The 57,381-nt window shown below is 61.5% G+C and carries 54 protein-coding genes, 1 tRNA gene and 1 riboswitch; of the genes, 22 read left to right on the forward strand and 33 right to left on the reverse strand.

Features of this window, described 5'->3' with window-relative positions:
- Positions 1-75: 75 nt before the first annotated feature.
- Together trpE and LDL32_RS05135 are read right to left on the reverse strand one after the other, a co-directional pair.
- Positions 76-1,629 (reverse strand): anthranilate synthase component I, encoded by a 1,554-nt coding sequence (gene trpE, locus LDL32_RS05130; RefSeq protein ID WP_233068709.1) that lies wholly within the window; start codon positions 1,627-1,629, stop codon positions 76-78.
- Positions 1,630-1,646: 17 nt separating this feature from the next.
- Positions 1,647-3,581 carry a peptidylprolyl isomerase gene (locus LDL32_RS05135; protein WP_233064934.1) on the reverse strand — a complete coding sequence of 645 codons (1,935 nt, stop codon included), beginning with the start codon at positions 3,579-3,581 and terminating at the stop codon, positions 1,647-1,649.
- A 273-nt stretch (positions 3,582-3,854) separates the two neighbouring features.
- Here LDL32_RS05135 and tpiA point away from each other — a divergent pair, with 273 nt between their 5' ends.
- The 4 genes from tpiA to kdsA all read left to right on the forward strand — a co-directional run bounded on the left by tpiA (position 3,855) and on the right by kdsA (position 7,561).
- Positions 3,855-4,598, forward strand: a complete 744-nt coding sequence (tpiA, locus tag LDL32_RS05140; protein ID WP_233064936.1) for a triose-phosphate isomerase — start codon at positions 3,855-3,857, stop codon at positions 4,596-4,598.
- A gap of 37 nt (positions 4,599-4,635) precedes the next feature.
- Positions 4,636-4,941 (forward strand): preprotein translocase subunit SecG, encoded by a 306-nt coding sequence (secG, locus tag LDL32_RS05145; RefSeq protein ID WP_233064938.1) that lies wholly within the window; start codon positions 4,636-4,638, stop codon positions 4,939-4,941.
- A 128-nt stretch (positions 4,942-5,069) separates the two neighbouring features.
- Positions 5,070-6,716: a CTP synthase gene (locus LDL32_RS05150; protein ID WP_233064940.1), complete on the forward strand. Its 1,647-nt coding sequence runs from the start codon at positions 5,070-5,072 to the stop codon at positions 6,714-6,716.
- The gene (gene kdsA / locus LDL32_RS05155) at positions 6,713-7,561 is read left to right on the forward strand and encodes a 3-deoxy-8-phosphooctulonate synthase (protein ID WP_233064942.1); all 849 of its coding nucleotides are present in this window, start codon (positions 6,713-6,715) and stop codon (positions 7,559-7,561) included. The genes LDL32_RS05150 and kdsA overlap by 4 nt, the downstream gene beginning before the upstream one ends.
- Positions 7,562-7,803: 242 nt before the next feature.
- Here kdsA and LDL32_RS05160 read toward each other — a convergent pair whose 3' ends face one another.
- The 6 genes from LDL32_RS05160 to LDL32_RS05180 all read right to left on the reverse strand — a co-directional run bounded on the left by LDL32_RS05160 (position 7,804) and on the right by LDL32_RS05180 (position 15,444).
- Complete coding sequence (locus tag LDL32_RS05160) at positions 7,804-8,892, reverse strand: glycosyltransferase family 4 protein (RefSeq protein WP_233064944.1); 1,089 nt, start codon at positions 8,890-8,892, stop codon at positions 7,804-7,806.
- A gap of 57 nt (positions 8,893-8,949) precedes the next feature.
- Positions 8,950-10,125: a hypothetical protein gene (locus LDL32_RS05165; RefSeq protein ID WP_233064946.1), complete on the reverse strand. Its 1,176-nt coding sequence runs from the start codon at positions 10,123-10,125 to the stop codon at positions 8,950-8,952.
- Positions 10,126-10,235: 110 nt separating this feature from the next.
- On the reverse strand, positions 10,236-11,183 hold the full coding sequence (gene metA, locus LDL32_RS05170) for a homoserine O-succinyltransferase (RefSeq protein ID WP_233064948.1): 948 nt from the start codon (positions 11,181-11,183) through the stop codon (positions 10,236-10,238).
- The gene (locus LDL32_RS17990; RefSeq protein WP_370636639.1) at positions 11,123-11,257 is read right to left on the reverse strand and encodes a hypothetical protein; all 135 of its coding nucleotides are present in this window, start codon (positions 11,255-11,257) and stop codon (positions 11,123-11,125) included. Before LDL32_RS17990 ends, metA begins: the two co-directional genes overlap by 61 nt.
- A riboswitch (SAM-I-IV-variant riboswitch) is annotated at positions 11,226-11,333 on the reverse strand. It overlaps the preceding gene by 32 nt.
- 88 nt (positions 11,334-11,421) lie before the next feature.
- Positions 11,422-13,560: a bifunctional diguanylate cyclase/phosphodiesterase gene (locus LDL32_RS05175; RefSeq protein WP_233064950.1), complete on the reverse strand. Its 2,139-nt coding sequence runs from the start codon at positions 13,558-13,560 to the stop codon at positions 11,422-11,424.
- 177 nt (positions 13,561-13,737) lie between these two features.
- Positions 13,738-15,444 carry an OprO/OprP family phosphate-selective porin gene (locus LDL32_RS05180; protein ID WP_233064952.1) on the reverse strand — a complete coding sequence of 569 codons (1,707 nt, stop codon included), beginning with the start codon at positions 15,442-15,444 and terminating at the stop codon, positions 13,738-13,740.
- Between the two features lie 163 nt (positions 15,445-15,607).
- Between LDL32_RS05180 and LDL32_RS05185 the strand changes: the two genes are divergently transcribed.
- Entirely contained in the window at positions 15,608-15,865 is a 258-nt protein-coding gene (locus LDL32_RS05185) for a hypothetical protein (RefSeq protein WP_233064953.1), read from the forward strand.
- Here the strand turns inward: LDL32_RS05185 and LDL32_RS05190 are convergent.
- The 3 genes from LDL32_RS05190 to LDL32_RS05200 all read right to left on the reverse strand — a co-directional run bounded on the left by LDL32_RS05190 (position 15,860) and on the right by LDL32_RS05200 (position 19,889).
- Positions 15,860-16,330: a hypothetical protein gene (locus LDL32_RS05190; RefSeq protein ID WP_370636640.1), complete on the reverse strand. Its 471-nt coding sequence runs from the start codon at positions 16,328-16,330 to the stop codon at positions 15,860-15,862. The two genes, LDL32_RS05185 and LDL32_RS05190, sit on opposite strands and share 6 nt — an antisense overlap.
- A 28-nt stretch (positions 16,331-16,358) precedes the next feature.
- Positions 16,359-17,195: an IS5 family transposase gene (locus LDL32_RS05195; protein WP_048856220.1), complete on the reverse strand. Its 837-nt coding sequence runs from the start codon at positions 17,193-17,195 to the stop codon at positions 16,359-16,361.
- Positions 17,196-17,489: 294 nt separating this feature from the next.
- Positions 17,490-19,889 carry a recombinase gene (locus LDL32_RS05200; protein ID WP_233064955.1) on the reverse strand — a complete coding sequence of 800 codons (2,400 nt, stop codon included), beginning with the start codon at positions 19,887-19,889 and terminating at the stop codon, positions 17,490-17,492.
- Between the two features lie 381 nt (positions 19,890-20,270).
- Between LDL32_RS05200 and LDL32_RS05205 the strand changes: the two genes are divergently transcribed.
- Positions 20,271-21,455: a zinc-dependent alcohol dehydrogenase gene (locus tag LDL32_RS05205; RefSeq protein ID WP_233064956.1), complete on the forward strand. Its 1,185-nt coding sequence runs from the start codon at positions 20,271-20,273 to the stop codon at positions 21,453-21,455.
- A 56-nt stretch (positions 21,456-21,511) separates the two neighbouring features.
- Here the strand turns inward: LDL32_RS05205 and LDL32_RS05210 are convergent, their stop codons facing one another.
- From LDL32_RS05210 to LDL32_RS05225, 4 genes are all read right to left on the reverse strand, one after another.
- Complete coding sequence (locus LDL32_RS05210) at positions 21,512-23,197, reverse strand: HWE histidine kinase domain-containing protein (protein ID WP_233064958.1); 1,686 nt, start codon at positions 23,195-23,197, stop codon at positions 21,512-21,514.
- Positions 23,198-23,218: 21 nt separating this feature from the next.
- Positions 23,219-24,097 carry a GAF domain-containing protein gene (locus tag LDL32_RS05215; RefSeq protein WP_233064960.1) on the reverse strand — a complete coding sequence of 293 codons (879 nt, stop codon included), beginning with the start codon at positions 24,095-24,097 and terminating at the stop codon, positions 23,219-23,221.
- Positions 24,094-24,699, reverse strand: coding sequence for a biliverdin-producing heme oxygenase (locus LDL32_RS05220; RefSeq protein WP_233064961.1), 606 nt, complete (start codon positions 24,697-24,699; stop codon positions 24,094-24,096). Before LDL32_RS05220 ends, LDL32_RS05215 begins: the two co-directional genes overlap by 4 nt.
- Before the next feature lie 167 nt (positions 24,700-24,866).
- Entirely contained in the window at positions 24,867-26,318 is a 1,452-nt protein-coding gene (locus tag LDL32_RS05225) for a sugar porter family MFS transporter (protein ID WP_233064962.1), read from the reverse strand.
- 90 nt (positions 26,319-26,408) lie between these two features.
- Here LDL32_RS05225 and LDL32_RS05230 point away from each other — a divergent pair, with 90 nt between their 5' ends.
- Positions 26,409-26,678, forward strand: a complete 270-nt coding sequence (locus LDL32_RS05230) for a hypothetical protein (protein WP_233064963.1) — start codon at positions 26,409-26,411, stop codon at positions 26,676-26,678.
- 576 nt (positions 26,679-27,254) lie between these two features.
- On the opposite strand, the gene LDL32_RS05235 is transcribed toward LDL32_RS05230, so the two are convergent.
- Complete coding sequence (locus tag LDL32_RS05235) at positions 27,255-28,202, reverse strand: GlxA family transcriptional regulator (RefSeq protein WP_233064964.1); 948 nt, start codon at positions 28,200-28,202, stop codon at positions 27,255-27,257.
- A 95-nt stretch (positions 28,203-28,297) separates the two neighbouring features.
- Here LDL32_RS05235 and LDL32_RS05240 point away from each other — a divergent pair, with 95 nt between their 5' ends.
- Positions 28,298-28,762 (forward strand): nuclear transport factor 2 family protein, encoded by a 465-nt coding sequence (locus LDL32_RS05240; RefSeq protein WP_233064965.1) that lies wholly within the window; start codon positions 28,298-28,300, stop codon positions 28,760-28,762.
- 126 nt (positions 28,763-28,888) lie between these two features.
- On the opposite strand, the gene LDL32_RS05245 is transcribed toward LDL32_RS05240, so the two are convergent.
- The 4 genes from LDL32_RS05245 to LDL32_RS05260 all read right to left on the reverse strand — a co-directional run bounded on the left by LDL32_RS05245 (position 28,889) and on the right by LDL32_RS05260 (position 32,918).
- Entirely contained in the window at positions 28,889-30,388 is a 1,500-nt protein-coding gene (locus tag LDL32_RS05245) for an FAD-dependent monooxygenase (protein ID WP_233064966.1), read from the reverse strand.
- A gap of 399 nt (positions 30,389-30,787) precedes the next feature.
- Complete coding sequence (locus LDL32_RS05250) at positions 30,788-31,486, reverse strand: DNA adenine methylase (RefSeq protein WP_233064967.1); 699 nt, start codon at positions 31,484-31,486, stop codon at positions 30,788-30,790.
- A 243-nt stretch (positions 31,487-31,729) separates the two neighbouring features.
- Positions 31,730-32,209: a DUF1311 domain-containing protein gene (locus LDL32_RS05255; protein WP_233064969.1), complete on the reverse strand. Its 480-nt coding sequence runs from the start codon at positions 32,207-32,209 to the stop codon at positions 31,730-31,732.
- Positions 32,210-32,285: 76 nt separating this feature from the next.
- Positions 32,286-32,918: a LysM domain-containing protein gene (locus LDL32_RS05260; RefSeq protein WP_233064971.1), complete on the reverse strand. Its 633-nt coding sequence runs from the start codon at positions 32,916-32,918 to the stop codon at positions 32,286-32,288.
- A 611-nt stretch (positions 32,919-33,529) separates the two neighbouring features.
- Here LDL32_RS05260 and LDL32_RS05265 point away from each other — a divergent pair.
- The gene (locus LDL32_RS05265) at positions 33,530-34,366 is read left to right on the forward strand and encodes an IS5 family transposase (protein WP_233064459.1); all 837 of its coding nucleotides are present in this window, start codon (positions 33,530-33,532) and stop codon (positions 34,364-34,366) included.
- 32 nt (positions 34,367-34,398) lie between these two features.
- On the opposite strand, the gene LDL32_RS05270 is transcribed toward LDL32_RS05265, so the two are convergent.
- The 4 genes from LDL32_RS05270 to guaA form a co-directional block, all read right to left on the reverse strand.
- Positions 34,399-35,229: an IS5 family transposase gene (locus LDL32_RS05270; protein ID WP_233043143.1), complete on the reverse strand. Its 831-nt coding sequence runs from the start codon at positions 35,227-35,229 to the stop codon at positions 34,399-34,401.
- 225 nt (positions 35,230-35,454) lie between these two features.
- The gene (locus tag LDL32_RS05275; RefSeq protein WP_233064973.1) at positions 35,455-35,850 is read right to left on the reverse strand and encodes a lysozyme inhibitor LprI family protein; all 396 of its coding nucleotides are present in this window, start codon (positions 35,848-35,850) and stop codon (positions 35,455-35,457) included.
- Between the two features lie 58 nt (positions 35,851-35,908).
- On the reverse strand, positions 35,909-36,643 hold the full coding sequence (locus tag LDL32_RS05280) for a LysM domain-containing protein (RefSeq protein WP_233064975.1): 735 nt from the start codon (positions 36,641-36,643) through the stop codon (positions 35,909-35,911).
- A 334-nt stretch (positions 36,644-36,977) separates the two neighbouring features.
- Entirely contained in the window at positions 36,978-38,582 is a 1,605-nt protein-coding gene (gene guaA / locus LDL32_RS05285; RefSeq protein WP_305069318.1) for a glutamine-hydrolyzing GMP synthase, read from the reverse strand.
- Positions 38,583-38,746: 164 nt separating this feature from the next.
- Here guaA and LDL32_RS05290 point away from each other — a divergent pair, with 164 nt between their 5' ends.
- From LDL32_RS05290 to LDL32_RS05300, 3 genes are all read left to right on the forward strand, one after another.
- Entirely contained in the window at positions 38,747-39,130 is a 384-nt protein-coding gene (locus LDL32_RS05290) for a hypothetical protein (protein WP_233064977.1), read from the forward strand.
- Between the two features lie 94 nt (positions 39,131-39,224).
- The gene (locus LDL32_RS05295; protein ID WP_233064978.1) at positions 39,225-39,734 is read left to right on the forward strand and encodes an NUDIX hydrolase; all 510 of its coding nucleotides are present in this window, start codon (positions 39,225-39,227) and stop codon (positions 39,732-39,734) included.
- Positions 39,731-40,081 carry a response regulator gene (locus tag LDL32_RS05300; protein WP_233064979.1) on the forward strand — a complete coding sequence of 117 codons (351 nt, stop codon included), beginning with the start codon at positions 39,731-39,733 and terminating at the stop codon, positions 40,079-40,081. The genes LDL32_RS05295 and LDL32_RS05300 overlap by 4 nt, the downstream gene beginning before the upstream one ends.
- A 102-nt stretch (positions 40,082-40,183) precedes the next feature.
- On the opposite strand, the gene LDL32_RS05305 is transcribed toward LDL32_RS05300, so the two are convergent.
- On the reverse strand, positions 40,184-41,668 hold the full coding sequence (locus LDL32_RS05305) for a glycosyltransferase family 39 protein (protein WP_233064980.1): 1,485 nt from the start codon (positions 41,666-41,668) through the stop codon (positions 40,184-40,186).
- Complete coding sequence (locus tag LDL32_RS05310; protein ID WP_233064981.1) at positions 41,665-42,135, reverse strand: Lrp/AsnC family transcriptional regulator; 471 nt, start codon at positions 42,133-42,135, stop codon at positions 41,665-41,667. The genes LDL32_RS05305 and LDL32_RS05310 overlap by 4 nt, the downstream gene beginning before the upstream one ends.
- A gap of 141 nt (positions 42,136-42,276) precedes the next feature.
- Between LDL32_RS05310 and trxB the strand changes: the two genes are divergently transcribed.
- Both trxB and LDL32_RS05320 read left to right on the forward strand, forming a co-directional pair.
- Positions 42,277-43,233: a thioredoxin-disulfide reductase gene (gene trxB, locus LDL32_RS05315; protein WP_233064982.1), complete on the forward strand. Its 957-nt coding sequence runs from the start codon at positions 42,277-42,279 to the stop codon at positions 43,231-43,233.
- A 106-nt stretch (positions 43,234-43,339) separates the two neighbouring features.
- Complete coding sequence (locus LDL32_RS05320) at positions 43,340-44,224, forward strand: LysR family transcriptional regulator (protein WP_233064983.1); 885 nt, start codon at positions 43,340-43,342, stop codon at positions 44,222-44,224.
- Positions 44,225-44,468: 244 nt separating this feature from the next.
- On the opposite strand, the gene LDL32_RS05325 is transcribed toward LDL32_RS05320, so the two are convergent.
- The 4 genes from LDL32_RS05325 to LDL32_RS05340 all read right to left on the reverse strand — a co-directional run bounded on the left by LDL32_RS05325 (position 44,469) and on the right by LDL32_RS05340 (position 46,913).
- Entirely contained in the window at positions 44,469-44,765 is a 297-nt protein-coding gene (locus tag LDL32_RS05325) for an integration host factor subunit beta (RefSeq protein WP_233064984.1), read from the reverse strand.
- Between the two features lie 26 nt (positions 44,766-44,791).
- Complete coding sequence (gene sppA / locus LDL32_RS05330) at positions 44,792-45,724, reverse strand: signal peptide peptidase SppA (protein WP_233064985.1); 933 nt, start codon at positions 45,722-45,724, stop codon at positions 44,792-44,794.
- Between the two features lie 66 nt (positions 45,725-45,790).
- Positions 45,791-46,258, reverse strand: a complete 468-nt coding sequence (locus LDL32_RS05335) for a MucR family transcriptional regulator (protein ID WP_233064987.1) — start codon at positions 46,256-46,258, stop codon at positions 45,791-45,793.
- Between the two features lie 250 nt (positions 46,259-46,508).
- Positions 46,509-46,913, reverse strand: coding sequence for a helix-turn-helix transcriptional regulator (locus LDL32_RS05340; RefSeq protein WP_233064988.1), 405 nt, complete (start codon positions 46,911-46,913; stop codon positions 46,509-46,511).
- Positions 46,914-47,154: 241 nt separating this feature from the next.
- Here LDL32_RS05340 and LDL32_RS05345 point away from each other — a divergent pair, with 241 nt between their 5' ends.
- The 4 genes from LDL32_RS05345 to guaD all read left to right on the forward strand — a co-directional run bounded on the left by LDL32_RS05345 (position 47,155) and on the right by guaD (position 52,908).
- Positions 47,155-47,943, forward strand: coding sequence for a sulfite exporter TauE/SafE family protein (locus LDL32_RS05345; RefSeq protein WP_233064989.1), 789 nt, complete (start codon positions 47,155-47,157; stop codon positions 47,941-47,943).
- 64 nt (positions 47,944-48,007) lie between these two features.
- Positions 48,008-49,222, forward strand: a complete 1,215-nt coding sequence (locus tag LDL32_RS05350) for a UdgX family uracil-DNA binding protein (protein ID WP_233064990.1) — start codon at positions 48,008-48,010, stop codon at positions 49,220-49,222.
- Between the two features lie 105 nt (positions 49,223-49,327).
- Positions 49,328-51,532 carry an FUSC family protein gene (locus tag LDL32_RS05355; RefSeq protein ID WP_233064991.1) on the forward strand — a complete coding sequence of 735 codons (2,205 nt, stop codon included), beginning with the start codon at positions 49,328-49,330 and terminating at the stop codon, positions 51,530-51,532.
- Positions 51,533-51,570: 38 nt separating this feature from the next.
- The gene (gene guaD, locus LDL32_RS05360) at positions 51,571-52,908 is read left to right on the forward strand and encodes a guanine deaminase (RefSeq protein ID WP_233064992.1); all 1,338 of its coding nucleotides are present in this window, start codon (positions 51,571-51,573) and stop codon (positions 52,906-52,908) included.
- A 21-nt stretch (positions 52,909-52,929) separates the two neighbouring features.
- Here the strand turns inward: guaD and LDL32_RS05365 are convergent.
- Positions 52,930-53,019: transfer RNA gene (locus LDL32_RS05365), tRNA-Ser, on the reverse strand.
- A 247-nt stretch (positions 53,020-53,266) separates the two neighbouring features.
- Between LDL32_RS05365 and rplU the strand changes: the two genes are divergently transcribed.
- The 4 genes from rplU to proB all read left to right on the forward strand — a co-directional run bounded on the left by rplU (position 53,267) and on the right by proB (position 56,258).
- On the forward strand, positions 53,267-53,581 hold the full coding sequence (gene rplU, locus LDL32_RS05370; protein WP_007400197.1) for a 50S ribosomal protein L21: 315 nt from the start codon (positions 53,267-53,269) through the stop codon (positions 53,579-53,581).
- A 63-nt stretch (positions 53,582-53,644) separates the two neighbouring features.
- Complete coding sequence (gene rpmA / locus LDL32_RS05375; protein WP_233064993.1) at positions 53,645-53,914, forward strand: 50S ribosomal protein L27; 270 nt, start codon at positions 53,645-53,647, stop codon at positions 53,912-53,914.
- A 149-nt stretch (positions 53,915-54,063) separates the two neighbouring features.
- Complete coding sequence (gene obgE, locus LDL32_RS05380) at positions 54,064-55,107, forward strand: GTPase ObgE (protein ID WP_233064994.1); 1,044 nt, start codon at positions 54,064-54,066, stop codon at positions 55,105-55,107.
- Complete coding sequence (proB, locus tag LDL32_RS05385; protein WP_233064996.1) at positions 55,104-56,258, forward strand: glutamate 5-kinase; 1,155 nt, start codon at positions 55,104-55,106, stop codon at positions 56,256-56,258. Before obgE ends, proB begins: the two co-directional genes overlap by 4 nt.
- 6 nt (positions 56,259-56,264) lie before the next feature.
- On the opposite strand, the gene LDL32_RS05390 is transcribed toward proB, so the two are convergent.
- Both LDL32_RS05390 and LDL32_RS05395 read right to left on the reverse strand, forming a co-directional pair.
- Entirely contained in the window at positions 56,265-56,975 is a 711-nt protein-coding gene (locus tag LDL32_RS05390; protein WP_233064998.1) for a hypothetical protein, read from the reverse strand.
- Between the two features lie 79 nt (positions 56,976-57,054).
- Entirely contained in the window at positions 57,055-57,330 is a 276-nt protein-coding gene (locus tag LDL32_RS05395) for a DUF2312 domain-containing protein (RefSeq protein WP_233065000.1), read from the reverse strand.
- Positions 57,331-57,381 lie beyond the last annotated feature (51 nt).

Consider the following 57,381-nt stretch of genomic DNA (forward strand, 5'->3'; position numbering starts at 1 on the left):
GGGTCAAACCCCCTGCGGCATGACCCGGCATGTCTTCATGTCCCTTATCATGTACGCGGATGCTATAAAATTGCCTTATGCGTCATTCCCTGTCGCAAATCGCACAGCTTCCTCCGCCGCGCGGAACAGGGCACGGGCTTTCTGGCGGGTTTCCTCGTATTCCGCCTCGGGCACGCTGTCGGCCACCACGCCACAGCCCGCCTGCACGTACATGCGCCCGTCCTTCACTACCGCCATGCGCAGGCCGATGCAGGTATCCATGTCCCCATCGGGGCCGAAATAGCCGATGCACCCGGCATAGGTGGCCCTGCGGGTCGGCTCGACCTCGTCAATGATTTCCATGGCGCGGATCTTGGGCGCACCCGTCAGTGTCCCGGCGGGAAAGCCCGACATCAGCGCGTCCAGCGCCTCAAGATCGGGGCGCAGCGTTCCTTCCACGTTGGAGGAGATGTGCATGACGTGGCTGAACCGTTCGATGACGAACTGCTCCGTCACCCGCACCGACCCCGGCTCGCATACCCGGCCCACGTCATTGCGGCCCAGGTCGATCAGCATCAGGTGCTCGGCGCGTTCCTTGGGGTCGGCCAGCAGTTCGGCCTCCAGGGCCAGATCTTCCTCCGTCGTGCGGCCACGCGGGCGGGTGCCTGCCAGCGGGCGCACGGTCATGGTGCCTTCGCGCAGGCGTACTAGGATTTCGGGGGACGAGCCGACCAGGCTGAACCCGTCCAGATCAAGGTAGAACAGGAAAGGTGCCGGGTTGATCCGCCGCAGCGCGCGGTACAGCGCGAATGGCGGCAGGCCGAACGCCGCGCTGAAGCGCTGGCTCGGCACGATCTGGAAGGCATCGCCCGCCGCTATGTAGTCCTGCAGTTTCCGTACGATATCACAGAATTCCGCCCTGGTCAGCGTGGATTCCGGCACGGGAACCCCGATCTCGCCCACCGGCCCGTCGGGCAGTTCCACAGGTGTGGACAGTGCCGCGCGGGCCTGCTGCAGGCGCTCATGCGCCAGATCCCATACCGCTTCGGGCGCCACACCCGCACATGGCCGCATGGGGGCCGCCAGCAGCAGTTCGTCCCGCACCGTGTCGAATATGGCGAACAGGCCGGGACGGATCAGGATCCCTTCGGGCAGGTCCAGGTCATCGGCCGGCATGTCCGGCAGATACTCCACCTGCCGGATCATGTCATAGCCAAGGTAGCCGAACACACCGCCGGTCATGGGGGGCAGGCCTTCGGGCAGGTCCATGCGGCTGGCATGCAGGATACGGCGCAGGGACACCAGCGGCGCATCGGCTTCAGGCACGAAACTGTGGCTGGGGGCCGAGGGGTCGTGGCAGACACTGGCGCGGCCATCATGGCAGCGCCAGATCAGGTCGGGCAGCAGGCCGATGACCGAATAGCGCCCGCGCGAAGTGCCGCCCTCCACACTTTCCAGCAGGAAGGCGTTGTGGCCGCCATTGCCGCCCCCATGACTGCGCGCAAGTGATGACAGCCGCAGGAAGGCCGCGACGGGCGTGAGCAGGTCGGCAGGTTCGACACGCCACGCCACCGTGCCCCTGCCTTCGCGCAGGGCGGCAAGCGCAGCCTCACGCAGGGCGGCATCGGGCTGCCGGGAGGGGGGGCGCATGCGCGCGGCGTCTGCTGTCACTGTCCTGTTCCCGTATTCTGGCTACCCGTCACTTCCCCCATCACGGTGCGAAGTGCGGACTCGTTCGGCTTTGGCTTGACGATGGCTTCCAGCGCCCCGCCGTAACCCATTTCGATATCCTCGCCCATCGACTGGGTCAGCCCCGTGCGCACACGGTCATACAGATCCTTCTGCGTGGCCGGATCGGGGTGGTTGATGGCCGTAAGCGTTGCCACCACGTAGGCATCGCCCGCTTCGGTCATGATGCTCTGCCCGACCTTGCCCAGACGGAAGATCAGTGCCGCGACCTCACGCGGGATTTCGGGCGCGGGCTGCATGGGGGAAAGCGGCTGGCTGTGCTCAAGACCCGGCACGGCAGGGGCGACATGGGCCAGCCCGCCCTGCCCTTCGGCCTGATTGTAGAATGTCGTGGCCTGCTGGTCGGCCATGTGGCGGCGGACGGAAGCCAGCCATGCGGCGGTCACGCGCGGCCCGGCCTCGGCCAGGTCCAGGGCATGGCCGGGGGTCACGCCATCAACGGATACGGCGTACCATGTATTGTCCGGCCCCTGCACCAGTGTGGGGTTCTCCCCTTTCTGCTGGGAAAACACGCGGGCGATGACGGCCTGCCGCGCCGCGTCACTGCCCGGTATGGGGGCGGCGGTGCCTTCATGGGTATTGCCCGTCTGGTCCAGTTCCCCCGAGACCGCGACCGCGCCGAGATCGGCCGGAATGGAATCCAGTCCGCCCCCTGCTATCGCATCCTGCAGCTTCTGCACCCGGTCGGACAGCAGCGCCTGCGCGCGGGTGTGGGCAAGCTGGTCATGCAGCGCCTGCTTCACGTCGGCAAAGGACGTGGTGTGGGCCGGCGTCACGCCCGTCACGCGAAAGACGACCCAGCCGCCCTCGCTTTTCACCGGTCCCTGTGTCGCATCCGCGGGTGCCGCGAAGATCAGCCTGCCCAGATCGGCGGAGGGAATGTCCGTCTGCTTCATGCCCGGCAGTTCCACCGCGGCCGCATCCCTGCCTGCGTCTTTCTGTACCCTGGCCCAGTCATTCGCATCCGCCCACTGCGCGCGCAGGGCGGTGGCGCGCGCTTCGGTCGGCACGGTCACGATCTGCACGTTACGCCGCTCGGGCGCGCTGAAGGTCTGGGCCTGCGCCTGATAGGCCTGCTGCAGGTCGGCATCCGTTATGTCGAGCATGCGGCCGATGGTGTCGGCCGAGAGCACGACCACGCGGGCATGGCGGTATTCGGGGGCCATGAATTCCCACGGGTGGTTGGCGTGGTAGCGCGCAAGCTGGGCGGCGGTGGGCGTGGCGGTGACCTGCTGGCTTTCAAACGGCACGCGCACAAGGTCGAGGGTGCGGGTCTGGCCTTCGAAATCAAACAGCCGGCGGACCATCACGTCCGGCACGCCCACGCCATCGCGAATCGGTTCAAGCAGCACGCGCGACGCCTGTTCCTGGCGGACCAGTTCGATCAGCCTGCCCTCCGACATGCCGGTGCGGCGCAGGCGGTCATTGAACAGGGCGCGGTCAAACTGGCCGTTCGTACCCTTGAAAGCAGGGATGGAGAATATCTCGTCCCGCACCACGGAATCGGGCACGATCAGGCCATGACGGTCGGCGGCTTCGGCAATCTCGGCCTGCAGCACAAGGCGCTGGAGCACCTGGCGGGCGACCTGCTCACGCGTGGCGGGCGGTATCTGGCCCGGGTCGGACAGGTGCATGGACTGCGCCACCTGCGGCATTTCGGACTGCAGCGCGTTCTGGTAGGACTGCACCAGGATGGGACGCCCCCCCACGCGGGCCGCCACATCGGCGCGTTCGGTGCCGATGTTCATCAGCACGTCACCCACGCCGAACCCGATGAAGGCGAGGAAAAACAGCCCGGCGACGATGCGGCCCACCCATGAATCGACAAACACGCGATACAGAAAAGATAGCATGAAAAACCCTGCGCCAGCACCAAGACAAAGCCGGATGGAACAGGGCCCGCGCACGACGCGCGCCCATGGGGCGCCCTGTTTTCCGGTCGGGCACCATACGGGCACGCCGCCGGTTTGACCAGCACCCGCATGCGCGCGGCCCCGCCACGCAGCACGCGGGTTGCAACACGGGCCGGGCCATGGTGTAGGCTGGCGGCCATCATAACCATGCCATGCCGCCCTGCCACGCACTGGGCAGGCCGTGCAGCCGGGGCATGGACCAGGAGTGGAAACATGAAGCAGATTATTGTCGGCAACTGGAAGATGAACGGCCTGAGCGCCGATGCGGACGCGCTGGTCACGGGACTGGCGGACGGCCTTGCCGCCCTGACCACGCGGGCCGATGTGGTGGTCTGCCCCCCCTTCACCCAGCTTGCACGCCTTGCGCCGAAGCTGAAGGCCGCCGGCATCGGGCTTGGCGCGCAGGACTGCCACAAGGACAGGTCCGGCGCCCATACGGGCGACATCTCGGCGCCGATGCTGGTGGACCTGGGGGTGGACTATGTCATCCTTGGCCATTCCGAACGCCGCGCCGAGCATGGTGAACTGGACGAGACGGTGCGCGAGAAGACCGTGGCCGCCATGGCGGCGGGCCTGACCCCCATCGTATGCGTGGGCGAGAACGCCGACCAGCGCGACAGCGGCGATTCACAGGAGACCGTGGGCTGGCAGATCCAGGGATCGCTGCCGCAGGGGTTTACCGGCATCGTGGCGTATGAGCCGGTCTGGGCCATCGGCTCTGGCACGGCCGCATCGCAGCAGGATATTGCCGACATGTCCGCCTTCATCCGCGCCGAACTGGTGCGCCAGTTCGGTGAAGCTGGCAAAACGATCCGAATCCTTTATGGTGGGTCCGTCAATGAACGCAATGTCACCGATATCCTGCCTGTCGAACACGTGGACGGGGCGCTGGTGGGCAATGCCAGCCTGAAGGCGGAAGCCTTCGTGCCGCTTGTCCGCGCCGCCCGCGCTTCGTGACTGCCGCGCGGCCAGCGGGAATCAACTGGAAAGACGCATGATCACAGTTCTCCTTTTACTGCACCTGTTCGTCACCATTGCGCTGATCGGAACCATCCTGATCCAGCGCAGCGAGGGTGGTGGCCTTGGAATCGGCGGCTCGCAGGGCATGGGTTCCTTCATGTCGGGCCGGGGCACGGCCACGCTGCTCACCCGCTCCACCGCCGTGCTGGGCACCGCCTTCATGGTGCTCTCGCTTGCGCTGGCGGTCATGAACCGCGGGGCCTCGACCGGCACGGGCCATGATATCCTGGCCGCACCGCCCGCGTCCTCCGCCCCGGCGGCACCCGCCACAACCCCCTGATCACGCACGCCCTGTGGCGTACGGTATCCATGCCCCGGCACGCCGTGCCGGGGCATTTTCATTTTTTTCGGCCAACCATGCATCGTAGCCTTTGCAGCGCGGCTGCAAGCTGTGTAGAAAGGCCATCCATGACGCGGTTTGTATTCATCACCGGCGGCGTGGTGTCCTCCCTTGGCAAAGGCATTGCTTCGGCTGCCCTTGCTGCCCTGCTTCAGGCCCGTGGCTATCGGGTCCGGTTGCGCAAGCTTGACCCTTACCTGAATGTCGATCCGGGGACGATGAGTCCCTATCAGCACGGCGAGGTCTTCGTGACCGACGACGGTGCCGAGACGGATCTCGACCTTGGCCATTACGAACGCTTTACCGGCGTGCATGCCACCCGGGCGGATAATGCCACCACCGGGCAGATCTATTCCGATGTGATCGCACGCGAACGGCGGGGCGACTATCTGGGCGCGACCGTGCAGGTCATTCCCCATATTACCGACTCGATCAAGGAAACGATCGTGGCCGATACCGAGGACCTGGACTTCGTCCTGGTCGAGATCGGCGGCACGGTCGGCGATATCGAAAGCCTGCCATTCCTTGAATCCATCCGCCAGCTGCGCAACGACCTTGGCCCCGACCAGACGATGTTCATCCACCTCACCCTGCTGCCGTGGATCGCGGCGGCGGGTGAGCTGAAGACCAAGCCCACCCAGCATTCGGTCAAGGAACTGCAGAACGTCGGCATCCAGCCGCAGATGCTGGTCTGCCGCTCCGACCGGGAAATTCCTGAAAACGAGCGTCGCAAGATCGCAAGCTTCTGCAACGTCCGCCCGCAGGCGGTGATTGCCGCGCGCGATGTGGACACGATCTATGCCTGCCCCATCTCGTACCATGCCGAGGGCATGGACACCGAGGTGCTGCACCATTTCGGCCTGCCCACGACACCCGACCCCGACCTGTCGCGGTGGGAAAGGATCGTGGACGCCGTCCGCCATCCTGACCGCGAGGTGCTGGTGACGGTGGTGGGCAAGTACACCGCCCTGCTGGACAGCTACAAGTCGCTCATCGAGGCGCTGCAGCATGGCGGCATTGCCAACCGTGCGCGCGTGCGGCTGAACTGGGTGGAAGCGGAGGATTTCGAGAAATCGGACGATGCGGTGAGCATCCTTGCCCGCAGCGACGCCATTCTGGTGCCCGGCGGCTTTGGCGAACGCGGGTCGGAAGGCAAGATCCGCGCCGTGAAATACGCGCGTGAGAACAACATCCCCTTCATGGGCATCTGTTTTGGCATGCAGATGGCGGTGATCGAATGCGCGCGCAACCTTGCGGGCATCGGGAAGGCGTCCTCCACCGAATTCGGCCCGACCGACTTCCCGCTGGTGGGGCTGATGACCGAATGGGCGCGCGGCAACGAACTGCTGCGCCGGCGCGAAGGTGGCGAGATGGGCGGCACCATGCGGCTGGGCGCCTACCCCGCAAAACTTGCCGAGGGCTCGCGGGCGGCAGAAGCCTATGGCCGGACCGACATCCGCGAACGCCACCGCCACCGCTACGAGGTCAACAACCACTACCGCGAACAGCTGGAAAAGACCGGGCTGCGCTTTTCGGGCATGTCGCCCGACGGCATCCTGCCTGAAGTGGTGGAATACCCCGACCATCCATGGTTCATCGCGGTGCAGTACCACCCCGAACTGCTGTCCAAGCCGTTCGATCCGCACCCGCTGTTCTCCGGCTTCATCAAGGCGGCCGTGGCCAAGGCCGCCGAGCGGACGGCGGCCAAGCGATGACGGACCATCGTGCCCTGACCATCGGCAATCTTACGGTTGGCAACGAATCCCCCTTCACGCTGATCGCGGGGCCGTGCCAGATCGAATCCGCCGATCATGCGATGGAGGTGGCCGATGCACTGTATGGCATCGCAACAAGGCTGGGCATCGGGCTGATCTACAAAAGCTCGTTCGACAAGGCCAACCGCACCTCCATCAACGGCGCGCGCGGCGTGGGCATGGCGCAGGGGCTGGACATACTGGGTCAGGTGCGCGCCCGCCTTGGCGTGCCGGTGCTGACCGACGTGCACCTGCCCGACCAGTGCGCCGCGGTGGCCGAGACGGTGGACGTGCTGCAGATCCCGGCCTTCCTGTGCCGCCAGACCGACCTGCTGGTGGCGGCAGGCAGGACCGGGGCCGCCATCAACATAAAAAAGGGGCAGTTCCTGGCCCCGTGGGACATGGCGAACGTGGCCGCCAAGGTTGCATCCACCGGCAATGAACGCATCATGCTGTGCGAGCGTGGCACGTCATTTGGCTACAACACGCTGGTCAATGACATGCGCGCCCTGCCGATCATGGCGGGAACGGGCTATCCCGTCATCTATGATGCGACCCATTCCGTGCAGCAGCCCGGGGGCCTGGGCACATCCTCGGGCGGGCAGCGGGTGTTCGCACCCATCCTGGCGCGCGCGGCACTGGCCATTGGCGTAGCCGGCGTGTTTATCGAGACCCATCCCGATCCCGACACCGCACCCAGCGATGGCGCGACCATGCTGCCACTGTCCTGCATGGAGGACCTGCTGGCCTCGCTGCTACAGTATGACCGCCTGACCAAGCAGAACCCGCCAGCCGACATCATCTGATCCCCTGCCCCGCGGCAACCCGCCGTGGGGCAGGCAAGCCCTTTCCTGCCGCGGCTCCCTGCCGGGCTGGCATGGCAATGTGCCGCCCCATGCCTGTCCTCCCGTTTCCTTTGCATGCCTGTAGCGGAAGGCTGAAAGGGCACGCCCTGCACGAACGGACACTCTCGCACCAGACAGGCGGCATGACGGAAACATGCTGGAAAACAACCCGGCCCGGCCACTGTTTTCCTGTATTGCGCCAGCTACGCGCCACTTCCATCCCCGGCCATGCGCCGCAATATGGCACCGCCCGCCTGCGCGAAGGCTGCCGGGTCATAACGTTGCATGACCAGCACCCGCGCGGCCTGCCCCATCTGCGCCAGCCGCCCCGGCTGGCGCAGGGCCGCCTCCAGCCGGTCAGCCAGTGCCTGTGGCCGGTCGGGGGAGACTTTCCAGCCTGTTATCCCCTCCCTGATGGAGTGGTTCATTTCCCCGACGCTGCTGCCAATCACGGGTAGCGCCATGTTCATCGCTTCATGGGCGGCGATACAGAATCCTTCCCGCCGGGAAGGCTGCACATACAAATGGCACCGGCGCAGGAAAGCGGGCGTGTCCTCCACGTAACCGGCAAAAATCACGTTATCCAGCCTATGGCGCTGGCAGAAGGCATGCAGCCGTGCATGCTCCGCCCCCTCCCCCCCGATCGTGACACGAAAGGGTGGCAGGCCACGCACGCCCCGCAGCAGGACCAGCGCACGGCACAACACATCATACCCCTTTGCGGGATTGAGGCGCCCCAGCGTGCCGATCTCCACCACCTGCCCCGCCTGCCAGCCGGGAGCGGGTGCCGGATCGGGGCGGGTGCGGAAAATGGGCCAGCACATCAGCCTGTCATCCGGCACAGCCAGCCTTTTGCGGGTCAGTTCGGTGACATGACGGGAATCCCCCACCCAGAACCGGCTGCGCGCGCGCATGAGCCGGAGCAGCGCCAGGTTCCCGGGCCTGAGAAACGCATTATGCTGCCAGCTGACCACCGGAATTCCCTGTCGCATCCCTACCAGCTGGCCCAGCAGGGTCGCACGTGTGAGTGATGTCCAGATATGGGGGGGCGCCACACGGCGGACCCATGCATCAAGCCGGTGCAGCACAAGGGGAAAAGGCGTATCATCGGGGGCGAGGACATCCGCTTCCACCCCCGCCTGCCGGAGCGCCGGAATCGCACGGCCATTGCGCCGCTCCAGCGCCACGACATGAACCGAATGCCCGTGGCTGCGGCAGACATCCACAATGGCCGGGATGGGGAGCGCCGCCCCCCCGCCTTCAAAACTGTTAATGACATAAGCAATACGCATGACATTCTCCACCCCCCGGCAGGGTGGCGGGATGATAGCGTCAGGCGGGCGGTCTGTTCAGGCGGCGGCGCGTTTATCCTGTAACAAATAGTAAACAATTTCCCGCGCGGCACGACAGGCGGCAGTCTGGCCCGCAACGGTATGGAACGTTGCGGCAAAGGCCTCACGCTGGCGCTGGGCAAACACGGCCTGCTGCGCCTGCGCCACGGCAAGGGCATGCGGCAGGGCGCTGACCCGGTCAATGACCTGCCCCATGTTCCAGTGCGCGTAGCTGGGATTACCCTGCCATGGGGCATTGTGGGAATTGAGGAAGATGCACGGCCGCGGGTTGCATATCCATTCATAGATCTGGCTGCTGCCGTCACCAAGATAGATGTCGGCAGCCAGCACGTAGGACATGTCGACCGAATTCCCGCTGCCCGTGTCAATCAGGATATGGGAGAGGTTACGCAGTCTTTCCGGTATGGCGCGGCGGCGGCGGATGCGCCTGTGCTCGACCGATGTATGCAGCCTGCGGCGGAACAGCATGACATGGGGGGCAAAGATCAGGTTGTAGTCATCCTGGCCGGCGAACCATTCCAGCACCTCCATCCCCATGTCCCACCAAGAGGACAGGACCGGATCGAAATGCGGGTTGTACAGGACGGTCGGCCGGTCGTTATCAAAAAAGCGCGGGCGGGCCGTCATGTCGATGGTATCGAATTTCGGGTAGCCGACCACCGCGTGATGGCCGGGCCGGACCAGGCCCTTTTCCAGCATGCGGTCGCGGGTCTTGGCGCCGGGCAGGAGCACAAGGTCGAAAAAGCGCGTCACATCCCGAAAGCCGATAGAGCGGTCCCCCGCCCCGTGCGGGAAATAGATCAGCCTGACATCAAGGTTGAAATGGCTCCTGAGCATGGCCGAAGTCGTTTCCGGCACCACCAGGGCATCAAAACTGGCGAACAGCCCCACATTCTCGCGCAGGTTGGCAATGCGGCGGAATGGCAGCACCGCCTTCGCCACCACATCGATGACGCGCGCCAGGCGACCGATATCGATATGGACAAAACGGACACGTTCCGCACAGGCGGAGATGATCTTCCGGACCTGCATTTCCTGTTCGACAGAGGACGTGATGACGGTCACATCCTGCCCGAGTGCGATCAGTTCGCAGATGATCGGCGCTGTATGCGATATCTGATGGATACAGTCATGATTGAACAGAAAGCCGATCTTCATGCGGGAGGACGTCATGTGACGAACTGTGACGGAATTTTGCCATAAATAATAGATATCGTATCGTTATTTGAGAAATTTTTATCTTTCTGCCATGCTCGCCATGTCGTGCCCCGATGCCCTGCCCGTCAGGTACCGGCCGGGACGGACGGCATTACCGGCTGCCCGATCCGCGATAGGTCGAACGGGGCCGTCTGGTATATCTGGTTGATCCAGTTTCCCGCCAGCAGGTGGGCATGGCCACGCCAGCGGTTGACGGGCCGCCTGGCGGGATTGTCATCGGGGAAGTAACGATGCGGGACGGGCACCGCGAGACCGGCTTCGCGGTCACGGAAATATTCATCCGCCAGCGACGTGGTATCATATTCCAGATGATTGAACATGTGCAGCATGCGATGATCGGGATCATCAAGCAGGCAGGGGCCGGTGTGCGCGCTTTCGGCCAGTATGGTCATGCCGCTGGCAGGTGGAATGTCGGCGCGCCTGACCTCCGTCCAGCGTGAGACGGGAATGGACAGGTCATCGGCAAACCCCAGCATATAGGGAGACGCGGGCACCAGCACCCTGTGGTCATACACCCCGAAGGCCTTGCGCTCCAGCGCGTGCTTGGGCATGCCATGGAAATGATGGACCGCCGCCTGCGCCGCCCAGCAGATAGTGAAACAGCGGTGCACATGCGTCTGGGTCCAGTCCAGAACACGGCGCAGTTCATCCCAGTAGGTCACTTCATGGAATGCCAGCCGCTCGACCGGTGCGCCGGTAATGATGAAGCCATCGAACCGCTCGGCACGCACATCCTCCCACGCACGGTAGAAGGACGCCATGTGCCCGGCCGGGGTATGGCGCGGCACATGTCCGCCCATGCAGACCAGGGTCAGTTCCACCTGTAGCGGCGTGGCCCCCACCAGGCGGGCGATCTGTGTTTCGGTACGGATCTTGTTGGGCATGAGGTTGAGCAGGCCGATACGCAGCGGGCGGATATCCTGCCGTATGGCGTCGGTTTCGCCCATTACCATCACGCCTTCCGCCTCAAGCACACCACGGGCGGGAAGATTATCGGGAATTCTGATCGGCATGACCTGCGTCCAACCTCCATACGGGCGGGGCGAACGCGGTGGCCTGTTCCGTTTGGTTGCCGGTTGGGCCACATCCTCCCTTTCAGGAGCGCCACCTTGCCCGGACTGGCAGGTTGGCGTTGGGCGTTGCCCCAACTCTTGATGCAGCCCCGTTACTACGCGCTTTATCTTCCTGTCGCAAGCATTGATGCCATGCGCGCCGGAACGGAATACGCCTGCCTGTTACGCAGGCATGCATTCAGGCATGGGACAGGATGGACTGCCGGATCATGTCGGATGGTTGCGGGCGGCCAAGCAGGAAGCCCTGCACCTGATTGCAGCCCAGATCGTTCAGATGCGTCCACTGGTCCTGTGTTTCCACGCCTTCAGCCGTGATCGGGATGTCCATGCTCTGCGCCAGGCTTATGATGGCGCGGATGATGCCCGTCGCCCCCCGCTCGGGCAGTTCCTGCACAAACGAGCGGTCGATCTTGATCTTCTGGAACTGAAACGAGCGCAGGTAGCCCAGCGAGGAATAACCGGTGCCGAAGTCATCCAGCACGATGCTGCATCCGATACGCCCCAGCCTTTGCAGGATTTCACGGTTGGTGGCGCTGTTCTGGACGAAGATGTTTTCGGTAATCTCTATCTCCAGCCGTTCAGGCGGCAGGCCGGATTCCGCCAGTGCCTCTTCCACGATCCGGATGAAGCGCGGGTTGCGCAGCTGGATAGGCGAGACATTGACCGCCACCTTGACCTGTGCGGGCCAGTCGGCCGCCTCGTTGCACGCGGCACGCAGCACCCACTCGCCCAGATCGTGGATCAGGCCGTTTTCCTCCGCCAGCCCCACGAACTGGTCGGGCGGGATCATGCCCTGCGTGGGGTGGTGCCAGCGCACCAGTGCCTCACACGCGCTCAGGCGGTTACCGGGCATGGAATACAGCGGCTGGAAATGCAGGGTCAGCCCGTTATCGGCAATGGCGCCGCGCAGTTCGCTGCCCAGCCGTGCGCGGGTCTGGATCTCGTCACGCAGGGCCTCATCAAAGAACTGGAAGCCGTTGCGCCCGAGCGACTTGGCGCGGTACAGCGCGATATCGGCATATTGCAGCAGGTTTTCGGACGTCCCGGCGTCACGCGGGTACAGAGCGGAGCCTACGCTTGCGCCAATCACGATATGGTGCCCGTCAATGACATAGGGCCTGCTTACCGTCTCGACAATTTCGCGCGCGCGGCCGGTCAGTTCGTCCGGCCCGGGCACGTCGGGCCAGATGATGGCGAATTCATCCCCGCCCAGCCGGGCGACAAGATCCTCCGGCCGGCTGCATGCGCGCAGCCGTTCCGATACCAGCTGCAGCAGGCTGTCCCCCGCCGCGTGGCCATACACGTCATTCACGGTCTTGAAGTAATCAAGGTCGATGCACAGGAGCGTTGCGGCACCGCCGGGCGTGCAGGCCATCTCCAGCCGGGAGGTGAACAGGGCGCGGTTGGCAAGGCCGGTCAGCGGGTCGTAATGGGCCAGCAGTTCGACCTGGTGCTGGGCGTTGCGCTGCTCGGTCACATCATCGGCCACGCACAGTTCCCACCGGGGAGCGCCGCGTTCATCCGTTATCGTGACCTGGCGGGTGGAAATGGCGCGCTGCATGCCATTGTGGTCGCATAATGTCTTTTCAGTCACACCCTTCCCGCCCGCCGCAAAACGGCTGACCAGAAGGTGACCGATCTCATCAGTGGCAAAGACGTCATGCACATCCCGCCCGAGCAGCAGGTCACGCCTGCAGCCGGTCATGGCCTCGGCCGCGCGGTTGACCAGCACAAGGTTCTCATGGCGCAGCGAACGCACGATCAGGGCAGAGGGAATGTTCTCCACGATCGTGTCGATAAACAGCTTGTCACGTGAAATCTTGCGGTTGGCGCGGCGCAGTTCCTCGGCCGCTTCCTTCAGGCTGGCGGCAGAGGCCAGGGCGTGGGAATGGGATGCGTTGATCAGGTCCAGCGCCGAGCCGGTGCCAAGGTAACGTCCGTTGCGGGTAACGATATAGCCGCGCAGCAGATCGGAGGGCTGGCTCATCAATGTCAGCGCCGTAAAGTCGGATGACGAGACCGCCGCGTCAATCACGACCGGGCTGTCATCCATCAGCAGCGCCACCGGCCGCCGGTTGAACAGCGCATGGCCGAACTTGCCCGATACCCTGAGAAAAAAGGCCTGCCGTTCAACCAGACCGACAGGCACGTTATCATCCTTCACGACCGCGACGAGCATCAGTTCAGGGTCGTTATGGAAAAATTCAAACAGGCACTCCCCCAGCGCATCGGGGGGAATGACCGGCCCGGCCCTTGCAATGTCCCCCATGACCTGAACGGTGGCGGACGGGCTTTTCTGTGCAGAAATCTCATTCATCATTCAATTTTCCACAGCGGGATCGGGCTGTTTTCTGTCGTATTGGTTCACTTGTTATTGCTTCATTTTAGATAATATAAAAAATATAGTTCAATTTTACTTATTGGCGCCCGGACTGAAATGCCCGGGCGCCACGGCATGGCAATATCATGCCGTTACGCTACACGACCCGCCCGGTCAGAAGGCGGCCTGGATACGACCGGCGACCGAGTTGCCTTCGCGGCCCATAACTTTGGCCAGGGCACTGTCAGTATCGCTGATGATGAAGTGGTTGTAGTCAAGCATGAAGCGGAAGTGGCGGTTGGGATACCAGTTCAGGCCAGCCGACCACACCGTCTGCTGCCCGCCACGTATGGCGCCATGACCGGTGCCAAGACCAAGGTTGGCGTTCAGGTCGGCCACGCTGTAACGGGCCGAAACTTCCAGCGCACCCCAGTAACCATGCGCCGGGTCGAAGGCGTGGTCCACGCCGGGGGCGGCGAATGCGCCTTCCTTGATGTTGTAGGAACGCGCCTTGCCGAAGATGGTGTAGTTGGCCGCGCCATAATAACCGGTAAAGTTGACCGTGGCGTTGCTGCCGGGCACGCCCTGGCCATTATTACCGCGGGTTACGCCAATATTGTAGTATTCACCCTTCAGCACCAGGCGCTTCCAGCGGAAGCCCAGTTCCGGGCCTGCCGACCAGACACTGCCCACATTGCCCACCGTGGCACTGAGCAGCTTGGTGGTGGTCAGGTCAACTTCAGGCTGTTCGGAAAAGGAGACCTGACGATCGTCCGACCCCTTGCCCTGCGTGACCTTGAACGCCGAGATGGCGGACAGGCCGAGATGCACGTCAATGTCCTTGGACATGTACGGACGGCCCGCCACGCGGAAGGTCGCGCCGGTCTGGCTATCGTAGTACGCCCCCGAAAGGTTGGCGCGCTTGCCAAAGCTCTGGCCCGTCACGTAACCCGCAATCCACCAGCGCTTGGCGTAATGCAGGGCGCCAAAGCTCATGCGGGCGTCGCCTGCGGCGATGTTACGCACGATGTCGGTAATGGCGGGACGTTCCATCATCTCGAATTCGTTCGAGCTTTCGGAATCTTCTTCCGTCACGCGCGGCTGGAAGTAACCGGCGGTGATGACGGTGTTGTGGAAGCCGGCATAGTTCAGGTTCGCTTCATACAGTTCGGCAGAACCGGTGCCGTTGCCATCTGCGGTCGAGCCACCGAAATCAGGCGTGATGTTGGCGATCCAGTTCTTGTAACGGAACGAGATGGGAATACGCAGGCGGCGGGCATTCTCGGTCAGGCCCTGATAGTCGCCCTTCGCCTGGCCCGGGTGCGGGGACATGCCCATGAACCCGCCAATATCCTCATGGAATGCCAGGCCGATGGACATGGCATACATCCCGTCCTCGGACGAGATGGTCGGCCGCCCGCCGGGGAAGCCCACGACCATGCCACCCATGTGCAGGGCTTCTTCCTTTTCCGTCGCGGCACGGAACGAGGCCCATGATGAGGACACGCCACGATCGGACGGCGGCGTGCCCAGGTCGGCCTTCTGCATGGCGCTGGCCATGCTGCCGCCCGTGCCGCTGTCACCACCGATATGGATGTCACGCGCATAGCTTTCGGGCAGGGGCTGGCCGTGGCTTGCGGCAACCCGGCGGGCCTGTGCGGCGTTGGTGGCTTCGGGGTTACGGACGGCCTCGGCCCGGACCAGACGCTGGCGCAGCACGCTGATCTGGCCACTCATGTCACGGCGCATGGCCTGCATTTCCAACTGCAGGGCCTTGATCTGGGCATCCGATGCGGAATCCGCATGGGCCTGATGAAAGGAAGAGAGCCCCAGAAGGGCAGACGAACCAAGCAACAGGGAAACTATAGGCCGGCGGATCATGTTAAGCATTCCGTAATGAAGGATGAGTTCATTTAGAATGGGCTTCTGACCCTGTGTGTTATGTTTCAGATACAGTTTTATGAATGTTTTATTAAATGATCTATATTTAAATAATCGCTCTCATGCCAGCGATAGACCACATCATTCGGTCTGCAATAATTCCATGCGTTCCCTGTACAACATAGCTGCGGGCAATCATGACCAAGGCATTAAAAAAACCATTACCTTGGGGAACTTCCGCTTTTCCAGGAAATCAGCTACCGGCAGCCAATGCTGCATTGCCGGTTTATTGTATGATTTTTATCACTACAGGCCATCTGGACACAAAAGCGTGCCCTGCCCACCCGTGCCGCATGCTGTTGCCAGCCATATTGTGGCCACAATACCACACGAAGCAGATGGCCTGACTCCAGTTTTATGAAGGATTGACGGGCGGGCTGCCCTGCGGGGTCAGATTCTGGCGGGCCTGCTGGCGGATGGCGTTGCACTTCTTGGTAAACACGGCGGACTGGGAAGCAGTCATGAAATTGATGATGAACGCCACCACCAGCGAGCAGAAGGACAGCGCGATCACCGCCTGCCCCAGGCCGCCTATGGGCGTATCGTAATATTCCGCCGAGTACCACAGCAGTACGAGGCTGAGCACCGCCCCGAAAAAGCCCATGACGCCAGTGTAATGGACCAGCGTATCTTCCTCGTTGGCATAATCAGCACTTTCCTGCCACAGCAGGTACAGCTTCTGGTTCATTTCCTCCACCTGGCAGTCATGTTCCAGTTGCTGTGCACTGACCAGCTTGGTGGGAGCGGTACGGTACATGCCCAGTTCCTGCTGGGCCTTGGCAAAGACGCGCCGCCGCTCCTTGATCGCTGGCAGGCTGATATCCACAAAGCTGAGAGCCCGATCCGAAAGTTTTTCAACCCTGACAATGCCTTGCTGTCCGTCGTGTGAGCATTCGGATTGAGGCGATCAATGTCCATGCGGTTGAGGAAGCAATGGATTGTTCCCAATCTTTGGCGAGCCGCCTGCATCGTCCCAGCCATGCGAATGTCCGTTCCACCACCCAGCGACGCGGCAGGATCTGAAAACCCTTCACCGTATCGGACCGCCTGATGATTTCGAGGGTCCATTTTCCCATGGAGGCGAGCGCGGATCGCAATTTGTCGCCAGCATAGCCGCCATCAGCGAAGATGTGGCGCAGCCAGGGAAAGCGCCTGCGTATCGCTGCCAGAACATCAACGGCCCCATCACGGTCCTGGATATCAGCGGCATGAACGAGGAGAAAGATCAGGAAGCCGCAGGTATCCGTCACGATATGGCGCTTGCGGCCCTTGACCTTCTTCCCCGCGTCATAGCCCGAAATCCCGCCGCTTTCCGTGGTTTTCACCGACTGGCTGTCAATCACGCCCGCGCTCGGAGAGGCGTCACGTCCCTCGATCTCGCGCAGGCTCATGACCAGCACCGTATTCATGACCTCGAACACTCCGGCATCACGCCAGGCGTAAAAATAGCGCCTGATGGTCGAGACCGGCGGAAAGCATTTCGGCAGCAGACGCCACGCACACCCGGCCGAGGCTATGTAGAGCATCGCATTGACCACCTCGCGCATATCCGTCGTGCGCGGACGACCGCCCCGTTTCGCCGGGGGCACAAATGGCATGATCAAAGTCCACTCCCCGTCCGTCATGTCCGATGGATATCGCAATCTTTCCCGGCTATACTCGCGCCGGGCAATACCAGTCCATGTCACCATTCACTCCATCTCTCTGCAAAGACGGATGAATCACAACAGGCTGGTATTGTTCAAAAACTTTCGGATCGGGCTCTGAGAATTGCCACATTCAGGCCGGCTGACAACTGCACGACTGCCTGAAAATCACCCCAAGTCTGGCTCACGCTCGCCCTCCGGTCCCAAAACCGTGAACATGATACCGCATGCCACGACAAAGCAGCAGCGCGTAAAACGGGCAGGCAGGATTGCAATCAGTCCGGGACCGCCAGCCTGCGCCACATCCCGCCCATCGTGAAGCCGGTCGGGGGTACGTCCCTAGATCGGGCAGGCGCCACTGGCGCATTGCAGGTGCGCCCAGTCCACCACTTCACGCACGTCCTCATCCTGTATCATGGCCGTAATGGCGGCGAATTTCCCGGCCGGGACTTCCTCCTCGGGCAGGTATTCATAGCCCAGATCACAGTCCGGGCGGCTGGGCAGCACCGCGCAGCAGCGCACATGCGGCTGGTTGGCCGCCACCATGCCGCGGAAGCCATCAAGATCATGCCGGTCGGTATAGACCTTCAGCGTGTAGGACACCTGGTTGCCCTGCTCCGCCCCGATCCAGTATTTCTCAAGCAGTTCCAGCCAGCGGTACTGTTCCTCCGGCGTGGCTTCGGGGGCGGTCACCACACGCCCGCCCATGCCAAGGCGCTGGATAAGCGGCACGGTGGGAAAACCCACGATGCTCATGCCCGGAAAGCTGCGCAACGCGCGCACGGGATAGCCCCTGCGCCCGTAGGCGGGCAGCAGCGGGTCGGTTCCCGCTTCCCATGTACCATCCGCACGCTGCACGCCCTTGAACTGAACCCAGCGCAGGTACTGCCGCCGCGGGGGCAGATGCGCGCCCTCGGTCAGGCCGAACAGCTTGGACGTGGTGCCCGCAGGCTTGACGGTCGTGACCGTGACCGGCCGTGCGGTGCCGGTTTCGCGTGCATAGGTGTTGGCCTCCTCCTTCGCGATGGTCGAGAGCGCGCGCACCGCGTTCCAGAAAGGTGCGGCGCGCGCCTCATCCAGCAGGTCATGAAAGTCCAGGCCAAAGCGCAGCCATGCCCATTCATGCAGCCCGGTCGGCCCGATGCCGATGCGGTTAGTCCGGCGCACTTCTTCCCCATACAGTGCATCCATGCGGTTGGCGCGCAGCAGGAAGCGTACGCCCAGCCGCACGGCATCGCGCACGCGGGCGTCCCATGTCCGAGCCATATCCACCGGCACGGCACCGGGGGTTACCTCCGCCAGCGCCACCGGGCAGGCCAGCAGCGGGGCAAAATCACCAATCACGCAATATCCGCCGGTAACATGCAGCGTGATCTCGCCACACGGATTGGTCGTAACCGGAAAATGCGCGCCCGCTGCCCGCCGTGCCAGATCGGCCAGCAGGGTTGCCCCGACGGTTGCCTGATAGCGGGCCGAGCGGAAATCGCGCCCGTCGGCATGCACTTTTTTCAGCCGCGCACTGCCGGTGCGGCTGTCCTCCAGCCGGTCACCATTGATGAAGCCCGGCTCCCCGTTGATCCACGCGCATCGCGTGGCTTCGGCAAACACGGCGCGGGCATGCTCGGCCAGCGGGCCGGTCCGTGCCGGGTCATTCACGCAATCCCAGAATTCATGGTCCACCATGACCGAATGGTTGGCCGTCCACAGCCCGCCTTCTTCCTTGGCGCGGATGAAGCGCAGCACTTCGGCGTCACGCCACGACTTGGTGGCCATGCGCGCGGCACGGCGGGCGCCCCCCACCTGCACCTCGACCGACAGGTAGTGGTCCACCCGCAGCGCCTGTTCCCACAGGGGCATACCCCCTGCCCTTGCCACCCCGATCACATGCTCACGCACATTGAGCAGGCCGCGAAGCAGCGAAACGGGACCGGATGCGGGCCGTCCCTGCATGCCCGCGATCGGGCTGCCCGCGCAGCGGATCGCGCTGAAATCCAGCACCAGCCTGCGCTCACGTTCCCCGCGAAAGGCCATGGCCTCGATCATTTCGACCGCCTTGCCCCAGCCTTCGCGGCTGTCCTCAATGACATGGACGGGGTCACTGCCTTCGGGCTGCCGGGTCAGCACGGTTCTTTCCAGAAAAGCGCGGACCTGCGCCTCCATCTCCGCATCGAACGCTTCCAGCGCCATGCCCCATGGCAGGATCTGCATCTCCAGCCCGAAGCGCAGCAGGCCCGCGCGGTCATGCGGGTAGTCCGGGTGATCGGGCGAGAGGACGAACTTCAGCTCCGGTGCCTGCCCCCAGTCCACGACGCACAGTTCATCATCATACGCCCGCCCCACGCCGGAACCGTTGAGCAGAAGGTAGAATTTGGCGAATGAGCAGATGGCCGTGGCGCAGTTGGTGAACATTTCCATGTTCCGCCCTGGCTGGGTGCCATCGCCATGCTGGAGATGGCGGCCGGATGTCAGCAGGGCACCGGTGGCGATTGCATTACGCAACTGGGCACGCTCATCCGCCTCCACCATGGGAAGCAGGGCAGTATTGCCCGCCGCCACACGGTCGGCCACACGGCCGAAATCTTCCTGGTCGGACGGGCGGAACACGGTACGGCGGCCCACGGCCTCGCCCATGCCGGGATCAAGGGCGCGTGGTGGCAGGGGAGCAACCCCGAACGCACCTTCAAACGCGCCGCGTGCCCTCATCCATGCACCACCAGACAGCGAAAAACCTCCGTCCATGCCCCTGCTCCCCCATATCAGGCGCGGCCGATACGCCAGACACCGTTTCGCTCATGTTGTGTTAGGTGCGCCATGATTGCACCATATATGGTGTCATGCACGCATTAAATGACATGCCCCCATGTGCCCGGGCAGCAAAAGTCAGGACCTGGGCGGGCCGACTCCCGCATGTATTTTTTTCCGGGGTAACGGTTTCGGCCCGGCTCGGGCGGGCGGGCCGGAAAGAGGCATGCGCCCCCGCAATCCGGTATCGTGATCGGCTGCATTCGGGACACGGGGCCCGTCATTGCGCTGAACCGGGCCACCTTTGTGAACCGGGCGGAAAACCATGGCAGGTGGCGCGCGTCTGCTTCATGTCAACACGAAGCAGGATGACATTCCATGAAAGCACTGACCTGGCAGAAAAAGGGCAAGATCACATGCGAAAGCGTGCCTGACCCCGTCATTCTCGATGGCCATGACGCCATCATCAAGGTAACCGCTTGCGCGATCTGCGGCTCCGACCTCCATCTGATGGATGGCATGATGCCGACCATGCGGTGTGGTGACATTCTGGGTCACGAAACGATGGGGGAAGTGGTCGAGGTCGGTCGGGACAATACGCGTCTTTCCATCGGACAGCGTATCGTCGTCCCCTTCACGATTTCCTGCGGTGCGTGCCGGCAGTGCAGATGGGGCAACTGGAGCTGCTGCGAGCGGACAAATCCCAACGGGCACCAGCAGGCCGAGACATTCGGCTATCCATTGGCCGGCCTGTTTGGCTATTCCCATATTACGGGTGGCTTTGCTGGCGGTCAGGCGGAATACCTGCGCGTGCCCTATGCCGATGTCGGGCCGATCGTGATTCCCGAAGGGCTGGATGACGAACAGGTCCTGTTCCTCTCTGATATTTTCCCCACCGGCTACCAGGCCGCCGAAAACTGTGAAATTACCCCGGAATCCGAAAAAACCATCACCGTATGGGGCTGCGGGCCGGTTGGGCAGATGGCGATCCGCTCCTGTTTCCTGCTGGGGGCAAAACGCGTCATCGCCATTGATGAAGTGCCCGAAAGACTGGCCATGGCACGCGCCGGCGGGGCTGAAACCATAGATTTCCGTACCCACAATATTCAGGAAACGCTGGTTGACATGACAGCAGGGCTTGGCCCCGACGCGGTGATCGAAGCTGTCGGCATGGAAGCGCATGGTGCCGATACCATGATGCAGAAAGTCGGGTCGGCCCTGCTGTCCGCCACGACGCTGGAGCGGCCTTTTGCGCTGAACCAGGCCATTCTTGGCTGCAGGCCGGGCGGCATCGTGTCAATGCCGGGTGTCTATGCCGGTGCGCTGGGTCCGGTCATGATTGGCGTACTCATGAACAAGGGCCTGACCCTGCGCACCGGTCAGACCAATACGCAGAAATATCTCGCCCCCCTGCTGGAGCGTATCCGGAACGGGGATATCGACCCGACCTTCGTCATCAGTCATCGCTCCACCAGCCTTGAGGATGGTCCGGCACTTTATGAGAAATTCAGGGACAAGAAAGACAACTGCACCAAGGTTGTCTTTCACCCGCACGGGCGCTGAACCCGCTGCCTTTTCCGCCATGATGGACAATGTGGTCCTGCCGCAGGCAGCGTGGTTCAGGGTGGGCCGTCCGCCGGGGCATGGCCAAACAGGCCAGACAGCATGCGCAGCAGATCCCGGGGGGCAACAGGCTTCTCCAGATAACGCGCCTGCGGGAATTCCGCGGCCAGAGGTGCCTGGTCGCCATAACCGGTGGCAAACACGAAAGGCGTGCCCCGCGCCTGCAGCACGCGCGCCACCGGGGCGGAGGTCTCCCCCGCCACGTTTACGTCCAGCAGTGCCGCATCCACCCCATGCATTTCCAGCACTGCAAATGCCTCCTCTATCGAGGCTGCCAGACAGACCTGCGCCACCCCGTGCGCGCGGAGCATGTCCTCTATATCAAGGGCCACGAGGAATTCATCCTCCAGCACCATGACCGTCCGGCCCGCCAGTGCGGGGGCACCCCCGTCATGCTCCGGCCCGGGGGGCAGCGTGACCTGCACCTTTTGCTTCGGCACCGGGGGCGCATCGACCACGGTGCTGCCCGGCAGCGTGACATCCACCACCACGCCATGGGGCAGGAAGCGGCGCTCCGCCCTGCCCTTCAGGTCATGCACGATCGCGCGTTCGATCAGCAGCCCGCCAAAACCCGACTTGGCGGGCGGGTTCACCATCGGGCCACCACGTTCGCACCAGCAGATGTGGCAATCCTGTCCGTTCCATTCCCACGCAACACTGATCCCGCCCGTGGGTACGGACAATGCGCCATACTTGGCGGCATTGGTTGCCAGTTCATGGAACAGCAGCGCCATGAATGTGAGCGCGCGGGTGCTGAAGCGCAGGCATGGCCCTTCCAGCATGATCCGGCTGGGCTGGCTGTCATAGGGTGCGAGTTCCCCCATGAGCAGTTCCTGCAATGTGGCGCCATGGTCCACCCGCAGCGCCTGGTCATGGGCGTTGGACAGCGCACGGATGCGCCCGCGCAGCGCGGCACTGTAGCTGGCCATGCTGTCATCTTCCGCCGGTGCGCGCGTCACCAGCGCCTGCATGACGGCAAGGATGTTCTTCACCCGGTGGTTCAGTTCATCATTGAGCATGCGCTGGGTGGCCTCGGCCTGCTCCTGTTCACGCAGCTTCTGCTGGTGGGCCGCGGCCATGACCTCCAGCAGGGTGGCGCGCATCTGCGTGGCCAGTTCCACGTCATCGGCCGTCCAGGCAGCACTGCGGCCATGCACGTCCTGCTTCCATATATCAAAACTGGAGCGTGGGGTCAGCCGTGCGCCCAGCCTGCCGCTGGGATAGGTCTTTTCCGGATCGCCACCCCACATGACCGTGCGCACCAGTTCGCGGCGGAACAGGATCAGGTAGTCACGCCGCGCGGGCCAGATGGGCATGACCATGGCCCCCGCAATACCATGTACATCCGCGCCCAGGCCGGGGCAGTCATGCGCCAGATGGTCCGTATGCCAGATCTGGCCATCCGCGCGCGCATCGGCCACACGCAGCATGCAGGCCAGATCCGCAGGCGGCAGGCTCTCGCCACGTGCGGTCCAGCTACCGTCTATCCACACGCCACCGCCATCACACTCGATGATGTCCAGCAGTTCGGATGTCCGGTCACGGAAATAACCGAAAATATCGGACACCCGCGGGGCATCGCGCAGGAAACCGGACAGGAAGCCATGCGCACCATGCAGAAGCCCCAGCCGCCGCGTACGCACCAGGGCGATGATCTGCAGGGCCAGGAATTCCCCCAGCATCTTTGCCGTGGTACGTTCCGGCTACGTCAGCTGGCGGGGCATGTAGTGATGGAAGGCAATCAGCCCCCACAACTGGCCGTCGACAACAAGTGACACCGACATGGAGGCGCGCACGCCCATGTTGCCCAGATATTCGCAGTGCACCGGCGAGACCGCGCGCAGGTGCATGAAACTCATGTCCAGCGCAGGCAGGCCGGGTTCCTCAAGCACCGCGACGCGCTGGAACGTGGCGTCCCCGATCACGCGGATCAGCGAGCGGCGATAAAGCTCACGTGCCTGCGCCGGGATGTCCGTACTGGGGAAATGCTGGCCCAGGAAACTTTCAAGCCCCTGCCTGCGATCTTCCGCGATCACCTTGCCGGACCAGTCCGGCGCGAAGCGGTAGACCATGGCACGATCATAGCCAAACAGGCGGCGCATCTGCGGTATGGCCTGACGCAGCAGGGACAGCACGTCGGCCGGGTCACGCAGTTGCTCATGGACCGCGTGCAGGCCCTCCACAAGTGCCGCCGTCTGTTCCGGCCGGGCTGCCGGTTCACATTCCACCACGATATCCGCACCCACGCGATGCACCACGCAGTCACACCGCACCCCGCCGCGCAGCGCGGTGTCTGTCATGACGCGGGGCCTGCCCTCTTCCATGCCATGTGCAAGGCTGCGCAGGCTGTCCGCCACGCCCTGCCCCATGCATTCATCCAGCGTCATGCCGAAATGGGGTGTGACGGCCGGAAGCCACTCCGTCACATTGGCGGAATAGCGGTTGAGCCGCCAGTCGGCCATGCGAAAAGCCAGGACAAATCCGGCAGGCTGGATGCTGGCGGGAATATGGATGGGCTCACGGTCACAGGTCGTAAGATCCGCCTCGCCAAACGCCACGATGGGCCGGGCTGTCTCATTCATGCCGTGGCGCCTGCCAGTGCTGCGGTGCAGGCCTGCCGCATGGCGGATACGGCTACGTCAAATGTGGCGCAGGCGGCGGCCGTCATCACATCACGGTCGCATGCAGGGGCATCGTCCAGACATGTCAGGAAATCCCGCCAGCCCGTGGCGTGGGCCTGCTCCAGCAGGTGCCCCGCCCCCGTTGCAGGGCCAAAACCCAGCGCCGTTACGCGCGGCAGCAGCACGCGCGCGCCAAGGGACGAGCCTTCGAGAACATAACAGGCTCCCAGCACCTGCGCTGGCGTGACGGGCCTGAACATTACGGCGGGCGTGAAAGACGCAAGCCCCAGGGCCAGCATGTCCTTGCCCAGCGACGCGGCCAGCCGCGTGGGCTGCCATTGCCCCGCGGAAGCGGGCGGACGCAGCCGGTCCAGCCCCGCTTCCATATAGATACGGAATGCCCCGATGCCCCTTACATAACGACGGTACTGATCCGCATCACGCATGGGGCCGACCATGGCATCCAGTTGCACATGGCGCGCCTGTGTCGCGGCTTTCAGATGATGGCGGACGGAGCCTGCATTTCTGGTCAGGGCGGAAGCGGAGGGCAGCACGGTATCCATTCAATCCTGACATGGCCATTCAATCAAATCCGCAACTGAATGACAAAAACAGATGGCAGTCTCCCACTATTGCGCATTCCTCATGTCCATACAAGTGACGGGAGGCAGGGCCTGTGGCACACGACGCGCCGCATCGCCCATGCCCGTACCGCGTTGCCGCCCGTCCCTTACCTGCCGCCCGTACCCATGTAGCAGACAGGCTTGCCGCCGGCGTGGGTCGCACGGCTGTCCCCCGGCGAGAAGTGATCTTCCAGATACTGTTCCAGTTTCTCCAGCGACATGCCTTTCGTTTCAGGCAGGAACCGTGCCACGAAAACGAGGGACATCAGGTTGATCACGGCAAACGCGAAGAAAGTGAACGCCCCGATCCAGTGCAGGACCACCGGAAAGAGGAAGGAGACGGTGGCATTGAAAACCCACTGGGCCGCAACGGAAAGCCCGGTCAGGATGCCCCGCGCCCGCATGGGGAACAGTTCCGACATCAGCAGCCAGTAAAGTGGTGATACCATCATCTGGATGAAAAACAGGGCCAGCAAAATGAAGCCCAGCGCAACCACGCTCTGTGACGGGGCACCGCCCATCAGCAGCAACGTCGCCCCCAGGCCCAGATGGGCGCATATGACACCGGCAAGACCACCCATAAGCGTAAAACGGCGTGCAAACCGCCCGATCATCCATATCCCCAGAAAGGTCGCGCATACGGCAACAACACCCGCGCCGATTGTCGCGATCAGGGCTGCTTCTGTGCCCAGGCCGGTCTGGCGCAGGATGATCGGCGTGAAATACATGAAGGCGTTCACACCGGTAAACTGGGCTGCAAACCCCAGCCCTATCCCGACCATCAGAAGACGCTGGATCCAGGTTTCACCCAGCGCCTCCCGCCATCCCATCTGCTCGGAATCATCATTCACCTGTGCCCTGATCTCGACCATTTCCCTGTGGACCTGCGTATCCGTCGAGCGGATGAGTTCCAGCACATGCCTGGCTTCATCCGCCCGGCCACGACTGGCCAGCCAGCGCGGAGAGCGTGGCACGAACACCAGGCCAAGCCCCAGCAGGCAGGCCGGAACAGCCGCAATCAGGAGCATGATGCGCCAGATGCCGGGGGCACCGGAAAACCTTGCCAGCAGAGCGCTGAGGATGTAGGCGATCAGCTGTCCCGTCACGATCATCATCTCGTTCTGGCTGACCAGTCGCCCGCGTCGGCCCGGGGGTGCCATTTCCGAAATGAACATCGGAACAAGGGCGGAGGCACCACCAACCGCGAACCCGAGTACGGCGCGCATCAGAACCATGACCGGAACAGTCGGCGCCTGTGATGTACCGAGCGCACCGATGACAAAGATGGCGGACAGTCCCATCAGGCTGTCGCGCCGCCCCAGCCGGTCCGCCACGATGCCACATAGCAGCGACCCGACTGCCGCACCCAGCACCAGCGCGGACGTTACAAGCCCCTCGGTCAACGGGGTCAGCCCCAGGCCGCCCTGTGCAGCCGGAAGCTGCATGAACGGAAGCGCGCCCGCGATGACCCCGGTATCATAACCGAACGCCAGCGCCCCCATGGTGACGACCATGACAATCTTGGTTACCAGTTTCTGTGCGTCAGTAAGCTTTTTCATTCATGTATCCACAGCCTTTCAACCGTGTTCCCCTTACGGACGGGCACTGAAAGCTGTCCATTTCTTTCATGCCAGGAAATCAGGAAACACTTGAAGCCGCTGCCGGGTTGCATAATTCCCGCACTGTCAGAAAATTTGTTTATCCTGATTTTTATTTTTCTTTCCCGTTTCTGTCTTAAATTTGAATTCCGTACCAATGATACTGTCCAGACGCCGGGACCACCGGCCATTCCATTAAAATCAGGGCGGGATGTTATTTGTCATCACTCCGGCTGGTGCTCATACACCGCCACCAGCCCTGTTGAGGCAGCAGCCATGATCCCGCATTCCGACAGACCCGCAGAGCCGTTTTTTCTGTGATCGCCTGACGGTTGTAATAGTCCATCGCCCATGGAATGGGGAAAAGCGGTGCACGGCTTTTTTTACCGACACGCTCCCCGTTATCTCACCCGATCTCGCACCCATGCAAACCAGTTTCCTGATCCGGGTGGCGATCCGTGGCACGCCATGCCGAATGTCCTTCCACTCAGGCTGGCCAGTCTGTCTGCAGTCCCGCCCCGTGGCAGTTTCCCGCCATCGGCCATGCTGTCCATTGCTTCACGGAAAAGGAAGCAACGGCCTCAACCGGTCTCTGCCGGCATGACCCGCAGGCAGACGCCTGGTCATCGAGGGTCATGCGCGTATACCTCGTGGCAAGTTTCTCCTCGCCTTGACGCTTTCTGATGAATGCCCGGACCCGGCCCGGATTGGCCTGTTCAATCCGAGAATGAAATCTGTCGCCTGTCTGTCTGCATATTTCGGGAACCACCAAAACCCGTTCCATGCCGACAATGCCTGGAAGGAACCGGGTAAGCCGACCATGACACTCGGGATGTTCGCAAGGGGGCGCCGTCAAAGCCGGGCGGCCGCATGTTGAACGTAGCTGAATGGATCAGGTCATCTTGCAGCATTACGCCGAACCGCCTGTGGTGGCAGTCCAAAGGCGCGCAGGAAAGCGCGCCGCATACGTTCCGGGTCGTGAAATCCCGTTGTGACCGCAATGGTTTCAAGTGGAAGCGTGGAATGCAGGACACGCTCGTGGGCGGTTTCCAGACGCAGGCGTTCAACCGCTTTGGCCGGGCTTGTCCCAACGGAAGCCCGGAACGCACGGGAGAAATTGCGCGGGCTCATTGCCATCTGCTTCGCCAGGACATCCACCGTAAGGCGCTGTGCCAACCGCGTACGTATCCAGCCAAGGAGAGCGGTAAAACGATCCTCGCCCCCGCCCATTTCCAGCAGGGCGGAAAACTGTGACTGCCCACCGGGGCGACGATGGAAGACCACCATCTGCCGTGCCGTCCGGCGCGCCATGTCTTCGCCTAGATCATGGGTTATCAGGGCAAGCGCCAGATCAATCCCGGCACTGATACCGGCGGAAGTCCATACCGGGCCGTCGTGGATGAAAATGGCATCAGGCTCCAGCTTTACGTCGGGGAACAGGCGGCTGAATTTCTGCGCATGCTGCCAGTGCGTGGTCACACGCCGCCCATGCAGCAGGCCGGAGGATGCCAGTACGAACGCACCGGTGCACACACTGCACATGCGTCGTGTCCGTTTCATGCGGTGCTGCAGGAACACCCGCAAGGCCGGACAGTCCATGGCCCTGTCATGCCCTTCACCACCAACGGTGATGAGGGTGTCAAAGTCATCTTCCACCAGATCAGGCGCCATTGTCTGCACGGCGACTTTTGATGAGGATGTCACCAGCCCGCCATGGCGTGACAGCATCTTCAGGTCATACTCCTGCCCGGCCATACGCCCTGCAATTTCAAAGGCCGCGGCGGGACCGGCCGCATCAAGCAGCTGGAAATCCGGATAGAGGACAAAGCCAATGGATCTGGTCATGTCCTGAAATGAGGGATCACTGTCATTTCGTCAACGTCGTGAAGGAAACACAATGGTGCGGCAACCATGACTGCTGCACCACAAGGAACTTATCCATGTCACGACCGCCATTCCCGCCTTTTGATCTTGAAAGCGCAACACGCAAGGTCCGCCTGGCCGAAGATGCCTGGAACTCCCGGAACCCGGAACAGGTGGCACAGGCCTATACAATGGACAGCCAGTGGCGCAATCGGGTGGAATTCATCCATGGGCGCGATGAGATCGTGGCTTTCCTGACGCGCAAATGGAACGTCGAGCATGAATACCGCCTGATCAAGGAACTGTGGGGTTTCCGCAATAACCGCATGGCTGTCCGTTTTGCCTATGAATGGCATGATGATACGGGCCGGTGGTTCCGATCCTATGGCAATGAAGTGTGGGAATTCGATACTGCCGGGCTTATGCGCCGCCGGTTCGCATCAATCAATGATCTGCCTGTCGACGCCGGAGACCGACTGTTTCACTGGCCCCCGGGACGACGCCCGGATGATCATCCGGGGCTTTCCGGTCTCGGGCTTTAGGATCGTGAAAGAAATCGCGTTCCAGACCGACATTTTATGAAGCCGATGCCGCCAGTCCGTGAGACACAGGCCGGACTGGTGACGCTGCCGGACGGTTAAACGGACTGATGGCATGACCATAATATATCAGCTTGTTGCATTCTTTTTTATATTTTTAAATTCGATATGTTGTGCCTTTATGCGCTTCAGTTCCATGTCAATTACTGTCCAGTTCCCACTTTTTACGACAGCAGCAACGTAACCATCGGGTCGTACCAGCCAGATACCGTTTTCATCCGGTGGCGGGCAGACTTGGGGCAACAGCAAGGATGAATGACGCACGATCATGGCCCGCGTTGCGGCACTGTCCCTGGCAGCAAGTACAAAGCGGGGGATATCGCCCTGCCCGCAACTCCGTCGTAAAATCAGTCGCTGTCCCGGCTTGGGGCCATACAGCCCCCGGGCTGAACCCATGTTGAGAGGGCTGTCAGGGTAGCCGATCAGGATGCCGGAAAGCCGATTGGCAATGGCACGACGGATCACCGGAATGCTGGAGCCCTGTCTTACAATAAAGTTGCGCACCCGTTGCGCCAGATGATTTCTGAGCAGGACAATCCTGGTCATGCGGCTGGAATCCGACAGTATCTGCAACGCAACACCGCTGCGTTCGATACTGTAGCTGTCCAGCAGGCACGGGCTGGCTTCCTGGCGTTCGACAAGCGCCAGTTTCCAGGCGAGATTGAAGGCATCCTGCATACCCATGTTCATGCCCTGACCGCCCGCAGGACTATGGATATGCGCTGCATCACCAGCCACAAACACACGGCCCCTGCGGTAATCCCGGACCTTGCGTTCGTTGACCCCAAAATCCGACAGCCACACCGGATCGGACAGGATAATCCCGCCCGGTCCCCGCCGGTCGACAATTGTCTGCATCTCCGCAAGGTCCGGTGTATGCAATGGAACCGAACCCAGATCGGCAATGATACGGTACCGACCCCGCGATAGCGGAAAGAACATCACAGCGCCGTCCGGGTGCCAGAAAATCCCCGGTTCGTCAGGCGGAATCGCAAGACCCGCCACATGTACGTCGGCAAGGACAAAACCCATGGGCAGCGTATCCCCCTCGAATTGCAGGCCCAGCCTGCCGCGAACAAAGGAATGCGCACCATCACAACCGATGAGCCACGCAGCTTCCAGGGTTTCGACCCTGCCTCCCGCATGCATGAGCGTGCACGACACACCGTCATCCCTGCCGACGAATTCCGTCAGTTCTGTCGTGCGTTCAACAGTGATGCCAAAAGCCCCGAGATGTTCTTCCAGCAACCGTTCGGTTTCCGATTGTGGAATCATCAGCAGGTAATTGAAGGAAGAGGCGATCGTTCCGAACGGAACCCGGGCAAGTGTCCTGTTACCGGCATGAATACTGACAGCGTTTGCACATAGCGCGGTGGCCATGAACGCATCCGCACAGCCCGCCATGTCAAGCAGTTCCATTGTCCGGGGCCAGACGGCCAGGGCGCGGGACTGGGTTGTGCGGGTCGGCAGCCTGTCGATAACCCTGACAGGCGTACCATACCGGGCCAGTTCGGCGGCCATGATCAGGCCGACAGGTCCCGCACCGATAACGAGAACGGGTTTTGACATGGTTTTTATCCGAAGGAAAAGAACTGTCCGGCCATACGCATGGATACTACCACATCAACGCCAGACATGTCCTGACTGTTCCTGCCTGCTTCACGTTCAGGCGGTTAAGGTGGGGAAGTAGAAAGTCCGCTCTGAAGCAGCATGACGCGGATGCCGGCGCTTTCCGTAGTTTATTTGTCCCGCTTGTTGATTTTCACTGGGAACTGGCCCGGATTTTTCATCAGGAATTGAGCCAGCCAGATGCTATTTCAGGCATAGTCGGGCGGGCGGTCCAGAAGAAGATCTGTCCTTTCGCAGGATGTCATACAGCCCCGTATCGGCGCATGGTTGTAGCGCGCCGATAGGTTTGGAACTGCGGGACACGAGATGAAACCCCGTTTGAGGGGTTCCACCTTCGCGTCAAGAGACCACCAAGGCTCCTCTCATAGGCTGATTAGAGATCAGAACTTCACCACGCGGGCCACGTGCGTGCGCCTCTCTGCTGAGCGAACAGGACAGGCCAATGGCCTCAATATCGAACCCACCGAACATCTGACGCACTTCCGGCGTATCGTTCAGTGACATGATGAACCTGTCCTGCAGTCTCGTCAGGTCATCCAGCAGCACATGCAAGTCCTCACGCCGGAACGGTGCGCCATAATCATCCTCGCAGTTCCAGTAAGGCGGATCGAGATAGAACAGCGCATCCACCCGGTCATACCGTCTCGGTACATCGGCAAATGGCAGACACTCGATTGTCACGTGGCCAAGACGGGCATGGATATCGGCCAGGACAGGCTCCAGCGTATGCACGTCAAACCGGGCGGGACGCAATGATACCCCAAAGTTCCGGCCATTGACCTTCCCGCCAAAAGCCAGACGCTGCAGATAGAGAAACCGCACGGCGCGTTCCAGATCGGTCAGGCTGCATGCCTCGGCCGCTTTCAGCCGCTCGAACTCATCACGGCTGGTCACCTGCCAACGCAGTTCGCCCGGCAGCGTCCAGCCATGCAGGAACGCGACGGTAGCAGCCGACATGCCCATGGTGCCCATACCCCACAGATGTTCCGTGCCCAGATAAAGCCGCTCCAGGTTGTTGTTCTGGATGGCGATAAACACCGCAAAGACCAGATTGCCCCGGAAGGTCGCGCCGCAGTCATCTTGAGGCTGCCAGCTGCTCTACCCAAGTGCCACGGCGGGCTTGGTTTTCAGCAGCTTTTCCCACGTGGCCTTCTTGGCATTGGGCGGCACGATGAAGCTCCATGTCGATCACTCCTCAAACCCCCAGCAGATGCTGCCGGGGCGTGTGAAGGCATGGGTCAGTTCTCGATGAAAATTTTCTTTTCCTGTACAATAAACAATCTACTTAGATGGTAAATCAGGAAATACATCTTCAATAAGTTTGGCACGCCTGTAATTCAACTCAGTAACACATATATACAGCCTTGCGTCCAACCCGATACCAATTACAGGACCACCCAGCGATCTCATGAAATTGCAATGAACCTCACGATACTTCAGGAATTCCTGTTTGTCTTTTATAAAATTGCTTTTGGCCGTCGCGATAAACTGATCATCCACATCCCATCGGGACATCACTGTGTTCATGCGCGCTTCAGCCTGCGTCAACACTTTCTGACTTTCATCGCGTTTCTTCCGCAGGCAGTCATGTATCCCTGCCATCGAAAATTCACTACACTCGTCATATAACTCCTTTTCTGTCGGAGTTGTAGATGCATCATCTGCTCTGGCTATTGTTGACAGACAGGTAGCCAGACTGAACCCAAGAATAATCTTCATCCATATAGGAAAATTATTATGGACCAGTAAATTTTCGCACATAATCTAATTTCCTTGAATATCTAACAACATAACTTGTATTATATATCTGCCATATACTTTATGAAGAAATATTTTTTCATCCAAAAATCACCCGCTGTTCAGATGCTTTCTGATATTTCAATTCTATTCCTAGCTTAAGCTGGGCTGGCGTAATACCCGGATTAAGGCTTTGCAGGTTTTTAACTGTTGTGCCTGTATTCCTTGCGATATGCCACAGATTGTTGTTCGATGCCGTAACCGTAATTTTCTCGATCCTGGCATTAGGATCGACAACGGTATCCATCCGGAAGTTTGCCATCCTCATAAGCAGATATCCGACTCCGGCACGAATGTTATCTACGGGATTGGACCGGGCAGACCCAACTGTCAGGCGTCCTTTCCACGCAGGTGGCATGATACGGTCACCACCCTCCTTTCCAGACAGCAGCGAAGTCAGTCCTGGATCACCCGGATTACCAATCTGCATGGGCTGACGGTTCCATGCGGGGCTGTGTGCGCCCGTCTCTACCCAGATAATCGCCTTGATCCAGCGCCAGTCCAGCGGATGATAGCCAGGTGTATTGGATAAATGCCGGTTGTATTCATCGACCGTGCGGCGGATTTCGCTGTCCCATGCATTCCACTGGACTGGGGAACGCCCGGCAGCATCAATGCCATCCTTCCATTTATCAAACGGGCTTCTGTTTGCCGATGATGGCTGAATGGCCATGCGCTTCTCCCCTGCAGAACATGATATTTATTGCCCGTTTCATATCTTTCGATTGATGCAGGCAGCAACCAACAGGTTTGGGAGAATATGGGTATGTTCTGTATGTTGATCTGGAAATGAATATTCAGAATCATTATTTATAATAATAACAAAAATAGAAAATATATTGCCATAACAGATATCAGAACTCTTTATTGACTCCGGCATGGCATTCGCACCTGGCCATAAAAAAATCCTTCAGGACGCATGTTCAGACAAACATGAATCCTGAAGGATAATAAAAACAGACCAGATTTATAATATAGACGATTTATTTAATATAAATGACGCTCACTCATTCCCACTCAATCATTCAAAAAATCTCTAACCTATTGATTTAAATATGGAGTTTTTTAGAAAAAGCGCACGGAGCCGTTAACAATCCTGCCAAAATGCTATACTTTTGGTTTTCCAACAGAAATTAAAGGGAAAAAAATTTTGAGATTTCAGAGACTATCGGGATAGTGAGTAAGCTATTTGAGGCTCGATTCCTGCGTTAGAGCCCGATCCGAAAGTTTTTGAACAATACCAGCCTGTTGTGATTCATCCGTCTTTGCGAAGAGATGGAGTGAATGGTGACATGGACTGGTATTGCCCGGCGCGAGTATAGCCGGGAAGGCTTGCGATATCCATCGGACATGACGGACGGGGAGTGGACTTTGATCATGCCATTTGTGCCCCCTGCGAAACGGGGCGGTCGTCCGCGCACGACGGATATGCGCGAGGTGGTCAACGCGATGCTCTACATAGCCTCGGCCGGGTGCGCGTGGCGTCTGCTGCCGAAATGCTTTCCGCCGGTCTCGACCGTCAGGCGCTATTTTTACGCCTGGCGTGATGCCGGAGTATTCGAGGCCATGAATACGGTGCTGGTCATGAGCCTGCGCGAGATCGAGGGGCGTGACGCCTCTCCGAGCGCAGGCGTGATTGACAGCCAGTCGGTGAAAACCACGGAAAGTGGCGGGATTTCAGGCTATGACGCGGGGAAAAAGGTCAAGGGCCGCAAGCGCCATATCGTGACGGATACCTGCGGCTTCCTGATCTTTCTCCTCGTTCATGCCGCCGACATCCAGGACCGTGATGGGGCCGTTGATGTCCTGGCAGCGATACGCAGGCGCTTTCCCTGGCTGCGCCACATCTTTGCTGATGGCGGTTATGCTGGCGACAAATTGCGAAACGCGCTCGCCGCCATGGGAAAATGGACCCTCGAAATCATCAGGCGGTCCGATACGACGAAGGGCTTTCAGATCCTGCCGCGTCGCTGGGTGGTGGAACGGACATTCGCATGGCTGGGACGGTGCAGGCGGCTCGCCAAAGATTGGGAACAATCCATTGCTTCCTCAACCGCATGGACATTGATCGCCTCGATCCGAATGCTCACACGACGGACAGCAAGGCATTGTCAGGGTTGAAAAACTTTCGGATCGGGCTCTTACTGTCTGAATCAAAAAGCGACCTGATTGATTTTCCGCAGCACTCTGCGGATATGAGCGATCATAAGCCAAGCTTCAGATGAGGAGATTGTGGCTTCGACGTCCCTGGTGAGGCGGCGGCAACGTCCCAGCCAGGCGAAGCTGCGCTCGACGATCCAGCGCTTTGGCAGGACGACGAAGCCCTTGACCTGATCGGAGCGCTTGATGATCTCGATCGTCCACTGTCCGATTTGCGCCAACCCGTTTCGTAGCTTCTCACCGGCATAGCCGCCGTCGGCGATCAGGTGCCGCAACCAGGGGAACAGCGAACGGATCCGGGCTGCAACCATCAATGCCCCGTCACGATCCTGGATGTCGGCGGGATGTACGACGGCAGTCATGATATGACCCAGCGTGTCGGTGGCGATATGCCGCTTGCGTCCCTTGATTTTCTTGCCCGCGTCATAACCGCGAGGGCCGCCATTTTCAGCCGTTTTAACCGATTGGCTGTCGATAATGCCCACCGAAGGCGTGGCATCACGCCCGTCCTGCTCTCGCGACAGGATCACGAGAATATGGTTCATGGCTTCCCATCGTCCCTCGCGGATCCAACGGTAGAAATAGCCCTGCACGGTCGTGAAGGGAGGGAAGTGCCGGGGCAATTGGCGCCATTGGCAGCCGGTCGTAACAATGTACAGGATCGCCTCCATGACACGACGCAAATCGGTGCGCCGTGGCCTGCCCAGTCGCTTTCTCTCGGGCATCAGCGGCGCTATCAACGCCCATTCCCTGTCCCGCAGGTCGCTTGCATACTCCAGGTCGTCCCGGCGATACTGCGCACGGGTGATTTCAGTCCAGGCCATTTTGATCTCATCAGGTTGTCACAAACCCATGAATCATAACCTACTGAAATCACTCAACTCATTTTCGGTCAGACACTTAGATACTGCCACCACTTCGCATACTCACCGTCACAGCATAATCTTAAATGACAAACCAGTTTCCTTACTCCATCTGGCGATTTTCGCCTTTCTCGCAGCAGTAGCAGAAAACATGAAAGGGGATCTTATTTTCATCAAAGAGGCGAGTTATTTAAGCCGGAACTGAGAAACAGCTTCCCGCAATTGTGCAATTCTCCTATAATTCAATTCGGCAATACACGCATATTCTCTTATTTCCAATGCATTACCAATTCCACTAGCACCCAAATATTTTACAAAGAGACAGTGCGCCTCACGATAATTAATAAATTCCTGCTTATCTATTGAAAAATGACTTTTTGCCTGAGCAATATATTGGTCTTCCACATCCCATCGGGACAGCATGGTATTCACATGGGATTCAGCTTGTGTTAACGCTTTTTGACTTTCATCACGTTTTTTTTGTAGGCATTCATGTATTCCTGCCATCGAAAATTCACTACATTCTTCATATAATTCATCTTCTGTCGGGACTATAGACTTGGTCTCTGCCATAGCTGTCATTGGAATACAGAGAATTAGACAAAAACAAGAAATTATCTTTCGGCGCATTAAAAATTTGTTATCGACCGACACGAGGGAATACATAATTCAGTTTCCTTGTATAATCATAAATGTTAGCATGATTATACAAATCTGCCACCGTGGATGCGGAAATAGTTTTCCATCCAAAAATCACCCGTTGCTCAGATGCTTTCTGATATTTCAGTTCCATTCCTGGTTTAAGCTGGGCTGGCGTAATACCCGGATTAAGGCTTTGCAGGTTTTTAACTGTTGTGCCTGTATTCCTTGCGATATGCCACAGATTGTTGTTCGATGCCGTAACCGTAATTTTCTCGATCCTGGCATTAGGATCGACAACGGTATCCATCCGGAAGTTTGCCATCCTCATAAGCAGATATCCGACTCCGGCACGAATGTTATCTACGGGATTGGACCGGGCAGACCCAACTGTCAGGCGTCCTTTCCACGCAGGTGGCATGATACGGTCACCACCCTCCTTTCCAGACAGCAGCGAAGTCAGTCCTGGATCACCCGGATTACCAATCTGCATGGGCTGACGGTTCCATGCGGGGCTGTGTGCGCCCGTCTCTACCCAGATAATCGCCTTGATCCAGCGCCAGTCCAGCGGATGATAGCCAGGTGTATTGGATAAATGCCGGTTGTATTCATCGACCGTGCGGCGGATTTCGCTGTCCCATGCATTCCACTGGACTGGGGAACGCCCGGCAGCATCAATGCCATCCTTCCATTTATCAAACGGGCTTCTGTTTGCCGATGATGGCTGAATGGCCATGCGCTTCTCCCCTGCAGAACATGATATTTATTGCCCGTTTCATATCTTTCGATTGATGCAGGCAGCAACCAACAGGTTTGGGAGAATATGGGTATGTTCTGTATGTTGATCTGGAAATGAATATTCAGAATCATTATTTATAATAATAACAAAAATAGAAAATATATTGCCATAACAGATATCAGAACTCTTTATTGACTCCGGCATGGCATTCGCACCTGGCCATAAAAAAATCCTTCAGGACGCATGTTCAGACAAACATGAATCCTGAAGGATAATAAAAACAGACCAGATTTATAATATAGACGATTTATTTAATATAAATAACGCCCACTCATTCCCACTCAATCGTTCCCGGCGGCTTGGACGTAATATCATAAGTAACGCGGTTCACGCCGCGCACTTCATTGACGATACGCCCCGCCACCCGGTTGAGAAAGGACATGTCGAAGGGATAGATATCCGCCGTCATGCCATCGGTGCTGGTCACCGCACGCAGGGCGCAGGCGTAGTCATATGTACGCCCGTCGCCCATGACGCCTACGGTACGGACCGGCAGCAGCACGGCAAAGGCCTGCCAGATGGCGTCGTACAGGCCAGCGGCGCGGATTTCCTCCAGGAAAATGGAATCAACGCGCCGCAGCAGGGTCAGCTTTTCACGTGTGATGGCACCGGGAATACGAATGGCAAGCCCCGGACCAGGGAATGGGTGACGGCCGACAATCGCTTCGGGAATGTCCATCTCGCGGCCCAGTTCACGGACTTCATCCTTGAACAGTTCGCGGAGCGGTTCGACCAGCTGCATCTTCATCCGCTCGGGCAGGCCGCCCACATTATGGTGCGACTTGATGGTAACGGACGGACCGCCTGTAAAACTGACGCTCTCGATCACGTCAGGGTACAGGGTGCCCTGCGCCAGAAAATCAGCACCGCCCAGCTTGGCCGCCTCTTCCTCGAACACCTCAATGAACAGGCGGCCAATGGTCTTGCGCTTGATTTCGGGGTCACTCACCCCTTCCAGCGCATTCAGGAACAGGTCGGACGCATCGCGGTGGATCAGGTGGATGTTGAAGCGGTCGCGGAAGGTGCGGATCACCTCATCCGCCTCACCCGCACGCAGGATGCCGGGATCAACGAAGATGCAGGTCAGCTGGTCGCCAATCGCCTGATGGATCAGCACGGCGGCGACGGATGAATCAACCCCGCCCGACAGGCCGCAGATCACCCGCCCCTTGCCCACCTGCTGGCGGATGCGGGCAATTTCCATGTCACGGAAGCCCGCCATGGTCCATGTGCCCCGGCAACCCGCGACATCATGGGTGAAGTTGCGCAACAGGGCCGCACCATGGGGGGTGTGCACCACTTCGGGGTGGAACTGCATGCCGTACAGGCGACGACCTTCATCGGCAATGATGGCGTATGGCGCGCCCTCGCTTACGGCAACGGCCTGAAAACCCGGCGGCAGTTTTGTCACCCGGTCGCCATGGCTCATCCAGACCTGCTCACGTCCGCCACGCGCCCATGTGCCACGGAACAGGGCGCAATCCTTGATGATATCGATATGCGCGCGACCAAATTCGCGGTGTTCGGATGATTCCACCGCCCCGCCCAGCTGGCGGCACATGGCCTGCTGGCCGTAGCAGATGCCCAGCACCGGCACATTCAGCGCAAAGACCACATCGGGTATGGTGGGCGCGTTCTCATCCAGCACGCTGGCCGGGCTGCCAGACAGGATGATCCCCCTGGGCGCAAAGGCACGAATCCGCTCGGCGGAACTGGAATACGGCCAGATTTCGCAATATACACCGCTTTCACGCACACGCCGGGCAATCAGCTGCGTGACCTGGCTGCCGAAATCCAGGATCAGGATACGATCTTCGTGCAGGGTTTCATCCAGGACTGCCGGGGGGGAGGCTGTGTTCACGGTATCGGTCATCATGTGTCTTTCGGTCGCGGCATTATCGATAAACTAGGCTTCCAGCATGAGCTGGCAACATATTGCAAGCGTGGGATAGTCTTTCATGCCGGAATAGCACAATATACGGATCGGGGCAGGTCGGTATCTGCTCCTGCCCGCCACAAACCGGACCCCATGGTTGTTTCATGACTGTGCGCCACCTTACGCTGCCTGCGATGCTCTGCCTTGCCGGCATTTCCGCCCTTGCCCCGGCTGCCATGGCCAGTGACCAGCTGGGCCTGTGGACCGGCCGGCTCGTCACCGATCAGGGCAGCTGCAATGATGAGACCCGCGACACGTCCACCTTCCAGGTCACGCCCAGGCAACTGACCTTCACCCCTGCTGACGGATCGATCATACTGGTTGGCATACCGGAAAAGGGATATGCCCGCTACCATGCCGAAGCGCTGGTCAAGCAGCCTTCCGGTGCGGCCTTTCCCATGGTGTTCGAAGCCCATCCGGAAGGCAGAACCATAGTCGGCACCTATGGCACCCCGCGCTGTCGGGCGCATATCGTGCTGAAACGCTAGGCTGGCATCCCGCCAACGTCGTGTTCACGCAATCGGGAACGCCCCGGTCCGACATTGGCATGGATGCGCGGGCCTGATCCTCTATATTCGATATATGTCTGATAACGTGACACTTGCCGGAGCTGTCCTGTCCATTGTCATACGCAATGGGCGCATGCTGCTGGTATGCAGACGCAATCCACCCGATAAGGGGTTATGGGGCTTTCCCGGTGGTCGCATAGAATATGGCGAAAGCTACCTTGCCGCCGCCGCAAGGGAATTGCATGAGGAAACCGGCTTTGAAACCCATGCCGAAGGCACGCTGACCGCCTTCGACTTGATTGACCGTGATGCGCAGGGCCGGATCCGCTTTCATTACCTGATTGTCGCGGTGAAATGTCATGACAGTGGCTGGACCGCCATCCGGGCTGGCGACGATGCCTGCGATGTCGGCTGGTTCGACATGGCACAGGTCCATGCCAATCCGGCAGCCTTCAGCCCCGGCCTGCCCGAACTGGGGGCGCTGGCCCTCTCCACGCGCGGGATCGCCCCCTGGCCCGTCGCCCCACAGACCCGCATGCCTGAAACCACGCCCGGACAACGGCCTGAAAGCATCCTGTCATGACCCCTATTTCCGCCCTGATTGTCGAGGACGAGGCCACGATAGCAGAACTGGTTGCGACCATGCTCGAAACACAGGGCATTGCCGCCACCATCTGTCCCAGCGTGGCCGATGCCATGCGGCGTATCGAGACCGATGTCTATACGCTGGCCCTTGTCGACCTGACATTGCCCGATGGCGAGCCGGATTCCTTCATCCATGCCGCCCGCGCACGGGGCAGCCAGGTCATTGCCATGAGCGGCGACCCCGACCGGCTGGCAACCTATGCCCCCCTGCCCCTGCTGGAAAAACCCTTCCGCATGAAAGCCCTGCTTGAACAGGTCCGTCAGGCGGTGCCCGTGCCGAACTGAAGGCTTTTTACGCGGCAATATATTGATGGATAACAAAAGTTTCCGGTTGCCGCCTTTGTTCAGGAAGGTGGCATTTCCTGAATCTTTTTGAAAAAGGCTTCATCAGAACCCTTTCCACGATCTGCGCGCGGGCACAACCGGCAGCCGGGCAATGAACTGCTGACGGGCAGCAGGCAGGTCCGTGCGCAGTCGCACGCGGTACAGCCCCTCCGGCTCCGCAGCCCGGCCCCGGCGGCCCCGCATCACCATGCCCAGGGGCTGGACCGAGGCAAAGTCCGCGCGCGCGAAGTCACGACGTGGATTGCACACCATGATCCCCTCGCCCGTCGCGCCATGGGGCAGGCTGAACAGTGCCCAGCGTGGCTCCATGCCCAGTACCGTCCGGCCAGGCAGGACCGTGGCCAGTTCCGCCGCCGTGCCATAATCGCACGCGGCAATGAAGTCCCCTGTCCGGGCGACGGCCCCGATACGGGTGGCCAGTTCCTGCCAGCCCGCCATCTGACGCAGCGCCACATCCGCATGGGCCGAGAGCGGTAGCGGCGCAAGCAGGGCCTGTACATACACCGCGCCCCCCATCACAATGCCCCCACCTGCCGCCCACGCCCCCCACCGCCAGCCCAGCCCGGCCGTACCCACGGCCAGCAGCGGATAGATGACGACCGGCCAGTTGGCCTGCACCCGGTCGCCCAGCGCATGCTGCGCGAACACGCAGGCGGGCACGCAGGTCATGCACGCCAGCAGGGCGGCGCCGGGCGTGGTGCGGGCACGACGCAGCGCAAACACCAGCCCGCCAGCAAAAAATATGGCGATGCCGGGCGTCATCAGTCCCAGCTGACCACCCACCAGTTCCATCAGGAACTGGAAGGCCCGGCCGGGGTGCCAGTCCGCCGTCCGACCGCCCTGCCGGGCAAAACTGATCCAGTCATGCCGCGCATTCCACCATACAACCGGGGATGCCATCAGCACACCCAGGGCAAGGGCACCGGCAATTCCCCCCATCTGCCGCCGCACCCACGGCCCCTGCCCCCATGCCACCCGCAGGCCCAGCCACAGCCCGATGCCCGCAATAGGCAGGACGGCGGTATATTTGCTGTCAAATGCAAGGCCCGCGGCGGCACCGGCAGACCACCACCACCGTTTCCCCGCCCCCGCGACAATACGCCCCATGCACCATGCCAGCATGGATACGAAGAACAGTACCGGCACATCCGGCGTTATGACAACTGACTGAATTGCCAGCGCCAGAGTCGCCTGCAACAGCAGGCAGGCACGACCGGCCCGGCCCGGCGACGCATCGGGCACAAAGTCACGCACAGCACGGAACACGAAAAATGAAAGCCCGCACCCCGCCAGCACACCCACCAGCCTGACACCAGCCGCGCTGTCCCCCACCAGCAGCATGCCCAGCCGTATCCACACCGCCACCATGGGTGGGTGATCCAGATAGCTGGCCGCAGGGGCCAGCGCCCATACGCGGTAATAGGCTTCATCGGGCGAAAGCGGCAGAAGTCCCGCCACGACCAGCCGTGCACAGGCCAGCAGCACAAGCGGATACAGCCACCGGCGTGGACTGTATCCGTCGTTCACACAGGTACGCCGGGGCGGTTGAGACTGGTGCGGATGGTCTGCAGCGTCTGCACGCGCACGACGTGCGGCGCCTCGGTCAACTGGCGGGTCAGCAGGTTTTCATGCGTGGCGTCACGCGCCACCAGCCGGACCAGGAAATCGCCCCCGCCCCGGATCATATGGCACTCCCGCACCTCCGGCCATGCGGAAACCTGATTCTCGAACGCGGAGAGCACCGTCTCCTTCTGGCTGTCCAGCCCGATCAGAGCAAACAGCGTGATCGACCAGCCCAGCCGTGCCCCGTCCGTATCGGCATGATAGCCCCGGATCACGTGATCTTCCTCCAGCCGGCGCATGCGGCGCAGGCATGGCGGGGCCGAAATGCCTACCCGCCGTGCCAGTTCCACGTTCGTCATGCGCCCGTCAAGCTGAAGTTCGGCCACAATCCGACGGTCAATCGCATCAAGATCAGCCATCCGTTCCGCCATGCATGTTCCATCTTTCGATAAAGGCGCGCACAGGGCATCCCGCGCCATAATAATCCCGCCCCTACCTACTCCAACCCTTGCACGGACGCCAGTGGACGACCATACCAAAGGAAATTCCGACGATAGGGTTTTTAGGATCTCATGCCCCAGACCTGTTCTACCGATCTGCTTGTCATTGGTGCCGGCCCCGCAGGCTACACCGCCGCCATCTATGCCGCACGGGCGAATCTTTCCCCCGTGCTCGTTGCCGGCCTCCAGCCCGGCGGCCAGCTCATGATCACTACCGATGTCGAGAACTATCCCGGCTTTGGCAAGGGGATCCAGGGTCCCGACCTCATGATGCAGATGGCCGAGCAGGCGGGCAATGTCGGCACGCGCCTGATTGATGACATCATCGTGTCCTGCGATTTCAGCCGTACGGACGGCACGGGTCGCTTCTACGCCACGGGCGATTCCGGCACGGTGTATGAAGCCCGCAGCGTGGTCATCGCCACCGGGGCGCAGGCCAAATGGCTGGGCGTGCCGGGCGAGAAGGAATTCCAGGGTTCGGGGGTTTCGGCCTGTGCCACGTGCGACGGCTTTTTTTACCGCGGCAAACGCGTGGCCGTGATTGGCGGCGGCAACACGGCGGTGGAGGAAGCGCTCTACCTGACCCACCATGCCAGCCACGTCACCCTGGTCCATCGCCGTGACAGCCTGCGCGCGGAAAAGATCCTGCAGGACCGGCTGCATGCCAATCCCAAGATATCGGTCATCTGGAACAGTGCGGTCGAACGCATAACCGGCAGTGGCACGCCCCCCGTCGTGACCGGGCTGGAACTGCGCGACACCGTGACGGGCGCAATCCATGATATCGCCGTAGACGGGGTGTTCGTTGCCATCGGACACGCCCCCACCACCACAATTTTCCGTGATGTCGTGGAGATCGATACAGACGGTTACATCATCACGACACCGGGGAGCACCCGCACCTCGGTGCCAGGTGTATTTGCCGCGGGAGACGTGCAGGACAAGGTGTTCAGGCAGGCCGTAACCGCGGCGGGTACGGGCTGCATGGCGGCGCTGGAGGCCGAGCGGTTCCTTGCTGCGGCGCCGTAATGAATCAGTAAGAGTCCTTGACCTGCATCGCTATTTCCTTCACCACATCGAATAGTGTCATAACAATTGGCGCGCCCTTATTTAGACAGACAAGCGGAGTCAACGCGTGGACTGGGATAAACTCCGGATATTTCATGCTGTAGCCGAGGCAGGGTCCTTCACCCATGCCGGCGACGTGCTTAACCTGAGCCAGTCTGCGGTATCCCGGCAGATTTCAGCGCTGGAAGAGGCACTGCAGGTTCCTCTCTTCCACCGGCATGCCCGGGGGCTGATCCTGACCGAACAGGGGGAGACACTGAACCAGACGGTTCGGGAAGTCTTCTCCAAGCTGGCCATGACGCAGTCCCTGCTGACGGAAAGCAAGGAAAAGGCGGCAGGCAGGCTACGGGTCACCACGACAACCGGCTTTGGCACCTGCTGGCTGACGCCACGGCTGCACCGGTTCATGGAAACCAATCCTGACATTTCGATTACCCTGATCCTGGAGGATAACGACCTGGACCTAGGCATGCGGGAGGCGGATGTGGCGGTGCGCATGCACCCACCACGCCAGCCGGACCTGATCCAGCGCCATCTGGCCGATTTCCCCCTGCCGATCTATGCCTCGCAGTCCTACCTCAACGATTACGGCACGCCCCGCACGCTTGAGGAACTCAATGCCCACAAGCTGGTCCTGTTTGGCGGCTACCACCCTCCGGTGCTGCACATCAACTGGCTGGCGGAAACCGGCGTGCCATCGGATGAGCGGCGTCAGGCCTGGCTGGAAGTCAACAGCCTGGCCGCCATGGCGGGCGCGATCGCGGCGGGGATCGGAATCGGGTCGATCCCGCTCTACGCGGCATCGCAATATCCCAACCTCGTCAAGATTCTGCCCGAAGTGCCGCTGCCTACGGTCGATGCCTATTTTGTCTACCCCGAGGAACTGCGCACGTCCAAGCGTGTGGCCGTTTTCCGCGATTTCCTGCTGGCGGAAATCAACGCCCGTCACTAAAGGCGCGCTTGCGGACAGCGCATCACGGAAAACAGGATTTTCCGGGCCCCACCTTTTTACCCAAGGGCGGCGCCCGGAAGTTTTCTGAACAGAAATATCACCGGAACACTCCCCCGGCAGCCTGTCTGGATGCCTCGGGGACAGAGCCGTGTCACGGCAACTTCAGTCCGGCCACGGCGCTACGCCCGGCCCTCGGGGATGAACCTGCACCGCAGCAGTGCGACACGGAATGGGCTTCAGCCTGTCATTCCTGTGTGGCGTGCGCACTGTTGACGCGTTCACGCAGTTCCTTGCCCGCCTTGAAGAAGGGCACGACCTTCTCATCAACCGACACGGTCTCCCCCGTGCGTGGGTTGCGCCCGGTACGTGCGTCACGCTTCTTGACGGTAAAGGCCCCGAAGCCCCGAAGCTCCACCCGGTCGCCGCGCATCAGGGCATTGCTGACTTCAGCAAAGATGACCTGAACAATACGCTCCACCTCCCGGATGGGAAGATGCGGACGGGCAGCAGCAAGTTCAGCGATCAATTCCGACCTGGTCATCCTGTTCCCCCTGTTTAAACAAGAAATTAAAGTTTCCAGATCGCAACGGCTCCGTCAAGCGCGCTCCCTTCCTTCAGCAGAAATTCCGCGCCCGGCATGCCGGACAGGACCCCCGCGACCAGATGCCGCCACCAGCCCCGCGTGGCTGCGGGGCCAATATCAACGGGCCTGGCATCACCGGGCAGATGCGTGCTTCTGGCCAGCCACTGACGCGCATCCTCCATGGAGCCGATTTCATCCACCAGCCCCAGCTTCAGCGCCTGCTGACCCGTATAGGGACGTCCATCAGCCAGTTCACGCACACGCCCGACGGGCATATGGCGGTCCTGCGCCACGACATTTACAAAGAAATCGTAAAGGTCCGCGATGACATCCTGCAGCATCCCGCGCCCTTCGGGTGAAAGCGGCCTGACGACGGATGGCTGCCCCTTCATCGGCCCGGAGACAAGCTGGTCAACATGCACCCCCACCCGATCCAGCAGGGTCGAGACATCGGGAGATTCCAGAATGACCCCGATGGATCCGGTCAATGTCGAGCGATTGGCAAAGATACGGCTGGCAGGCACCGATATCATGTAACCGGCCGATGCCGCGACGCTGCCCATGGACACCACGACCGGCTTGCGCCGCGCAAAAGCAGCCACTGCATCATGCAGTTCCTCGCCGCCGGTTACGGCGCCACCGGGGCTGTTCACTTCCAGCACCAGCCCCCTGACCGCATCATCATCGGCAGCCTTGCGCAGGGCCTCGACATTTTCATGCTCGTCGGAAGCAACGATTCCCTGCACCTTCAGATGCACCAGATGTGGCCCGGGATGGCCCGGCCACCCACCCCCGGACGGGTGCGCGAACGCCACGATGCAGGCAAGCACAAAAAAGGCCACGGCCCCACCCCGCCAGAACAGCAGGCGGCGATGGAGCGACGTGGCACGCAGGCGTGTATCGGGGTCAGTATCCATGATCATGCACTATCATGGATGCCATTCACACCGAAGGCAGGATTTCAGGAGACCTGAAAAGGACGGTCAGGTCCTGCGGCGGCGACCGGGCCGGGCCGGGGCATCGGTTCCGGCGGATATGCCGGCGGAGGCAGCCGTGATCTTGCGGCCCAGCCCGATCTCGCGCGCAAGGCTGGAGCGACGCTCGGCATAGTTGGGGGCGACCATGGGATATTCCGGGGGCAGGTTCCAGCGCTCACGGTACTGTTCCGGCGTCATGCCATAGGCACTGTGCAGGTGGCGCTTGAGCATCTTGAGCTTCTTGCCGTCTTCCAGACAGACGATGTAGTCGGGAAATACCGAACGCTTGACCGGTACCGCAGGCTGGAGCTTCTCAGGTTCCCCAACCGGGCGGCCGGCAGAGGAAAGCGCCTGATAGACCTGACGAATCAGGTCCGGCAGCACGTCAGCCGCAACACTATTGTTTGAAACATGCGCCGACACGATCTGTGTCGTGAGCTCCAGACATGAAAAATCCTGCTCGGTATCAGACATAATGTGTTCCGTGTCTCCATAACAACCAACAGCCGCGATATATTCACGAGCCATTCGAGCAGGTTCATATACGAACGCATCAATATTTACAACACTAATCGCGGAAAATTTTCCTATCATTGCGATACACTATTTAACGTCTTCCCCCTGACCGGCAGTATTCAATCATACTATTGGGTCAAAATGTTTTGTTTCGAATGAATTTGATACAAATCTTCTTAATTTAGCCACATCTTTCACCGCTACCCGTTCAGGAATCCTGCCCAATCCGGGCAAAATAGGCTGCATCCCCTTCCTGCCCCACCGGACCTGCGGGCCGCCTGCCGCGCAGCAGGCTGCCCAGGCGCTCCATGTCAAAATCCGGATCACATACGGCGCAGATCAGACGGATCCGCGTTTCCTCCGTATTATCCTTAATACTGTAAATGACCTGCCGGGCCTCCTTGCGTGTCACAACAATTTCGGCGCGCCTGAGTTCCGCAAGCTGCTGGCTCAGGGTTGGCTGGCCGATGCCGGTCCGCGCCTCGATCTCCCCCACGCTTTTCTCCCCGTCCAGCAGGCAGGCCAGCACCATCAGGCGTTGCGGCTGGGCCAGCAGGCGCAGGCGCTGTACGAGATGTTCCGCAAGTTCACGCGTTCTGGGCAGATTGGGCATCCACTCATTTCCCTTAACCAATTACCGCCACCAGCGTACCATAATAGCATGCCCATCACCACTGGCCCCGCCCGGCCACAACGTCGCCAGCCCGGACAGGCTTGCCAAAACATATACATAATATAATAAATCATTAAATAATTACAGACAGCCTCCACAATGCCCCATAACGGGAGCCACCCCATGACCACCCGCCTGTCCGCCCCGCCATCCTCACCATGCCGCGCCCGCCTCCTGCCCCATGCCTGACCTGCTTTCCAGCCTGCTCGGACTGCTAAGCGGCGGCGTGATCGGCTTCACACTCGGACTGGTGGGGGGTGGTGGCTCGATCCTTGCCGTACCGCTGCTGCTTTACGTGGTGGGCATTACCGACCCGCACCGGGCCATTGGCACCAGTGCAATGGCTGTAACCATCAACGCCCTGTGCAACCTTGTCAGCCATGCCCGTACCGGTGGCGTGCAATGGAAATGCGCCTTCCTGTTCGCCAGTTCAGGCGTGCTGGGTGCACTGGCCGGGGCTGGCTGTGGCAGGATGGTCAATGGCCAGAGGCTTTTATTCCTATTTTCCCTTATCATGCTGGCGGTGGGGACACTCATGCTGCGGGGCTGCCGAAGCGCAAAACAGACGTCACGCGGGCCCGAACGCACATCCCCCCTGCCCGTGCTGGCCTATGGCGCCATAACCGGATTCTGTTCGGGCTTTTTCGGCATTGGCGGCGGGTTCCTGATCGTTCCGGCCCTGCTGGCGGCAACCGGCATGCCCATGCTCAACGCCATCGGCACATCGCTCGTGGCCGTGTGCGCCTTCGGGCTGACGACTTCGGTCAGCTATGCCATGGCAGGCATGGTGGACCTGCCCATGGTGGGACTGCTGGTGGCGGGTGGCCTGGCGGGCGGCATGGGTGGCACCATGCTGGCACGCCGGCTGGGTCGTCAGCCGCACTACCTGCGCCTGGTCTTTGCCTGCCTGATCTTTCTTGTGGCATTCTACATGATGTGGCGCAGCGCACGCGCACTGGGCCTTGCCTGACGCCCCGCCCTGATCCGGGCGCGCCCCGGCCACCCCGCGCCCCAGCATCGGGACCACGACCGTCATGACACAGACCACCGTAACGCTTGCCCACCCGATCGACTTCGCAACATGGCGCGTCATGACCCGCGCCCTTGTGAGCCGGGGCGTGCCCCCGCAGGCCATCTCGTGGCAGGTCGCCACCGATGGCGCACCGGCCACATCCCCACCGGATCCATCGCCGGGCGCGCCCGGCTTTTCCGTCCCGCGTGAAAGCATGCGCCTTGCCGCCGCCGTCATCCAGTCGATGCTGCCCGGCCGTTTTACCCTTGCCTACGGCCTGATCCATGCCTGCGCCACCAACACCGAACCCGACCCCACGGATCTGGAGCACATCAGGGCGGCAGCCGAACTCGTGCGTGCGGAAACCGTACGACTGCGCCAGAACCTGCTGACCCTGATGCAGCCGGGTGCGCCCCTGCACGCGTCCTTTCCCGCCCGGACCTTTGCCCCCGAGAGCAATGCGCGCTTCATCACCCTTCAGCTCTCGCTCATGCCATGGCAGCTTGCCCTGCCCGGGCGTGAACTGCACTGGACGGGTGAAAGCCTGCTTTACGGCCAGGCTGACCCCCTGCAGGTCCTGGCGCCCGATAGCCTTCCCCCGCCCGTGCTGCCCCTGGTGGCGGATCTGGATATCGGACGCATCACCAGCCTGCGCGCCGTGGCTCTGGCGGCCCGGACCTGCCTGATCTGCCCCATGGCCCGCCATGCAACCCGGACCGTGTTTGGCGAGGGCGAAAGCACGGCGCGCATGATGTTCGTGGGTGAACAGCCCGGTGACCAGGAAGACCGCGCGGGCCGCCCCTTCGTCGGCCCGGCGGGGCAACTGTTCGACCGCGCGCTGGAGGAAGCCGGGCTGGACCGCGCGGATGCGTATGTGACCAACACCGTCAAGCATTTCAAATTCCAGCCCCGTGGCACCCGCCGCATCCATGAAAAGGCGGGAGCGGAGGAAATCGCAGCCTGCGCGCCATGGCTCGCGGCGGAGCGACGCATCATCCGTCCGCAGGTACTGGTCATGCTGGGGGCAACGGCGGCGTCCGCCCTGCTGGGCCGCCGGGTTACAATCGGTCACGAACGCTCCCGCCCCATTCCCATGGAGGATGGCAGCACCGGAATGGTGACGGTGCATCCATCCTATCTGCTACGCCTGCCCGATGAAAACACCCGCACGCGCGAATATGCCCGCTTCGTGGCCGACCTGCGCCTGGCCGCGACGCATCTCGCCCCCACCCCGTAATCCCGCCACGAGGAAAGCCGATGCCAGATATGCGCGCGAGGCACCATTACGTGATGGCAAGATGCGTTATGGATAAGGCGCCCCTTGTGCCGGAAGCCGCTTATCGTGCCTGCAGACCTCAATCTTCTGCCCTCGTTCCTGACCCGCATTTTCAGCGGGAAGCATTTCCCCACCATCCGTGCGCCCGGTTACGCACGGATGAGCGGGCTGAAATGGCTCTATGCCCCGACACCCGAAGCCCTGGCCTTTGCGGTGCGTACAACAGTGGCGGCGCTGATGGCGCTGACTATCGCCATGTGGATGGAACTGGACGACCCGCCGTGGGCTGCCATGACCGTATGGATCGTGGCCCAGGGTTCACGTGGGGAAAGCCTGTCCAAGGCCCGGTGGCGACTGGTGGGCACAGCGGTGGGCGCCATCAGCGCGGTCATTCTGGTCTGTTCCTTTCCGCAGGCGCCGTGGCTGTTCTTCCCCGCCATCAGCATATGGATCGGCCTGTGCTGCATGCTCGCGACACTTGTGCGCAACTTCCGTTCCTATGCGCTTGTGCTGTCGGGCTATACCTGCGCCATCATTGCACTGGCCGCTACACGCGACCCTGACAACATCTTCATGATCACCATGTCCCGCACGAGCTATATCGTGCTGGGCATCACGTGCGAGACGCTGGTGGCGGTGCTGTTCGCGCACAACCTTGCCTCCAGCGCGCGCAGGAACATGCGCCAGAAGATCCAGATGGCGCTGGGCAGCGCCACCGACGCGGTGGCCAACCTGCTGGCAGGCGATGAAGCGGCCTTCGTCCGTTCGCGTGCCCTGTTCGGCACGATCCTGAGCATCAACGACCAGATCGAGTTCAGTGAAGTCGAGATGGGCCCCCACGGGCATGAAGGCGACCACGCACGCGCAGCGCTGGCCGCCGTGTCGGTCCTGCTCTCACGCGGCCTGGGCATGATGGCGCGCATCAAGGCGCTGGAGACGCGTAACGAACAGTTTACCGAAACCTCGCTCCTGACGCGTACCTTCCTGCTGGGCGTGCCCGCCCGGCTGGAAAATGATGCCGAAATCCCGCATATCCAGCAGGACCTGCAGGACCTGCGCGGTGTGTGCCGCCAGCGCATAATCGATGCCCTGACACAGGAGATCAGCACCGCCACCACGACAGAGACCGCGGAGGTGGATGACCTGCTGAACTGCCGCATCCTGCACAACGCGCTGGATGAACTGCTGGGCGAACTGGAACAGGCGATCCATGAATTCGATGCAAGCCAGCACGAAATCCGGGGCGACCACTTCCATTTCCGTATCGAGGCGCATCGTGACTTCAAGGAAGCGGCCTATAACGGCATCCGTGCCGCCGTGGCTATCGGCACCTCCGCCCTGATATGGGAGGTCACGGCCTGGGCCAACGGCATCGGCTTCATCACCATGGTGGCGGTCACGTGCGGGCTGTTCGCCACGCGTGAGAACCCGGTGGTGGGGACCATGAACTTCCTGCGCGGGGCATGCTGGGCGGTGCTGGTCTCCGGCTTCCTGGTGCTGCTGTTCATGCCGCGCCCTGCGGAGTTTGAAATGCTGGCCGCCGTCCTTGCCCTGCCCATGATTGCGGGCGGACTTGCCGCGCGCAATCCCGCCACGGCGGGGGCGGCCGCGTCCTACTGCCTGTTCCTGCCCAATCTGGTGGGGCCGGGCAACCAGACCCGGCTGAACGAAATCGCGTATTTCAACGCCTCCTTCGCACTTCTGTGCAGTATCGGCTTTGCGGTGCTGATCTTCCGCGCGGTGCTGCCGTTCGACAATGACGAGGAACGCTGGCGCATGCGCAACCGCACGCTGCATGACCTGCGTCACCTGGCCTCCGCCCAGCCCATGCCGCGCACCCAGTCATGGATCGGGCGTAATACGGACCGCTTCTCGCGCCTGATCCGCCATGCGGGCCCCACGCCCACGCCCACCATCGAGGCCTATCTGCAGGGCACGCTTTCAGCCATGACCATCGGGCTGAACATCATCCGCCTGCGTGTGGTGCTGGAACGCGGGCAGTTGCCACCGGCAGCCCATCGCGCCATTGAACTGTTCCTGAGCCGCATGTCCCAGTTCAGCGGCCGCTACGGGCGCTTCGGACGCACGGCACGGGTGGCGCGCGGGGCCACGCGCAGCCTGCGGCGGCTGGAAGCGGCGGAGGCCAATATCACATCCCGTATCGAGATGACCCGCGCCATTGCCTACCTGCTGGTCATTTCCTATGAACTGGGGGCCAATGCAGCCTTCCTTGATGCCTCCCAGCCCTACCGCGCCAGCGACGCGTCATGACCGTGGCCTGACGCGCGGCGGGGGGGCCGGAGCCAGACATGACCCCTTCCCCCCTCCCCGCCGATGCCGCCCTGCGCGGGCATGTCATCACCTTTCGCGGCAATCCATTCCTCACGGCGCCCGATGCGGCGCTGGTTGATGAACCCGACGGGCTTGTCATCATACAGGCGGGGCGCATCACCCATGTCGGCCCGTACGGCCAGACGGTGGCGCACCTGCCGCCAGGGCTGGAGGTAACAGATTACCACGGCTGCCTGATCTCGGCAGGCTTTGTGGACACCCATGTCCACTACCCGCAGCTGCCCATGATCGCGGCTTACGGCGAACAACTGCTGGAATGGCTGGAACGCTACACCTTCCCCACCGAACGCCGCTTTGCCGATGAAGCCTATGCCACCGCCATCGCCCGGCGTTTCCTGTCCGAACTGCTACGTGGCGGGACCACTACGGCTGCGGTATACTGCACCGTCCACCCGCAGTCGGTTGATGCGTTCTTTGCCGAATCCACCCGCCTTGGCACCCGCATGGTGGCGGGCAAGGTGCTGATGGACCGCAACGCGCCCGATTACCTGCGGGATACGGCGCAGCAGGGCCATGACGAATCGCTGGCGCTGATCGAACGCTGGCACGGCAAAAACCGGCAGCATTATGCCGTAACGCCGCGCTTCGCCCCCACCAGCACACCCGCGCAGCTTGAAGCGGCAGGCAGCCTGCTGGCGCGTGACGAAACGCTGTTCATGCAGACCCACCTGGCCGAGAACCGGACGGAAGTGGCCTGGGTGGCTGAACTGTTCCCCGATAGCCGGTCCTACCTTGATGTGTATGACCGCGCGGGCCTTGTGCGCCCGCGCAGCGTGATGGGACATGCGATCCATATCGATGAGCATGACCTGCACCGCTGCCACGCCACCGGCTGCGCGCTGGCGCACTGTCCTACCTCCAACCTGTTTCTGGGCAGTGGCGCGTTCAGGCTGTTCGATGCGCTTTCCCCCGCACGCCCGGTCCGCACAGGGCTGGGCACGGATGTGGGGGCGGGTACCAGCCTGTCACAGCTGCGATCCATGAACGAAGCCTACAAGATCGCGCAGACGGGCGGCCATACGCTGCACCCGGTGCAGGCCTTCTGGCTGGCTACGGCAGGCGGCGCGCATGCCCTGCACCTTGATGACGTGATTGGTACGATCGCCCCCGGCATGGATGCCGATCTGTGCATACTCGACCCCCAGGCCACACCGCTGCAGGCGCTGCGCACCCAGATGTGCGACAGCACGGCCGACATACTGTTCACGCTCATGATGCTGGGCGATGACCGCAGCATCCGCGCCACCTACGTGGCGGGCCGGCTGGTGCATGACCGCGACAGGACTGGAATGTAGGGGAAAACACACGCGATGCAGTGGCGGAGAGGGTGGGATTCGAACCCACGGTACGCTTGCGCGCACAACGGTTTTCGAGACCGCCCCGTTCGACCGCTCCGGCACCTCTCCAACTGCACGCGGTGATGCAGCGGCTTATAGGGGCGCACGGGAATGGGCGCAAGGGGTCTTTTTTACCCCGCCCCGTGCCCCATAAAAAATATTGACCTGCGCCCCCCCACCCAGTAAAAGCCCGCATTCACCCCGCGCGGACGGGGCGCCGCTGCAATTGCGGCCAATATAAAAAAGCGACTGGGCCGTGTCGCCTGCACCATCACGGTGCCGCACACGCCAAGAGATCGGAAAGACAGATAGAGACATGTTTGCAGTTATCCGTACCGGCGGTAAGCAGTACCGCGTTGCCAAGGACGCCGTCCTGAAGATTGAAAAGCTGGAAGGCGAAGCCGGCGCCACGATCACCTTCGACCAGGTTCTGGCCGTTGGCGGCGAAGGCGGCACGACCATTGGCGCGCCCACGGTAAAGGGCGCGACCGTCACGGCAACCGTGATCGCGCAGGACCGTCTGGCGAAGGTCATCATCTTCAAGAAGCGCCGCCGGCAGAACAGCCGCCGCAAGAATGGCCACCGCCAGCCGGTGACCGTGGTGCGCATCTCCGCGATCAACGCCGCCTGATCCCCCGCCCGGTTGCGACCGGGCCGGTTCGATCAGAGATTTCAGTTTTAAGGAGTTCAGGCAATGGCACAAAAAAAGGCAGGCGGTTCGTCCCGTAACGGACGCGATAGCGCCGGGCGCCGTCTTGGCGTCAAGAAGTTTGGTGGCGAAAGCGTCATCGCAGGCAACATCATCGTCCGCCAGCGCGGCACGAAGATGAAGCCCGGTGTGAATGTTGGCGTGGGCCGCGACCACACCCTGTTTTCCCTGGTGGACGGACATGTGAAGTTCGAACGCCGTGCGGAAGGCCGTGTGCACGTATCCGTGCAGACCCTGCCGCTGGCAGCGGAATAAGGCATACGCCTTAATCACTGCGGGAATACCCGAATTGAGGGGGGCGGTCATTCTGGCCGTCCCCCTTTTTCGTATGGTGCCGGGCATGGTTTCCGGCATCATGCATGCACAAAGGGCGCGCGTGACGCACCCCGACCGGATCGCAGGCAATGAAGTTTCTTGACCAGGCCAAAATCTATGTAAAATCCGGCGATGGCGGTGACGGTGTCGTTGCCTTCCGGCGTGAGAAATATATCGAATTTGGCGGTCCGGACGGGGGCAATGGCGGCCGGGGCGGGGATATCGTGTTCGAGGCGGTCGACAACCTCAATACCCTGATCGATTTCCGCTATACCCAGCATTTCCGCGCCCGCAAGGGCGGTAATGGCGCGGGCTCCGACAGAACCGGGGCTGCGGCCGAGACGGTCGTGATCAAGGTACCCATCGGTACCCAGATCTTTGACGAGGACCGCGAGACCATGCTGGGTGACCTGGACGTGGCGGGCAAGCGCCTGCTGCTGTGCCGGGGCGGTGATGGCGGGCGCGGCAACGCACATTTCAAGACCAGCACCAACCGCGCCCCCCGCCGGGCGGACAAGGGCTGGCCGGGCGAGGAACGCTGGGTCTGGCTGCGGCTGAAGCTGATTGCCGATGTGGGGCTGGTCGGCCTTCCCAATGCGGGCAAGTCCACCTTCCTGTCCACCGTATCGGCGGCAAAACCCAAGATCGCGGACTATCCCTTCACCACGCTGCACCCGCAGCTGGGCGTGGTGCGGCTGTCGGTTACGGAAGAATTCGTGATTGCCGACATTCCCGGCCTGATCGAGGGCGCACATGAAGGCAGCGGGCTGGGCGACCGCTTTCTGGGCCATGTCGAACGCTGCGCGGTGCTGCTGCACCTGATTGACGGCACGGCGGAGGTGGAAGACGTGGTGACCGCATGGCGTACCATCCGCCATGAACTGTCGGAATATGGCGGTGGCCTGGCGGACAAGCCCGAAATCATCGTGCTGAACAAGATCGACGCCCTGCTGCCCGAGGAAGTTGACGAACGCCGCACGGCACTGGAACAGGCCAGCGGGCAGAAGATCATGACCATGTCCTCCGTCGCCCATATGAACGTGGACAGGGTGCTGCGGCAGTTGCAGGATTTCGTGACCCGCGACCGCGCGGAAAGAACGGAAGAAGCAAAGGGAGAGACCCCCGCGACATGACGGACACCACCCCCCTGCCCCATCTGCGCACGGCGCGGCGTGTTGTCGTAAAAATCGGCAGCGCCCTGATTGTCGACCCCGAACAGGCCATGCCCCGGCAGGCATGGCTGGACAGCGTGGCACAGGACATAGCGGACCTGCGCGCGCAGGGAACGGAAGTGGTCGTGGTCTCCTCGGGCGCCATAGCCCTTGCCCGCCACCAGCTGGGGCTGACGCGGCGCGTGCTGCGGCTGGAGGAAAAGCAGGCAGCCGCCTCCGTCGGCCAGATCCGGCTGGCGCAGGCCTGGACCGACGCGCTGTCCGGCCACGGGCTGACGGCAGCCCAGTTGCTGCTGACCCCTGATGATACCGAAAACCGCCACCGCTACCTCAATGCCCGTGCCTCGCTCAACACGCTGCTCGCACTGGGCTGTGTGCCCGTCATCAACGAGAACGATGCCATCGCCACGATCGAGATCCGTTTTGGCGATAACGACCGGCTGGCTGCCCGCGTGGCCGAAATGATCAATGCGGACCAGCTTGTGCTGCTGTCCGATATTGACGGGCTGTATACCGCCGACCCCCGCAACAACCCCGATGCCCGGCACCTGCCCGTGGTCGCTGCCCTGACCGACAGCATCGAGGCCATGGGCGGCGCGCCGCCACCGGGCTACTCATCGGGCGGCATGCGCACGAAGCTCATGGCGGCCCGCATTGCAACCCAGGCGGGGTGCGCCATGGTCATCGCGCGCGGGCAGGATCTTCACCCGCTTGGCCGCCTGCGCGATGGCGCGCGCTGCACATGGTTCCTTCCCGCCCCCGATGCCCGTTCGGCACGCAAGAACTGGATCGCGGGCAGCCTGACACCGGCGGGCCACATGGTGATCGATGATGGCGCGCTCAGGGCGCTGGAGCAGGGTTCATCCCTGCTGCCTGCGGGCGTGAGCGGGGTCGAGGGCGATTTTGACCGTGGCGACCTGATCGCGGTGCTGGACCGGCATGGCCGCAGGGTCGCCTGCGGGCTTGCGGCCTATACGGCGGAGGATGCGCGCCGGATCGCGGGGCACCAGTCGGACAGGATCGAGGCCCTGCTGGGCTGGCACGGTGCCGATGAACTGATCCATCGCGATGACCTCGTGCTGCTGACCCGCACGGACCCCGCATCCGACTGAGCCTGCTTAGGCATCCGGGCGCGGTGGCCAGCGCAGGGTCGGCTCCGCACGTGAACCGCGCTCGGGCGGCCAGACGGATGCCCTGACCGGGCGGTGAGCCGCAGCCGCTGCCTCGCGTGCCGTAGTACGTGCCGGCCCACGGCTCCATTCGGACAGGGCCGGCCCCGCATCCCGCTCAGCCCGCAACGGTTCGGGCGGATGGGCAGGAGCGGCAGGAGCCACCGGGCGGGATGGCCATTCCTCCGCCACATCCCGCACGCGCGGGGGCTCTGCCGGTTCCGGCCGTAGGGGCATGGCTGGCGGGGCGGTGGCGGCAGGCTGCCGTGGTGCATGGGGTGCGCGGCGCGCATAGGCGGGAATGTCGCTATCCCCCTCTGCATGATCGGGCCGGGCGGGCATGGTCGCGGGCCGTGGTGGTTCCGGCTCCCACAGGGGGGCGGCCGGCTGCGCATGACGGGGGGATGGGGCATCGGCCAGCGGTTCCGGCCCGGCAGGCGATGCGGCAGGCGGCGCGGCGGGCGCATTCAGCCCCATCGCCAGGACCCGCAATTCGGCCTGCAGGTCATCAATCTGGATGGCCAGACCGTCCAGCCGCCCCTTGACGCCAAACACCGCAAAAGGCACCAGCAGCCAGACCAGCGCGAGCAGGACCCCACCCACCAGCAGCACCGCCTGCGCCCAGGGCGGCATCCATTGCGGAAAAAGGGACGACAGCATGGATCGCGTACCCTGAACTGAAGTTATCCGGCGGCACGGGCACCACCCCACGCCGCCAGGCCATTGCTGGCCGGGCCCGTTACATGCCCAGCGCGCGGCGGTAGATGTCGAGCAGGGTTTCCTGTTCCTCCACTTCCGCGGGTTCCTGCTTGCGCAGGCGGATGATCTGACGGATCACCTTTACATCAAAACCGGCGGATTTCGCTTCGGTAAAAATATCCTTGATGTCGCCGGCCAGCGCCTTGCGCTCCTCCTCCAGGCGTTCAACGCGCTCGATAATGCTGCGCAGGCGGTCGGCCGCGATACCACCAACGGCGGCAGGCGTATCGTCCGCCTCGAAAGTGTCGGCATTCATGGCAGATGTCTCCAGATATCGTGATTGTGCCGTTATGCGCCCATCAGCAAC

Source organism: Komagataeibacter sp. FNDCF1, from assembly GCF_021295335.1.
Taxonomy (GTDB): domain Bacteria; phylum Pseudomonadota; class Alphaproteobacteria; order Acetobacterales; family Acetobacteraceae; genus Komagataeibacter.

Coding starts and splice junctions, on each gene's coding strand:
- trpE (WP_233068709.1), bottom strand. CDS start 1,629: ATGCGCCCCCCCTCCCGGCAGCCCGATGCCGCCCTGCGTGAGGCTGCG.
- LDL32_RS05135 (WP_233064934.1), bottom strand. CDS start 3,581: ATGCTATCTTTTCTGTATCGCGTGTTTGTCGATTCATGGGTGGGCCGC.
- tpiA (WP_233064936.1), top strand. CDS start 3,855: ATGAAGCAGATTATTGTCGGCAACTGGAAGATGAACGGCCTGAGCGCC.
- secG (WP_233064938.1), top strand. CDS start 4,636: ATGATCACAGTTCTCCTTTTACTGCACCTGTTCGTCACCATTGCGCTG.
- LDL32_RS05150 (WP_233064940.1), top strand. CDS start 5,070: ATGACGCGGTTTGTATTCATCACCGGCGGCGTGGTGTCCTCCCTTGGC.
- kdsA (WP_233064942.1), top strand. CDS start 6,713: ATGACGGACCATCGTGCCCTGACCATCGGCAATCTTACGGTTGGCAAC.
- LDL32_RS05160 (WP_233064944.1), bottom strand. CDS start 8,892: ATGCGTATTGCTTATGTCATTAACAGTTTTGAAGGCGGGGGGGCGGCG.
- LDL32_RS05165 (WP_233064946.1), bottom strand. CDS start 10,125: ATGACGTCCTCCCGCATGAAGATCGGCTTTCTGTTCAATCATGACTGT.
- metA (WP_233064948.1), bottom strand. CDS start 11,183: ATGCCGATCAGAATTCCCGATAATCTTCCCGCCCGTGGTGTGCTTGAG.
- LDL32_RS17990 (WP_370636639.1), bottom strand. CDS start 11,257: ATGTGGCCCAACCGGCAACCAAACGGAACAGGCCACCGCGTTCGCCCC.
- LDL32_RS05175 (WP_233064950.1), bottom strand. CDS start 13,560: ATGAATGAGATTTCTGCACAGAAAAGCCCGTCCGCCACCGTTCAGGTC.
- LDL32_RS05180 (WP_233064952.1), bottom strand. CDS start 15,444: ATGATCCGCCGGCCTATAGTTTCCCTGTTGCTTGGTTCGTCTGCCCTT.
- LDL32_RS05185 (WP_233064953.1), top strand. CDS start 15,608: ATGCGTTCCCTGTACAACATAGCTGCGGGCAATCATGACCAAGGCATT.
- LDL32_RS05195 (WP_048856220.1), bottom strand. CDS start 17,195: ATGGTGACATGGACTGGTATTGCCCGGCGCGAGTATAGCCGGGAAAGA.
- LDL32_RS05200 (WP_233064955.1), bottom strand. CDS start 19,889: ATGGACGGAGGTTTTTCGCTGTCTGGTGGTGCATGGATGAGGGCACGC.
- LDL32_RS05205 (WP_233064956.1), top strand. CDS start 20,271: ATGAAAGCACTGACCTGGCAGAAAAAGGGCAAGATCACATGCGAAAGC.
- LDL32_RS05210 (WP_233064958.1), bottom strand. CDS start 23,197: ATGCTGGGGGAATTCCTGGCCCTGCAGATCATCGCCCTGGTGCGTACG.
- LDL32_RS05215 (WP_233064960.1), bottom strand. CDS start 24,097: ATGAATGAGACAGCCCGGCCCATCGTGGCGTTTGGCGAGGCGGATCTT.
- LDL32_RS05220 (WP_233064961.1), bottom strand. CDS start 24,699: ATGGATACCGTGCTGCCCTCCGCTTCCGCCCTGACCAGAAATGCAGGC.
- LDL32_RS05225 (WP_233064962.1), bottom strand. CDS start 26,318: ATGAAAAAGCTTACTGACGCACAGAAACTGGTAACCAAGATTGTCATG.
- LDL32_RS05235 (WP_233064964.1), bottom strand. CDS start 28,202: ATGACCAGATCCATTGGCTTTGTCCTCTATCCGGATTTCCAGCTGCTT.
- LDL32_RS05240 (WP_233064965.1), top strand. CDS start 28,298: ATGTCACGACCGCCATTCCCGCCTTTTGATCTTGAAAGCGCAACACGC.
- LDL32_RS05245 (WP_233064966.1), bottom strand. CDS start 30,388: ATGTCAAAACCCGTTCTCGTTATCGGTGCGGGACCTGTCGGCCTGATC.
- LDL32_RS05255 (WP_233064969.1), bottom strand. CDS start 32,209: ATGTGCGAAAATTTACTGGTCCATAATAATTTTCCTATATGGATGAAG.
- LDL32_RS05260 (WP_233064971.1), bottom strand. CDS start 32,918: ATGGCCATTCAGCCATCATCGGCAAACAGAAGCCCGTTTGATAAATGG.
- LDL32_RS05265 (WP_233064459.1), top strand. CDS start 33,530: ATGGTGACATGGACTGGTATTGCCCGGCGCGAGTATAGCCGGGAAGGC.
- LDL32_RS05270 (WP_233043143.1), bottom strand. CDS start 35,229: ATGGCCTGGACTGAAATCACCCGTGCGCAGTATCGCCGGGACGACCTG.
- LDL32_RS05275 (WP_233064973.1), bottom strand. CDS start 35,850: ATGACAGCTATGGCAGAGACCAAGTCTATAGTCCCGACAGAAGATGAA.
- LDL32_RS05280 (WP_233064975.1), bottom strand. CDS start 36,643: ATGGCCATTCAGCCATCATCGGCAAACAGAAGCCCGTTTGATAAATGG.
- guaA (WP_305069318.1), bottom strand. CDS start 38,582: ATGATGACCGATACCGTGAACACAGCCTCCCCCCCGGCAGTCCTGGAT.
- LDL32_RS05290 (WP_233064977.1), top strand. CDS start 38,747: ATGACTGTGCGCCACCTTACGCTGCCTGCGATGCTCTGCCTTGCCGGC.
- LDL32_RS05295 (WP_233064978.1), top strand. CDS start 39,225: ATGTCTGATAACGTGACACTTGCCGGAGCTGTCCTGTCCATTGTCATA.
- LDL32_RS05300 (WP_233064979.1), top strand. CDS start 39,731: ATGACCCCTATTTCCGCCCTGATTGTCGAGGACGAGGCCACGATAGCA.
- LDL32_RS05310 (WP_233064981.1), bottom strand. CDS start 42,135: ATGGCGGAACGGATGGCTGATCTTGATGCGATTGACCGTCGGATTGTG.
- trxB (WP_233064982.1), top strand. CDS start 42,277: ATGCCCCAGACCTGTTCTACCGATCTGCTTGTCATTGGTGCCGGCCCC.
- LDL32_RS05325 (WP_233064984.1), bottom strand. CDS start 44,765: ATGACCAGGTCGGAATTGATCGCTGAACTTGCTGCTGCCCGTCCGCAT.
- sppA (WP_233064985.1), bottom strand. CDS start 45,724: ATGGATACTGACCCCGATACACGCCTGCGTGCCACGTCGCTCCATCGC.
- LDL32_RS05335 (WP_233064987.1), bottom strand. CDS start 46,258: ATGTCTGATACCGAGCAGGATTTTTCATGTCTGGAGCTCACGACACAG.
- LDL32_RS05340 (WP_233064988.1), bottom strand. CDS start 46,913: ATGCCCAATCTGCCCAGAACGCGTGAACTTGCGGAACATCTCGTACAG.
- LDL32_RS05345 (WP_233064989.1), top strand. CDS start 47,155: ATGCCTGACCTGCTTTCCAGCCTGCTCGGACTGCTAAGCGGCGGCGTG.
- LDL32_RS05350 (WP_233064990.1), top strand. CDS start 48,008: ATGACACAGACCACCGTAACGCTTGCCCACCCGATCGACTTCGCAACA.
- guaD (WP_233064992.1), top strand. CDS start 51,571: ATGACCCCTTCCCCCCTCCCCGCCGATGCCGCCCTGCGCGGGCATGTC.
- rplU (WP_007400197.1), top strand. CDS start 53,267: ATGTTTGCAGTTATCCGTACCGGCGGTAAGCAGTACCGCGTTGCCAAG.
- rpmA (WP_233064993.1), top strand. CDS start 53,645: ATGGCACAAAAAAAGGCAGGCGGTTCGTCCCGTAACGGACGCGATAGC.
- obgE (WP_233064994.1), top strand. CDS start 54,064: ATGAAGTTTCTTGACCAGGCCAAAATCTATGTAAAATCCGGCGATGGC.
- proB (WP_233064996.1), top strand. CDS start 55,104: ATGACGGACACCACCCCCCTGCCCCATCTGCGCACGGCGCGGCGTGTT.
- LDL32_RS05390 (WP_233064998.1), bottom strand. CDS start 56,975: ATGCTGTCGTCCCTTTTTCCGCAATGGATGCCGCCCTGGGCGCAGGCG.
- LDL32_RS05395 (WP_233065000.1), bottom strand. CDS start 57,330: ATGAATGCCGACACTTTCGAGGCGGACGATACGCCTGCCGCCGTTGGT.